This window comes from Microcoleus sp. AT3-A2, from assembly GCF_036705685.1.
In the GTDB taxonomy this organism is placed as follows: Bacteria; Cyanobacteriota; Cyanobacteriia; order Cyanobacteriales; family Microcoleaceae; genus Microcoleus.
Window position 1 is genome coordinate 1 of the sequence record NZ_JAUBVF010000049.1, and the last position, 48,214, is coordinate 48,214.

Annotated in this window: 46 protein-coding genes and 1 pseudogene; 22 read left to right on the forward strand and 25 right to left on the reverse strand. The window is 44.6% G+C overall.

The window, feature by feature from the left end; genetic code table 11:
• Positions 1-12: 12 nt before the first annotated feature.
• The 3 genes from QUB37_RS22080 to QUB37_RS22090 all read right to left on the reverse strand — a co-directional run bounded on the left by QUB37_RS22080 (position 13) and on the right by QUB37_RS22090 (position 3,747).
• Positions 13-1,335: a DUF3375 domain-containing protein gene (locus tag QUB37_RS22080; protein ID WP_333166131.1), complete on the reverse strand. Its 1,323-nt coding sequence runs from the start codon at positions 1,333-1,335 to the stop codon at positions 13-15.
• A 124-nt stretch (positions 1,336-1,459) separates the two neighbouring features.
• On the reverse strand, positions 1,460-2,569 hold the full coding sequence (gene rlmN / locus QUB37_RS22085) for a 23S rRNA (adenine(2503)-C(2))-methyltransferase RlmN (protein WP_333166133.1): 1,110 nt from the start codon (positions 2,567-2,569) through the stop codon (positions 1,460-1,462).
• A 110-nt stretch (positions 2,570-2,679) separates the two neighbouring features.
• Positions 2,680-3,747, reverse strand: a complete 1,068-nt coding sequence (locus tag QUB37_RS22090; protein WP_333166135.1) for an acyltransferase — start codon at positions 3,745-3,747, stop codon at positions 2,680-2,682.
• A 417-nt stretch (positions 3,748-4,164) separates the two neighbouring features.
• On the opposite strand from QUB37_RS22090, the gene lgt reads away from it, so the two are divergent.
• The 3 genes from lgt to QUB37_RS22105 all read left to right on the forward strand — a co-directional run bounded on the left by lgt (position 4,165) and on the right by QUB37_RS22105 (position 6,915).
• Positions 4,165-5,058 carry a prolipoprotein diacylglyceryl transferase gene (gene lgt / locus QUB37_RS22095; RefSeq protein ID WP_333166137.1) on the forward strand — a complete coding sequence of 298 codons (894 nt, stop codon included), beginning with the start codon at positions 4,165-4,167 and terminating at the stop codon, positions 5,056-5,058.
• Between the two features lie 120 nt (positions 5,059-5,178).
• The gene (cobM, locus tag QUB37_RS22100; RefSeq protein WP_333166141.1) at positions 5,179-5,958 is read left to right on the forward strand and encodes a precorrin-4 C(11)-methyltransferase; all 780 of its coding nucleotides are present in this window, start codon (positions 5,179-5,181) and stop codon (positions 5,956-5,958) included.
• A gap of 51 nt (positions 5,959-6,009) precedes the next feature.
• Positions 6,010-6,915 carry a dienelactone hydrolase family protein gene (locus tag QUB37_RS22105; protein ID WP_333166143.1) on the forward strand — a complete coding sequence of 302 codons (906 nt, stop codon included), beginning with the start codon at positions 6,010-6,012 and terminating at the stop codon, positions 6,913-6,915.
• 458 nt (positions 6,916-7,373) lie between these two features.
• On the opposite strand, the gene QUB37_RS22110 is transcribed toward QUB37_RS22105, so the two are convergent.
• Positions 7,374-8,573 carry a glycosyltransferase family 87 protein gene (locus tag QUB37_RS22110; protein ID WP_333166145.1) on the reverse strand — a complete coding sequence of 400 codons (1,200 nt, stop codon included), beginning with the start codon at positions 8,571-8,573 and terminating at the stop codon, positions 7,374-7,376.
• 286 nt (positions 8,574-8,859) lie between these two features.
• On the opposite strand from QUB37_RS22110, the gene QUB37_RS22115 reads away from it, so the two are divergent.
• Complete coding sequence (locus tag QUB37_RS22115) at positions 8,860-9,342, forward strand: flavin reductase family protein (protein ID WP_333166147.1); 483 nt, start codon at positions 8,860-8,862, stop codon at positions 9,340-9,342.
• A 105-nt stretch (positions 9,343-9,447) separates the two neighbouring features.
• On the opposite strand, the gene QUB37_RS22120 is transcribed toward QUB37_RS22115, so the two are convergent.
• Positions 9,448-10,011 carry a pyroglutamyl-peptidase I family protein gene (locus QUB37_RS22120; protein WP_445251275.1) on the reverse strand — a complete coding sequence of 188 codons (564 nt, stop codon included), beginning with the start codon at positions 10,009-10,011 and terminating at the stop codon, positions 9,448-9,450.
• On the opposite strand from QUB37_RS22120, the gene hisH reads away from it, so the two are divergent.
• The 9 genes from hisH (at position 10,001) to QUB37_RS22165 (ending at position 16,319) form a co-directional block, all read left to right on the forward strand.
• Positions 10,001-10,636 (forward strand): imidazole glycerol phosphate synthase subunit HisH, encoded by a 636-nt coding sequence (hisH, locus tag QUB37_RS22125; RefSeq protein WP_333166149.1) that lies wholly within the window; start codon positions 10,001-10,003, stop codon positions 10,634-10,636. The genes QUB37_RS22120 and hisH overlap by 11 nt on opposite strands.
• Before the next feature lie 5 nt (positions 10,637-10,641).
• Positions 10,642-10,827: a hypothetical protein gene (locus QUB37_RS22130; protein WP_333166151.1), complete on the forward strand. Its 186-nt coding sequence runs from the start codon at positions 10,642-10,644 to the stop codon at positions 10,825-10,827.
• Positions 10,828-11,370, forward strand: coding sequence for a 16S rRNA (guanine(966)-N(2))-methyltransferase RsmD (gene rsmD, locus QUB37_RS22135; protein WP_333166153.1), 543 nt, complete (start codon positions 10,828-10,830; stop codon positions 11,368-11,370). It begins immediately after the preceding gene.
• 256 nt (positions 11,371-11,626) lie between these two features.
• A complete protein-coding gene (glmM, locus tag QUB37_RS22140) occupies positions 11,627-13,087 on the forward strand; it encodes a phosphoglucosamine mutase (protein ID WP_333166155.1) in 1,461 nt (486 codons plus the stop codon).
• A 186-nt stretch (positions 13,088-13,273) separates the two neighbouring features.
• The gene (gene hpsN / locus QUB37_RS22145; RefSeq protein ID WP_333166158.1) at positions 13,274-14,248 is read left to right on the forward strand and encodes a hormogonium polysaccharide biosynthesis glycosyltransferase HpsN; all 975 of its coding nucleotides are present in this window, start codon (positions 13,274-13,276) and stop codon (positions 14,246-14,248) included.
• A gap of 31 nt (positions 14,249-14,279) precedes the next feature.
• A complete protein-coding gene (hpsO, locus tag QUB37_RS22150; RefSeq protein WP_333166161.1) occupies positions 14,280-15,449 on the forward strand; it encodes a hormogonium polysaccharide biosynthesis glycosyltransferase HpsO in 1,170 nt (389 codons plus the stop codon).
• Between the two features lie 41 nt (positions 15,450-15,490).
• Positions 15,491-15,838 (forward strand): hypothetical protein, encoded by a 348-nt coding sequence (locus QUB37_RS22155; RefSeq protein WP_333166163.1) that lies wholly within the window; start codon positions 15,491-15,493, stop codon positions 15,836-15,838.
• Positions 15,835-16,014, forward strand: a complete 180-nt coding sequence (locus QUB37_RS22160) for a hypothetical protein (RefSeq protein WP_333166165.1) — start codon at positions 15,835-15,837, stop codon at positions 16,012-16,014. The genes QUB37_RS22155 and QUB37_RS22160 overlap by 4 nt, the downstream gene beginning before the upstream one ends.
• A 47-nt stretch (positions 16,015-16,061) precedes the next feature.
• Positions 16,062-16,319: a hypothetical protein gene (locus QUB37_RS22165; protein WP_333166169.1), complete on the forward strand. Its 258-nt coding sequence runs from the start codon at positions 16,062-16,064 to the stop codon at positions 16,317-16,319.
• 137 nt (positions 16,320-16,456) lie between these two features.
• On the opposite strand, the gene QUB37_RS22170 is transcribed toward QUB37_RS22165, so the two are convergent.
• Both QUB37_RS22170 and QUB37_RS22175 read right to left on the reverse strand, forming a co-directional pair.
• Positions 16,457-17,089, reverse strand: a complete 633-nt coding sequence (locus tag QUB37_RS22170; RefSeq protein WP_333166172.1) for an RloB family protein — start codon at positions 17,087-17,089, stop codon at positions 16,457-16,459.
• Entirely contained in the window at positions 17,082-18,473 is a 1,392-nt protein-coding gene (locus tag QUB37_RS22175; RefSeq protein ID WP_333166174.1) for an ATP-binding protein, read from the reverse strand. The genes QUB37_RS22170 and QUB37_RS22175 overlap by 8 nt, the downstream gene beginning before the upstream one ends.
• Positions 18,474-18,485: 12 nt before the next feature.
• Here QUB37_RS22175 and hpsP point away from each other — a divergent pair, with 12 nt between their 5' ends.
• Positions 18,486-19,664: a hormogonium polysaccharide biosynthesis glycosyltransferase HpsP gene (hpsP, locus tag QUB37_RS22180; RefSeq protein WP_333166177.1), complete on the forward strand. Its 1,179-nt coding sequence runs from the start codon at positions 18,486-18,488 to the stop codon at positions 19,662-19,664.
• A gap of 12 nt (positions 19,665-19,676) precedes the next feature.
• On the opposite strand, the gene QUB37_RS22185 is transcribed toward hpsP, so the two are convergent.
• From QUB37_RS22185 to QUB37_RS22205, 5 genes are all read right to left on the reverse strand, one after another.
• Positions 19,677-21,650 (reverse strand): TerD family protein, encoded by a 1,974-nt coding sequence (locus tag QUB37_RS22185; RefSeq protein WP_333166179.1) that lies wholly within the window; start codon positions 21,648-21,650, stop codon positions 19,677-19,679.
• Between the two features lie 173 nt (positions 21,651-21,823).
• Entirely contained in the window at positions 21,824-22,024 is a 201-nt protein-coding gene (locus tag QUB37_RS22190; RefSeq protein WP_333166180.1) for a hypothetical protein, read from the reverse strand.
• A 33-nt stretch (positions 22,025-22,057) separates the two neighbouring features.
• Positions 22,058-22,624, reverse strand: a complete 567-nt coding sequence (locus tag QUB37_RS22195; protein WP_445300050.1) for a TerD family protein — start codon at positions 22,622-22,624, stop codon at positions 22,058-22,060.
• A 227-nt stretch (positions 22,625-22,851) separates the two neighbouring features.
• Complete coding sequence (locus QUB37_RS22200; RefSeq protein WP_333166186.1) at positions 22,852-23,277, reverse strand: DUF4359 domain-containing protein; 426 nt, start codon at positions 23,275-23,277, stop codon at positions 22,852-22,854.
• Positions 23,278-23,502: 225 nt separating this feature from the next.
• Positions 23,503-24,468: a M48 family metallopeptidase gene (locus QUB37_RS22205; protein ID WP_333166188.1), complete on the reverse strand. Its 966-nt coding sequence runs from the start codon at positions 24,466-24,468 to the stop codon at positions 23,503-23,505.
• A 225-nt stretch (positions 24,469-24,693) separates the two neighbouring features.
• Between QUB37_RS22205 and QUB37_RS22210 the strand changes: the two genes are divergently transcribed.
• From QUB37_RS22210 to QUB37_RS22220, 3 genes and pseudogenes are all read left to right on the forward strand, one after another.
• Positions 24,694-25,245: an acireductone dioxygenase gene (locus tag QUB37_RS22210; protein ID WP_333166191.1), complete on the forward strand. Its 552-nt coding sequence runs from the start codon at positions 24,694-24,696 to the stop codon at positions 25,243-25,245.
• A pseudogene (locus QUB37_RS22215) lies at positions 25,224-25,664 on the forward strand (element excision factor XisH family protein). Before QUB37_RS22210 ends, QUB37_RS22215 begins: the two are co-directional and overlap by 22 nt.
• Positions 25,652-25,990: a XisI protein gene (locus tag QUB37_RS22220; protein WP_333155085.1), complete on the forward strand. Its 339-nt coding sequence runs from the start codon at positions 25,652-25,654 to the stop codon at positions 25,988-25,990. The pseudogene QUB37_RS22215 and the gene QUB37_RS22220 overlap by 13 nt, the downstream one beginning before the upstream one ends.
• A 7-nt stretch (positions 25,991-25,997) precedes the next feature.
• Here the strand turns inward: QUB37_RS22220 and QUB37_RS22225 are convergent, their stop codons facing one another.
• Complete coding sequence (locus QUB37_RS22225) at positions 25,998-27,617, reverse strand: NAD(P)/FAD-dependent oxidoreductase (RefSeq protein ID WP_333166194.1); 1,620 nt, start codon at positions 27,615-27,617, stop codon at positions 25,998-26,000.
• Between the two features lie 177 nt (positions 27,618-27,794).
• On the opposite strand from QUB37_RS22225, the gene QUB37_RS22230 reads away from it, so the two are divergent.
• Positions 27,795-28,400: a chorismate lyase gene (locus tag QUB37_RS22230; RefSeq protein WP_333166197.1), complete on the forward strand. Its 606-nt coding sequence runs from the start codon at positions 27,795-27,797 to the stop codon at positions 28,398-28,400.
• A gap of 110 nt (positions 28,401-28,510) precedes the next feature.
• Here the strand turns inward: QUB37_RS22230 and QUB37_RS22235 are convergent, their stop codons facing one another.
• From QUB37_RS22235 to QUB37_RS22290, 12 genes are all read right to left on the reverse strand, one after another.
• Positions 28,511-29,809, reverse strand: a complete 1,299-nt coding sequence (locus tag QUB37_RS22235; protein ID WP_333166199.1) for a cytochrome P450 — start codon at positions 29,807-29,809, stop codon at positions 28,511-28,513.
• Positions 29,810-30,130: 321 nt separating this feature from the next.
• A complete protein-coding gene (locus QUB37_RS22240) occupies positions 30,131-33,568 on the reverse strand; it encodes a PAS domain S-box protein (RefSeq protein WP_333166202.1) in 3,438 nt (1,145 codons plus the stop codon).
• A gap of 639 nt (positions 33,569-34,207) precedes the next feature.
• On the reverse strand, positions 34,208-36,259 hold the full coding sequence (locus QUB37_RS22245) for an ABC transporter ATP-binding protein (protein WP_333166204.1): 2,052 nt from the start codon (positions 36,257-36,259) through the stop codon (positions 34,208-34,210).
• 264 nt (positions 36,260-36,523) lie between these two features.
• Entirely contained in the window at positions 36,524-37,036 is a 513-nt protein-coding gene (locus tag QUB37_RS22250; RefSeq protein ID WP_333166206.1) for a hypothetical protein, read from the reverse strand.
• 331 nt (positions 37,037-37,367) lie between these two features.
• Positions 37,368-37,634, reverse strand: coding sequence for a hypothetical protein (locus QUB37_RS22255; protein WP_333166208.1), 267 nt, complete (start codon positions 37,632-37,634; stop codon positions 37,368-37,370).
• Between the two features lie 99 nt (positions 37,635-37,733).
• Positions 37,734-38,171 carry a DUF3574 domain-containing protein gene (locus QUB37_RS22260; protein WP_333166210.1) on the reverse strand — a complete coding sequence of 146 codons (438 nt, stop codon included), beginning with the start codon at positions 38,169-38,171 and terminating at the stop codon, positions 37,734-37,736.
• A 372-nt stretch (positions 38,172-38,543) separates the two neighbouring features.
• Positions 38,544-38,891, reverse strand: a complete 348-nt coding sequence (locus QUB37_RS22265; RefSeq protein ID WP_333166213.1) for a hypothetical protein — start codon at positions 38,889-38,891, stop codon at positions 38,544-38,546.
• A gap of 333 nt (positions 38,892-39,224) precedes the next feature.
• Positions 39,225-40,307 carry an ABC transporter ATP-binding protein gene (locus QUB37_RS22270; protein WP_333166215.1) on the reverse strand — a complete coding sequence of 361 codons (1,083 nt, stop codon included), beginning with the start codon at positions 40,305-40,307 and terminating at the stop codon, positions 39,225-39,227.
• Positions 40,308-40,509: 202 nt separating this feature from the next.
• Complete coding sequence (locus tag QUB37_RS22275) at positions 40,510-41,373, reverse strand: carbohydrate ABC transporter permease (protein WP_333166218.1); 864 nt, start codon at positions 41,371-41,373, stop codon at positions 40,510-40,512.
• Between the two features lie 71 nt (positions 41,374-41,444).
• Positions 41,445-42,353 (reverse strand): sugar ABC transporter permease, encoded by a 909-nt coding sequence (locus QUB37_RS22280; protein WP_333166221.1) that lies wholly within the window; start codon positions 42,351-42,353, stop codon positions 41,445-41,447.
• A gap of 312 nt (positions 42,354-42,665) precedes the next feature.
• Positions 42,666-43,982, reverse strand: coding sequence for an ABC transporter substrate-binding protein (locus tag QUB37_RS22285; protein ID WP_333166224.1), 1,317 nt, complete (start codon positions 43,980-43,982; stop codon positions 42,666-42,668).
• 696 nt (positions 43,983-44,678) lie between these two features.
• Positions 44,679-46,028 carry a DUF4912 domain-containing protein gene (locus tag QUB37_RS22290; protein WP_333166226.1) on the reverse strand — a complete coding sequence of 450 codons (1,350 nt, stop codon included), beginning with the start codon at positions 46,026-46,028 and terminating at the stop codon, positions 44,679-44,681.
• A gap of 745 nt (positions 46,029-46,773) precedes the next feature.
• On the opposite strand from QUB37_RS22290, the gene QUB37_RS22295 reads away from it, so the two are divergent.
• From QUB37_RS22295 to QUB37_RS22310, 4 genes are all read left to right on the forward strand, one after another.
• Positions 46,774-46,983: a ribbon-helix-helix domain-containing protein gene (locus QUB37_RS22295; protein ID WP_333142945.1), complete on the forward strand. Its 210-nt coding sequence runs from the start codon at positions 46,774-46,776 to the stop codon at positions 46,981-46,983.
• The gene (locus QUB37_RS22300) at positions 46,973-47,185 is read left to right on the forward strand and encodes a hypothetical protein (RefSeq protein ID WP_333166228.1); all 213 of its coding nucleotides are present in this window, start codon (positions 46,973-46,975) and stop codon (positions 47,183-47,185) included. Before QUB37_RS22295 ends, QUB37_RS22300 begins: the two co-directional genes overlap by 11 nt.
• Positions 47,175-47,552 (forward strand): hypothetical protein, encoded by a 378-nt coding sequence (locus QUB37_RS22305; RefSeq protein ID WP_333166230.1) that lies wholly within the window; start codon positions 47,175-47,177, stop codon positions 47,550-47,552. Before QUB37_RS22300 ends, QUB37_RS22305 begins: the two co-directional genes overlap by 11 nt.
• Before the next feature lie 225 nt (positions 47,553-47,777).
• The gene (locus QUB37_RS22310) at positions 47,778-48,119 is read left to right on the forward strand and encodes a CU044_2847 family protein (protein WP_333166232.1); all 342 of its coding nucleotides are present in this window, start codon (positions 47,778-47,780) and stop codon (positions 48,117-48,119) included.
• Positions 48,120-48,214 lie beyond the last annotated feature (95 nt).

Below are 48,214 nucleotides of genomic sequence, written 5' to 3' on the forward strand. Positions count from 1 at the left end.
AAAGGTTTCATCCTATTTTACCTTTTTTGGTCTACCCCCTTGACAATTTGCACTTTTTCTTAACTTGTCACAAATGACCTGATGTTGACTTTCCAACATTGCAGCAATCCGCTGCTTCAATACTTCCTCATCCACATAACAATAATTTCGGAGTTCCTCAAGTTTCTTCCTCGATAAATCGCCATTTTCCTCGCTAAAATTGTAGCTTTTAAATATTCGATCTTCTGTGGGTTTCCATCTCGGTCTGTCCATCACCATTTGCACTTCCGGGTCGCCTTCTATCCAGATAAATTCCTCAGTTTCTGGAGGATTCTCCACCACGGTAAGTGCTAATTTTTTAATTTGGGCAATCAGTTCTTTCACTCGCCTGTTCTCTGCGATATGCTGTTCTGCCAGCGTTTTTCGCAACTGTTCGGCAAGACGATAATTTGATTTAATAATTTTGTCGCTAGCTTTAATTAGACTGCGTTTAATTATTCGTAGTATGGGATTTTTTTTACCCAAATCATGAAGTTCTGGCAAGCCATATACCCCATCAATCATTTTTTCCAATTCTTCCTGTTTGGAAGGATCTGCCAGAAAATTTCGGAAGGCATAGAAGCTGCGCCCCTGATCGGATTTTCTAATTTCTTCATCGGCATCAATTACCTGTGCGACAACTAAACCCTTTCCCCCCTCCTCTTTTAGCTGTGCCTTTTTCACTTTGTCCGTGATTGCTTTAAAATTTTGCTCGACTTCTCCAAAGTCAGCAAGCAGCCGACGCGCCACATCATTAGCTTTAAGAAACCACTCTTTGAGCTTAGCTTCGCTGTAGCGCTCAACCTCACCAGTTTGTTCGATGGTGTCGATTTCTTTCTGAATGGCTGCTTTTTGTTTTTCTAATTCCTCCAAACGCACTGCTGGATCTTCTGTACTTTTAGTGACAATTTCTTTGAGCAGTGCAAATATCTCTAAAAACTGGGATTCAGTGCCAATAAACTCTCTCCTCTTCAAATCTTCCAGCCAACCAATCGCCCGATTAGTACCCGGTGCAAGTTCAAAAACTGGATCGTCATTTTTTGTTAAATAATATTTCTTCAAGAACTGATGATCGCTATTGCACCAGGTGTCCAGGTAAGTCTGTGCTTTCCTACAATATCGTTCTGGTTCATGTTCGCGCAGCTTCTCTAAATAATTTTCAAGTTTTTCTACGAGTTCTGATTGGAAAACGGTAATCTTATCTGAAGACTTGAACTGTAGATATAAAAAACTAATAATTAATGGTGCATTGTCAATTCTTAAAAGATTGAGACTAGGCTCATTTTTTAAGTCATATTCTATGCTGTCATGTTCCATATTTAAAGGATTATATTAACAATTTAATTGTCTTAAAGCTTGAAATTCAGTATTTACGAGTATGAGTTATGAGTGCTAGTAAATTTATTTTACCGCACACTGCATAACTCATAACTCTTGAAACTTAAACCTCGGATGCCCGCAATTGTCCGCAGGCTGCATCTGCTTCTAAGCCGCGAGAATACCGCACGCTAACTGCAATTTTCTTTTCCTTCAAAGTCGCAACGAAACTGTTAATTCGATTGGGAGTCGGTCGCTGATATTCAGCTTCCTGAATCGGATTGTAAGGAATCAAATTGACGTGACACTGAAAACCGCGCAAGTGAGTTGCTAACTCGGCTGCGTGTTCCGGCAAGTCATTCACACCTGCTAAAAGTACGTATTCAAAACTCAATCTGCGTCCAGTAGATCGCACATATTCCCGACATTCTGCGATTAACTCACCCAAAGGATAAGGGCGGGCGCTAGGAATTAACTCTTCGCGCAATCTTTGATTGGAAGCGTGGAGGCTGACGGCAAGGGTAACTTGCAGTTGATGTTCGGCTAGTTGGCTGATGCGATTGCGAATTCCTACTGTGGAAATGGTGATATTTCGCTGTCCAATTCCTACATCTTGATTCAAACACTTGACAGCAGCTACAACATTATCGAAATTCAGCAGGGGTTCGCCCATACCCATAAATACGATGTGGCTGACTCGGCGGCCGAAATCTTGCTGTACAGTCAAGACTTGATCGACAATTTCGTTTACTTCTAAATTGCGCTTGAAACCGCCTTTTCCGGTAGCGCAAAAGTCGCATCCCATCGCGCAGCCAACTTGGGCTGAGACGCACACAGTCAGCCGTTTATCGGTGGGAATGCCGACGGTTTCGATGATTTGACCGTCTGCTAATTTTAGAAGATACTTTACCGTGGCGTCTGGTGCGACCGATCGATAATGAATGGTCGATCGCCCGATCGGAATTTTAGCAACAGTCTCGCGCCACTGTTTCGAGAATACAGAAATGTCAGAGATCGATCGCGCACCTTTCTCATAAATCCACTGGTACAACTGCTTTCCCCGATAAGCAGGTTGCCCCTGCTGCTGTACCCACTCCGTTAACTCAGCTAAACTCGCCCCCAACAAGGGCGGAATTTTACCCGACTCAACAGCCAAAGCAGCAGTCTTGCGAGACTGATTCGCACCCTTGGAATTACCAGAAGAGTACACCTGAGAAACGGAAGTAGGAGACATAGGTCATCATAAAATTTAAAGCCACCCTCTATATTAAAACTTCTCGACCAAAGTGGCCGCCGATCGGTGACGAAATTGGCAAAATAGACTTGGGAAATATTTTCTGGCACTTAACTTGATGAGGATGACAACTGCTTGCGTAGCTTTCCGCATGGCAGTTCTATATACCTATACATTGCATAGGCTAATATAAGAGAAATCAGCATACTTATTACTCCTTGCAAAGCTACATAAATTTGAGGTAAATAAAGATAAACAGCCTTAATTACAGTATGGTGTACTAAATAAAGCGAGTATGAAAGCAAGCCAATAAACCGCATCCAATTCCAATTGAGAATTTGAAATACTCCCCAATCTGGAAAACGGATAGCAGCAATAAAAAGACCATGTAGTGCCAGACCTTGAATAGTGTAACGCACTGTACTTTCAAATTCACTAGAATCACATATAAACGACAAAATAATTACAGTAATTCCGGCTGGTAGTACGAAATACTTCCACAGTCTATCAGAGCCATAGGGAGTATCTAATACTGGGTTGCCATTGACCGCTAATGCACAGCCAAACAATATACTATCTATTCTCGTATCTGATAAAAAAATGATCCTATTCTCACCTGCTCCCATGCCAAACACTAGAAAACATCTCCAAATTAGAATAGCTAAGCAAATTCCCCAAATAATTAACATTTGCCTTTTGGGACTCACACGCATTTTGAGTAAACTTATGTAGAGAAAAGGGAAAAGACAGTAGAAGTGTTCCTCCACCGCCAGAGACCAATATACACCACTACCAGGAGCTACTCCGTAACCACCAGCAAAAGTTGCATAATAGTTATAATAATGGAGAGCCTGGCTTAAAAAACCTGGTAGTTGTATTTCTCCTTCAAGTACACCTATCAATGTCAAGGTAGATGCTACGAATAAGACTAGATAAAACACCGGCCAAATTCGCAGAAAACGTCGTAAAAAAAAATGTTTTAAATTAATGAATTGGTTTTGTTCATATTCACGCCTCAGCAAAGTTGTGATCAAATATCCGCTTAAAAAGAAAAACACTGTTACACCAAAGGGTCCAGGGAAAATCTTGTCGCCCCCTGCATGAGATAAAAAGACAATGAGAAAAGCAATCGTCCTAATTCCGTCTAAGGAAGGAATGTAAAATTTGGATGCTGTCACAATATTTTTTTTAAAGAATTATTTTTTGATGAGTGCATACTAACACCCATAGTTTTTTTATGTCAAGCCTCACTGATGCTTACAGCGTATCCCCGGTTTATGAAGTGCAGTAGGGAGACGGCAGTGCCTTGTCCCGGCGGGAATTGATCCATAAGCGTGTGTACTTCATCAACCTGCAACCTGCTGTATATTCCTGGACGCATTTCAAGGTAATTCTGTGATTCTGAGTGTAGCCTTTGAGTCCGTCGTGCCACGTCAACAAGGTTGCAATAACAAAAATCTCGACAACAAAGTTAATTTTTGGCAAAATTCCCCAAAAATTGCGTATAAATGACCGCAGCCACCTAAAATAAACTCTGTAGTTTGTTAAAGGGTATGCAAATTTGACAGCTTTCCATCACAATTAATGCAACTTTTATGGTGCTAAATATTCTTGCGCTGCCTTTAGGCTTTCAATTTACATCGCCGGGCCCAATTATCTTTCAACTCGGCCCCGTCACCATCCGCTGGTACGGGCTGTTGATAGCTTCTGCCGTCTTGATTGGGGTCAGTCTGTCCCAATACTTGGCCCAAAAACGCCGCGTCAACCCGGAATTGCTGGGTGATTTGGCAATTTGGCTGGTTCTGGGCGCTATTCCCTGTGCTCGAATTTATTACGTGGCTTTCGAGTGGCAGCAATACGCCCAGAGGCCAGAGGATATTATTGCGATTTGGAAAGGCGGAATTGCCATTCACGGGGCGATTTTGGGTGGCACGATCGCAGCTTTAATTTTTGCGAAAATCCAGCGAGTTTCTTTTTGGCAATTTGCAGATTTAATCGCGCCTTCGGCAATTCTCGGTCAGGCGATCGGACGCTGGGGAAATTTCTTTAACTCGGAAGCTTTTGGCGGTCCTACGGATTTGCCTTGGAAACTTTATATTCCGCCAAACAGCCGCCCGCCCGCCTACGCTAATTTTGAATACTTCCACCCCACATTTCTCTACGAATCCCTGTGGAATCTGACAGTATTTGGGTTGCTTATGACTTTATTTTTCTGCGATTTGCAGGGCAAAATTCGCTTAAAAATTGGTGCTTTATTTTTGGTTTATATCGCAGCTTACAGTTCGGGTAGAGTCTGGATTGAAGGGTTGCGAACTGATAGTTTGATGTTCGGGCCGCTGCGGACGGCACAGATGGTAAGCTTGACTGGGATTGTTTTAGGGTTGGGCGGGTTAGCTTGGCTTTATTTGCTTGATCGACCTTTACCCGATGTTGTCTCCCCGAATAGCGATCGGGCAAAGATCACTCCGAAATTGCCAGAGGATCAATAAAAAACCCCAGAGAGGTTAGTCTCTAGGGTTCAAAACCAGGGTGCATCTACCATCCCTTACTTCCAACCAAAATAGGTACATCCGGAAGCGTCCGTAAATTTAGCAAATTTTTTAGCAGCCATGAGTTTGACAGAGATTGAAGCCCTAATTCCAGGGGTATACATTGTAGGTGCAGGCCCGGGAGACCCGGATTTGTTGACTGTTAAGGCTCAAAAATTACTGGCTGCTGCCGATGTCATATTATTTGCTGATTCGCTAGTCCCAGAGCAAATTTTGCAGGGGGTACGCGCAGATGCTGAAGTGATCCAAACTGCGGATAAGACCCTCGAAGAGATTGTACCTTTGATGGTGGAACGAGTGCGCGACGGAAAAAGCGTCGTCCGTCTGCATTCGGGCGATCCCTGTCTCTACGGGGCCGTGGGCGAACAAATGCAAGCTTTGGCTTCCGCAGGAATTGCTTTTGAGGTAATCCCGGGAATTAGCGCTTTCCAACTTGCGGCGGCTAAACTTAAAATTGAGTTGACAGTTCCGGGAGTTGTGCAGACAATTATTTTGACGCGAATTAGCGGCAGAACTGAAGTACCCGAACGCGAAGAATTGGCGAGTTTAGCGGCTCATCAAGCGAGTTTGTGCCTGTATTTGAGCGCCCGCCATGTCGAAAAAGCTCAAGCTAAATTGATGGAACATTACCCATCGGATTTGCCGATAGCGATTTGTTATCGGTTGGGCTGGCCAGATGAAAAAATTGTGCTAGTTCCCCTTGACAAAATGTCCGTTGCTACCCGCGAAAATAATTTGATCAGAACGACAATGTACGTTATTAGTCCGGCCTTGGGAAAATCAGCAGAAGGGCGATCGCGCTTGTACCATCCAGAGCACGATCGGCTTTTCCGTCATTAGTCATTAGTCATTAGTCATTAGTCATTAGTCATTGGTTAGTTCCAATTACCAATGCCCAATTACCAATTACCAATGCCCAATGCCCAATTCCCCATTACCAATTACCAATTACCGAAAAACATGAGTGATTTAACTCGCCGACAATTTATCATTGTCACCGCATTAAGCGCCGGATTTACCTTAGCAGTTCACCCTATTGCGGCTGCCGTTATCAATACGGATGCTGCTGGTTTAGTTGCCGGTGAGGTAAAAATTCCTGTAAAAGACGGCTCAATTCCAGCCTACAGAGCAATGCCAGCCAGCGGCAGCAATTTTCCAGTAATTTTAGTAATTCAAGAAATCTTCGGAGTTCACGCGCACCTTCAAGATATTTGCCGCCGTTTGGCAAAATTAGGTTATTTAGCGATCGCCCCAGAAATGTTTGCCCGTCAAGGTGATGTTTCTAAACTCACCGAGGTTCAAGAAATTATTAGTAAAGTTGTCTCGAAAGTTCCTGACGAGCAAGTTATGTCCGATTTAGATGCTACCGTAGAGTGGGCACAAAAGTCAGGAAAAGGCAATACTAATAAGTTGGGAATTACAGGATTTTGCTGGGGTGGCAGAATTGTTTGGCTGTACTCTTCTCACAACCCAAAAGTCAAAGCTGGAGTGGCTTGGTACGGGCGTTTGGTTGGCGATTCTACGGCTTTAACTCCCAAACAGCCGATCGACATTGCAGCCAGTTTGAAAGTGCCCGTATTGGGGCTTTACGGCGGCAAAGACGAGGGAATTCCCAACGATACAGTCGAGAAAATGCGGGAAGTTCTCAAAACAGGCAGCAGCGGTTCCGAAATTGTGATTTATCCAGATACGCCGCACGGTTTTAACGCCGACTATCGCCCCAGTTACCGGGAAAAAGAAGCTGAGGATGCTTGGAAACGGATGCAAGATTGGTTTAAAAAGTATGGAGTTTCATAATAGTTTTGAGATTCCTTCGTTTTTCGCAACCCTTTACCCCTCGATGAGTTTTGAGTTCAGGACTTACGCACAACCTCTATGTGCAGGGTGTGCAATGCGCACCCTGCCCTCTCAAGATGGTGAAGAAGTCCCTCAAACGCTTGAAATCTCATAGCGGGCGATCTTTAAATCTGATTCTTTTAACACACCCTCGTCAATAAACTAGGTTTATTGGCGATTAGCAACAGCTAGGATGATGTAAAGCCGTTCGATCGCACCTTCACAGGGCTAGCATTGCCCACCTTACCGCTATAAGTAGTGCGTCAAACTACTCTTTGCCTAAGTCCAGAAGGCAGAGGTTCATAAACCCGGTTTATTCGTAGATGTGTAGTCGCCCAACCAGGATTTTTTCGTATAAACCGGGTTTATGAGGCAAGCACCCCTTATGATAATTTCTGCCCCTGGCAACTCTGCGAAAATCAAGCCATTTCTTGCTGAAATCCTTGACGAGATTTAGCTTTCATGCTGAATGCAAGAACACCAACTACCAGCATCAAAACAACAATTGTTCTCCAGTGAATCAAAAAAGGCAGACCCGCTGCTAAAAATATACGTCTCGGAAAAAAGAGTAGAAAAACTAAACCAATACTGGTGAGCAAAGCATTGCGGTTATTTCTAGAGTACAGCCACAGCGAGGTCAGAATCGGGAACAAACCTACATAATCGTAAACGTGAGTATATCCGAGGAATGTGAAGGATATACCCATCAGCAGAGCCAAGACATCTTCTCGATTAATTCTATTGCGGAACACCCACAGCAGAACCGCTAAAATTACTGCCACAATCTTGATAGCCGGTATCTTCAAGCCTAAAGAAGCAAAAAGACTTTCCATACCAACTTTATCTTGAAACCCCGGTTGATTGAAAGGCAAAGAGCTATAGCTATCTTGAATTCCTTGATGCCACGCTGCCAGGAGATCAACGGGTCCGCCGTACAGCACCAATGGGTAAGCGCTCATAATTGTAACAGTTGCGAAGGCTACAGCTAGTATTTTCCAGTTCCGTTCTAGCAAAAACCAAATACCGAGCAATAAGCATAGTTGCGGTTTAAAGCTGGCTACACCCAAACAGATTCCTGCTAATACAAATTTTTGCCGTTCGCTGAAGAACCAAGCAGCCATTGTGGCAGCAAAAGCAATCAAAGAAGTTTGACCCATCCACATAACGTGGGCAGTGAATGGGTTGCCGATAATTATGGCAGCCATCACCAAAATGCCGAGTTGGTTTTTACTATTATTTTGATGTTGGTTGATGGTACGAACAGTCATGAAAATAATAGCTGCAATTGACAGTAAGTTGAGTAAGAGCCAGACGAATTTGGCAACCGAGTAATCGAACAGACCGACAAACATACACAATGCCGCTGATGGAGGAGGATAAAAGAAAGCGGCATTTTCTAGACCGTCAATTTCCTTTACTCCTGCTACACTTTGAACGAGTAAATCGTGGTTGTAGGGATTTAAACCCTTAAGCCAAGCACGTCCAGCAGCGTAAAGGACGCCACCATCAGCATTGAGTTGACCGTCTCTGCCAATCCCTACTATGCCGAAACAAATGAGAGATAATATACTGACGCCTAAAAGACCTAAACCAAAGTTCCGCTTAAACGATTCTGTCATGGACTTATCTCCGGTTTTGCTAAGGGATTGAGCGACTACGTTGAGAGTGCAATATTAATAGCTAGAGTTTTAACACAGCATATAGTGAGTTGCCAAAAAATCAGATTAAGTTAATTTTAGTTAATAAAAATAAATGTTGCTGGAAGCGGAATATTTGGTATCAAAAATAGCAATATTGGCAGTCTCAGCATTCGGGCAGGTGCGATCGCCCTTAAGACAGGTGGGTTTGTGGGCCCGACATTGGTAAACTGAGCGGTGTAGAATTATCGATCGAACAGGTAAGCCCGTGCTAGACGAACAAGCTAAAAAGACCATCTTGCGGAAAATCCCTCACGGATTGTACATCTGCGGTGTCAAAGACGGGGAGGAAGTCAACGGTTTCACCGCTAGCTGGGTGATGCAATCTTCCTTTACCCCTCCCTTAGTTGTCAACTGCGTTAAGCAAGACTCCAAATCCCACGCCATGATCAAAGCCAGCGGTGTCTTTGCTTTGAGTTTCCTAGAAGCAGGGCAAAAAGAGTTAGCCCAGACATTCTTTAAGCAGCAGCGCCGCGTTGGCAATAAATTTGAGGATGTAGAATTTTATCCGGGCGCGGAAACTGGTTGTCCGATTATCTCGGATTCTCTGGGTTACATCGAGTGCAAAGTTGTCGGCGCTGTGGAACACGGGGATCACACGGTTTATGTGGGAGAAGTTGTGGCTGCAGGCGTCCACCGAGAAGGCAATCCGTTGCTGCTAGAAAGCACGGGTTGGAATTACGGCGGCTAAAGACTTGGCAGTTGGCAACTGGCAGTTGTCAGTTGGCAACTGGCAGTTGTCAGTTGTCAGTTGTCAGTTGTCAGTTGTTAGTTGTTAGTTGTTAGTTGTCAGTTGTTAAGGGAGGCGAGTTAAAATTAATAAAAAATCGGCGACAATCTTGTCGGTGTTTTCATCAGTTAAAATTGGTACGTGTACGAAAATACATTTGGTGCTAAGTTTAGAATGTGCAATGTGTTTTAAAACCGCATAATACAGGGCTTCGCAAACAAATTTTCCGGCTTCGTGACTGATTTCTGTTGCAGCTAAATCAGCGACTAGCGGTTCGAGATTAACTGCTGTTTTCAGAATGTCGCGATCGCAGCAAGCGCAAGATTCTATGGTTAATTTTTGCCGGCTTTCGGCCATGCCACAGCAGATAATAGTGTCAGGTTGGATATGGTTGATTTCGGCGATCGCTAAATTAGGTGCTAGCTGGAAATCTACTGGCAGTTTCCTCAAAAAAGTCAGGGAATCCGGCAAAGATTTGATCTGGGAAATCTTGGCTAATAAGTCGTCCGAAGAGTTAGATTGCTGATGGGGAAGCCAAGTATCAAATGAGGTCAGCAGGATTTTCGCCGTCATATTTGTGCAATAATACTGATATTGATAATATAAGGCAAGTAAGTCAATGTCTGTCATTGCAGTAGTAGACTATGACATGGGTAATCTGCACTCGGTCTGTAAAGGCTTGGAAAATGTGGGTGCAGTGCCAAAAATTACAGATTCTCCTGCTATAATCGAGCAGGCTGATGCGGTAGTTTTGCCGGGAGTTGGTTCGTTTGACCCGGCAATGCAGAATTTACGATCGCGCAATTTGATAGAACCGATAAAAAATGCGATCGCCTCGGGAAAACCTTTTTTAGGCATTTGTTTGGGTTTGCAAATTCTGTTTGAAAGTTCCGAAGAAGGTGTAGAACCGGGATTGGGCATTATTGCGGGAAAAGTGCGCCGATTTCGCTCGGAACCGGGTTTGACAATTCCCCACATGGGATGGAATCAATTGCAATTTACTCAGCCGGATTTGTCGCTGTGGCAAAATTTACCGTCTGATCCTTGGGTTTATTTCGTGCATTCTTATTATGTCGATCCGGTGGATTTGGAAGTGCGATCTGCAATTGTGACTCACGGTAGTCAAAACGTGACGGCGGCTATAGCTAAAGACAATCTGATGGCCGTGCAATTTCACCCGGAAAAGTCTTCGAGTACGGGATTGCAAATGCTGTCAAATTTTGTCAGTCTGGTTCGGGAAAAAGTACCTGCTTAGGTGGCATGAATATTGAAAAACCCGGTAAATTGCCGAAACCGGGTTTGACATTTTTAAAAGTGTTCTTCCTTCTTCCTTTTTCCCTCTTCCTTCTTCCCTCTTCCTTCTTCCCTCTTCCTTCTTCCTTCTTCCCTCTTCCTTCTTCCTTCTTCCCTCTTCCTTCTTCCTTCTTCCTTCTTCCTTCTTCCTAAATGAGTTTAAGAATCTCTGGCAATCGCCAAATCAAAACCCTGCCGGGACTCGCCACTCGCCCTACACCTTCGCGAGTCAGAGAAGCTTTATTTAATATTTGGCAAGGGACGATCGCAGATTGCAGATGGCTTGACATTTGTACCGGCAGCGGTTCGATGGGCGCAGAAGCTTTGTGTCGTCAAGCTGCGAGTGTCACTGGCATCGAACAGTCGGCGAAAGCTTGTGCGATTATCCGCGAAAACTGGGAGCAAGTAGCAGACTCGTCCCAAACATTCCAAATACTGCGGGGAAACGCGACGGCGAAGTTGGCGGCACTAGCGGGGCAGCAGTTCGATCGCATTTACTTCGATCCGCCCTACGCCAGCGACTTGTACGAACCTGTGTTAAACACGATCGCCAGCCAAGAAATGCTAGCACCAAACGGCGAAATCGCGATCGAACACAGCCCGGAGCGATCGACACAACCAATTTCCGGTCTAGAAATTTGCCGCCAGAAAATATACGGTAACACAGCATTAACTTTCTACACACGCAGTGCCTGATAGGCTACAACGGCAGTAGCGTAACTCTTGGAGAGAGAAATAAACCGGGTTTCGTGGCGTGGGCGCGCCCCGGTACTAAAAGTTTTTCCCTTGGGTAAAATACAAATTTTTCCGATGAGGTTAAGCTTTGTGCGTAGGTTGTCAGAGCAAGTTGCCTCAGCAATCGACGAAATAAATGGAGTTTAGGCTGAAAATAAAGCTTTCAGTTGTAACATGAACCCAAAGTGTGAGTGTGAATATTCCTAAAGGAGTGAATATGGTTCAGACACCTTCGCGCCCTCGTGGCAGCGACTTTCAAGCTGTTAACTCGGTACAGCCAGCCAAACGCGATACGATTCTGCTGGGAAATAGCCTCTCCCTGCCCAATACCAAACTCTTCGGCACAGACGGCATTCGCGGGAAAGTTGGAGAATTGCTGAATGCACCCTTAGCCCTGCAAGTGGGCTTCTGGGCTGGACAAGTTCTACGGCAACATTCCCCCAACCAGGGGCCTGTGATTTTGGGGCAAGACAGCAGGAATTCCAGCGATATGCTGGCAATGGCACTGTCAGCGGGTTTGACGGCCGCCGGTTTGGAAGTGTGGAATTTGGGATTGTGTCCCACTCCCTGCGTTGCTTATCTGGCAAGCGTTTCGGAGTCGGTCGGCGGAGTGATGATTTCGGCTTCTCACAATCCCCCAGAAGACAACGGCATTAAATTTTTCGGGTCAAACGGCTTCAAGCTGTCGCAGCAGTTGCAGGAACAAATCGAAGCGGGAATCCGGGGGGCAAAGGTTCCGGTTGCTAGCTTGGCTTGGGGACACCACTACCATCGCGCTGAGTTGGTTAAAGATTATGCCACTTCGCTTTGTGATTCGCTGCAAGAGATGAATTTGGAGGGAATGCGGATAGTTTTGGATTTGGCTTGGGGGGCGGCCGCGGGTTTGGCGCCGGCGGTGTTCGCGCAAATGGGGGCGGAGGTGATCTGTTTGCACGACTCTCCTGATGGATCTCGTATTAATGTTAACTGCGGTTCTACTCATCTCGACAGTTTGCAAGCGGCTGTTTTGGAACACAATGCCGATTTGGGATTTGCTTTTGACGGCGATGCCGATCGAGTTTTGTGTGTTGACAACCAAGGTCGAACGATTGACGGCGATTACATTCTTTATCTGTGGGGCCGGCAGTTGCGCGACTCCCAACAGTTACCATCCAATTTAATTATTTCTACTGTAATGGCTAACCTCGGCTTCGAGCGAGCTTGGGAAGAATTGGGCGGCAAACTAACTAGAACCAACGTCGGAGATCAGTACGTTCACGCTGAAATGCAGCGCACTGGTGCGATGTTGGGCGGCGAACAGTCGGGACACATTCTTTGTCCGCATTATGGTGTCAGCGGCGACGGTTTGCTAACAGCTTTGCATTTGGCTTCGCTGGTGCGCCAGTCCGGGCAATCTTTGGCACAATTGGTAAGTGGCAGTTTCCAAACTTATCCGCAGTTGTTGCGAAATATTCGGGTGGACGATCGCGAAAAACGTCTAAAATGGCACGAGTGCGAGGCAATGCAAAGTGCGATCGAACGTGCTACAACAGCAATGGGAGAACAGGGACGGGTTTTGGTTCGCGCTTCTGGCACTGAACCGCTAATTCGAGTTATGGTGGAAGCTGCCAGCGCCGAATTGGCTAATTTCTGGACTGACAATTTAGTTTTAGCCGTTCAGCAACACATAGCTATCTGATGGAAATGGGGAATTGCTAAAACTTTTGAATTTTGAGTCTTGATTTTTGAGTTAAAATCCTTTAATTCAAAATTAATCAATCAAAATTTCTAACTACTAATTTCGAGTTTTAATCAACTTCTCCAAAAATAACGAGGGGGGCAGGCATCCTGCCTACCCTTAACTTTATTTTCACTCAATTGTGCGATGATGATTTCTGTTGTGATACCCACCTACAACCGCGAGCAGCCCCTGCGAGAGACATTGGCTGATGCGATTCGGCAAAATTATCCGAATTTTGAAGTGCTAATAATCGATCAAACTCGCACCCACGAATCGGAAACTCAAGTTTATTTAGAGGAATTGGCAAATGCTGGCAAAATTCGCTGGTTTAGAGTAGATTGGGCGAGTTTGCCGGGAGCTCGAAATTATGCAGTGCGGCGCGCAGTTGGAGAGATTATTTTATTTATTGATGATGATGTACAGTTGCCAGAGGGTTTTTTGGCGGCTCACGCTAACAACTATTTAGAAAAACCCGATGTGGGATGTGTGGCGGGCAGGGTTTTTGACAGAATGAAACTGGATAATTCTGGAGGCGATTTGGCGATCGAATATTTGCCCTCAGAAGCGATGGATGCGGGCATTGCCTGGTATTTTATCGATTTGGTGCATACAGTCAAACCGCAGCAGGTGCTCTCGGCTAGAGGCTGCAATATGTCATTTCGCAGGCAGGTTTTTTCCGAGTGCGAGCTGAGGTTTGACGAGCGGTTTGCAGGCAGTGCGGTGCGGGAGGAGTCGGATTTTTGTTTGAGATTGCGATCGACTGGCATGAAAATTTGGTACGATCCCAATGCGTGTTTAGTTCACTTGGGGGAAGAAAGCGGCGGGTGTCACGATGTCAGTACGCGATCGATCGAATATCAAGTCACATTTTATCACAACCATTTCCTCATGGGATTGAAAAATTTAACAGCCTTTCAATGCCTGCGATTTTTCGCCAAACTTTTTGACTGCCACGTTTTGGGAAATCCACCTTGTTATAAAAGCGCCTCGCCCATTAAAATTATAACTAGATTTGCTTTTTATATCCTGGGTTTTCTCAGTGCTATAAATACAGTAATTCAATCTCTGTGGAATGATGGACAAAGTTATAGCCATCAAGACAAGATTAACGATCAATAATTACCTATTCCCCATTCGCCCTTCCCAATAAATGAGAATTCTCGTGGCTAGTCACACCTATATTGTGGACATTAATCGGGAAAAATTCAAGATATTAGCCAACCTAGAACCCGATATTGAAGTAACAGTTGTAGTGCCGCAGCGTTGGAAACCCGGAGGCGTACAAAATAAAATTATAGAAACGCAATTTTATCAAAAAGGCTCATTTAAAGTAGTCCCAGTCTCCAACTTTAGTCAAAATAATCAAGGTTTGCTAACTTTTGGTACAGATTTAATTCAACTTCTGCAAGAAATTAAACCGCAGATAATTCAAGTTGAACAAGGTGCAAAATCTCTCGCTTGCGCTCAGTTGATTTTACTAAATAAACTGCTAAGACTGCAAGCAAAAAATATATTATTTACTTGGTGGAATCTGCCTTATCAATTGAATTGGCCGGTTTCAGTCTTAGAAAATTACAATCTTCAGCGCACTGACGGAATTATTGCAGGCAACCTAGATGGAGCTACAATTTTGCGGCAGCGGGGCTATCAAGGTGCGGTAAAAGTAATGCCACAACTCGGAGTAGATGAAACTTTGTTTCGCCGCACTGGTAAAGACGTTGATTTATCGCGTAGGTTCGGCATTGAACCGACCGATTTTGTGGTAGGATTTGTAGGGCGATTTGTCGAAGAAAAAGGACTGCTAACTTTAGCTGAGGCCTTGGCAGGATTGAAAAAAAGCTCTTGGAAGTGGCTGTTAGTAGGACAAGGAAAATTGCGGACGCACCTCGCCGAAAAATGTATTGAATGGGGAATCAGCGACCGAATAATCTGGGTAGAAAGCGTTTCCCACGAAGAAATTCCCCCCTACATTAACTTAATGAACTGTTTGGTATTGCCTTCGCAAACCAGCTATAAATTCAAAACTTTGACCACTGTGGGCTGGAAAGAACAATTCGGTCATGTTTTAATCGAAGCAATGGCCTGTCAAATTCCGGTTATTGGTTCCGACTGCGGGGAAATTCCCCACGTCATCGGCGATGCGGGGTTAATATTCCCCGAGGGAAATGCAGGGGTTTTGCGAGAGTGTTTACAGCAATTGATGGAGCGGCAGGAGTTGGCGGCCGATTTGGGCGATCGGGGCTATCATAGAGCGATGAGCAATTATACAAATAAAGCTTTAGCTGAGCAGTTATTGGAATTCTACAAAGAATTGTTGTAACTTTTAGCTATAATGCGAGTGTTAAATAAAAACAGTAGTAAATGTCTATTCCTCCCGACATACGCTCTTTGGTTAACGAACTCTACCAGGTACTAGACGATAGCGATCGCCAAGCAACGCTGGGACTTTTTGCACTTAGAAGAGCAATGTCTCTTTTTCCCCAGAATGAAATACTGATGCAATATTTTTCTTCCATCACGAATTTTCAATTCAACGTAGCAGGTACTCGCTTACAAGCAGAGCACATGGTGGGCAATGTATTGATGGCTGGTGTGCCCGATGAAGATGTTCAAAAAGCAGGAGATTATGTAGCAGCCTTGCTACAGATGGCTCCAGAATCTAAAATTATGATAGACAAAGTAGTTGAGAGATTAGAAGCATTGCCATGAAACAATTACCAGATGAAAGCCAACTCCTGGAAATCCTTGAAATTGTGAAAGCCGCTGAAGCCAAAGCCAGTGAGATGTATGAATTTTCCAAGAAAATATCTCACAATACCCAAATTACAGCAACAAAGAGAGAGGAAGCTGAACAGCTAGAGGGGCAGCCTTTTCCAGATAATTAAATTTGTAATGGGAGATGTTGGTATGTTGATTTAAATAACTATCCCCCATGCGAATTCTCCAAATTATCCCTTCAATTTCCCTCGTCTACGGCGGGCCGAGTCAAATGGTACTCGGACTTTCTGCAGCCCTCGCGGCCAAAAACATTGATGTGACGATTGTCACCACAGATTCTAACGGAGATATCGGTCAACTTCCCTTAGATGTTCCTCTGAATGAACCAATACAACAAAACGGTTATCAGATTATTTATTTCCGCTGTTCTCCCTGGCGCAGATATAAGTTTTCACTCTCGTTATTGCAGTGAAAGTTTCAGGGCTTAAGCATGGGGCGGCTAGAAACCCGCTTTCTACGAGTTTTGCGACGAGTCAGGAGAAATATACGAAGAAATCGGGTGTTTGAGGTCTTTTGATGATCAGATGTATGTACTGCCAAAATTACTCATCAATCAGGAATAAAACTGTTAAGTTCTTCGACTAGCAAATGTACTGTTGTTGAAGGATTGTCAGTTTCAGGATTGGGGCGATTGTATTCCTGTAAAAGCCGTTTTGCGTGTTTAATTGCATCCTGCTGTTTGTCTTTTAGTTCCTCATAAATCGTCTCGCTGTTTTTCTTATACTCGTGTCCCAATAACTTGGTTAGCATATTTTGATAATCCTGGCGAGAAATTCCCGTATTATAAAAATGGAAGTGCAGCAAATACCACAATTCAAAAGCATCATTTGAATAAGCTACGTCAATGCCGTTATTTCTTGCAAGAGTTATGGCTGAATTAAAATTTTGCGAGTCGTTAGGATTTTTAGGGTTTTTATCGCGATCGAACACACACCAAAATCGGTCTTTTTCGTCGGATTCTGTGTCGTTTTTTAACTCAATAGCTTTTTCTACTAAACTCTTCGTATTTTTTCCTTCTCCTTTGATATCCAGCTTAATTACCTTTGTGTCTACCGGGAAACTTCTAAAATAGTTGGGTTCTGTTTTCTCACCTTCGCACACGATTAAAAACCATCTTCTAGTTTTAACCTTTCTATTGTAGTAATCAATATTTGTTTTTCTAGACGAACTTTTTTTATTCATGAAGTTCACCTATTAGTTCTTTGAAATTACCAATAAAAGGGATAGCTCCATACTTACCCATAATGTAATCGCGCTCAAGTGAGGCATCTTTTCCTACTTTATACTCTACCAAAGAGTACAAATCAGTAGCGCCCTTGTTGTCCTTTTCGGTAAACCATATTTGATCCTTGCGAAAAGTCTTGCTGCTGAGCAAGTTTGTGTCGTGTGTCGTGAATATAAGCTGTGCGTTGTGCGGATTAGTCTCGTTAGAATTGAATAAGCAGATTAATTCGCGAGTAATCAGCGGATGCAGTCTGGCATCAAGTTCATCAATTAATAAAATCTTTCCTGTCCTTAAAGTATCCAGAAGAATGCCTGCTAATGCAAACAGTTTGTTTGTTCCCTCGGATTCATGCTTTTCGATATCGAATAGTACCTTAGAAGTCTGCTTACCGTCAGCATCATATTTTGGGTGAAGTGTGTGCACGTGCACCGTAGTTTTGGTTTCAGAGTTAGGGTATAAATTACCGTAGGAGCCACCGTATTTTGCTGTATTATTAGAAATAAAAAATACAGGAGGTGGAATATTAATCCTGATCTCATCAATACCTAAAATACCTAAGTCTAATTTTTTGATAAATTCAATAATATCGTGTCTGTGCCCAGCATTCTCCAAAGACTCCAAGGTTTGCTTGCGGTATTCTCTATCTTCCAAGCCTGATATCAATTGCAAAGTTTTACTGAACCACAGCAATATTTTGCCAGAAATTTTACCATTAAATTGTGCGACTACAGAAAGAAATAAAGCATTACTTCGGGTTTTATCGCTAATGCCTTGTCCCTCTGGGAAATCATCTAATATATAATTATCAAAATCCCGTTCAAAAAGCATTTTTTCTTGACTGTCATCAGCTTGAAATAGCCACTCAGAAACAACTTCCCGCGCGTTCACCTCAAAACCGTACCTAAAACTTTTGTCTTCTAGTAGAAAAACGATTTCAAAGAAAGACGGCTCTTTTTCTGTCTCCGTACTTAGCCTGAATGCTTCAATATCGATCGCCTCTGAAACTTGCGTTTCTTTGGATGAGTTGAGGACAAACCATTTCATAAAGTTAATAGCATCGATAAGATTGCTTTTGCCGCTTGCATTAGCTCCATAAATAGCAGCACTTTTGAGTAAGCTTAACTTATCATTAATTGGGAATACATTATTTTCGTTCAGCTCTTTGTCTTCCTCAGTAATTGACGAGGCTACCATGCTGAGGGTGACAGTTTCTTTAAAAGATTTGTAGTTGCCGAGGCTGAATCCAATCAGCATAACTTGCCTCCGATCGCCTAAATTAGTATAACGTGCAAATTTTGCAATTCTTTCTATGATAACACAACCATCTACCTCAGCTAACACTGAGTGCTAACCATGCGAATCCTCCAAATTATCCCCTCAATTTCCCTCGTCTACGGCGGGCCGAGTCAAATGGTACTCGGACTTTCTGGCGCCCTCGCGGCCAAAAACATTGATGTGACGATTATCACCACAGATTCTAACGGAGATATCGGCCAACATCCCTTAGATGTCCCCTTAAATCAACCAATAAAACAAAACGGCTATCAGATTATTTATTTCCGCTGTTCTCCGTTTCGTAGATATAAGTTTTCTCTGAGTTTATTGCAGTGGTTAAATGAAAATGCGCGACAGTTTGACCTGGCTCACATTCACGCTCTTTTCTCACCAGTAACTACCCTGGCGGCTACAATTGCAAGATATCATCATTTGCCGTACATTATCCGTCCCTGCGGTATGCTTGACCCCGCCGACTTGCAGAAAAAAAAGCGCTTGAAACAGATTTATGCCACGCTTTTAGAACGCCCTAATTTAGCAGGGGCAGCCGCAATTCATTTCACAAGTAAAGAAGAGGCTAAAATCTCAGAAAGATTTGGTTTGGGCAGCACAGACAAGGTGCCTGTACCACGGGATTTGGTGATTCCATTGGGGGTGACAGCAGGTTTGTTTCCTAAGAGATTGCGAGAATCTCAAGTGCCAATCATCTTATTTATGTCGCGAATTGAACCTAAAAAAGGGCTTGATTTGCTAATTCCAGCATTAGAAAGTATTTTAGGATCGGGCATAGAGTTTCACTTTGTTTTAGCTGGTTCTAATCCCCAAGATGCTGATTATGAAACACAAATTAAAGTAAAAATTCAGAATTCAAGCTTAGCAAAATACACAACCATAACTGGCTTTGTGAGCGGTGATTTAAAAGTTGAACTATTGACAAAAGCTGACTTATTTGTATTGCCTTCTTATTACGAAAACTTTGGTATTGCTGTAGCAGAAGCGATGGCAGCCGGTGTACCTGTCGCCATTTCCGATCGCATACATATTGCGGAAGACATACAGCAAGCAGAAGCTGGGTGGGTGGGGCCTTTGGAAGTAGGGGCGATCGCCAATTCAATCAAATCAGCACTTCTGAATCCACAGGAGCGCCAGCGGCGGGGATTGAACGGCAAAGAGTATGCCAAAAAGCATTATAACTGGGATGCGATCGCCCAACAAACCATCGATGCTTACCAGCACATTTTGTCATCGATTAACTAATCCAACAGCGGTTTACCTTTTACTTCTTCTCCTGCTGCGAGTTCTTGTGCTGCTGCTATCTGAATTTTCAGGCGATATTTTTTCATCGCTGCTATTGCTTTTAATATCAGTAGACTCAGAGTTTGAGGTAGCAGTCGCGGATTTTCTTCTAATTATAATCGGAACATTAACAGATCGACCGCAGGGTCTGCCGAAGGAATCTATGTTCCTTCGATAATCGCAGATTGCAGCCTCTGCACTCGGTTCTTGACAATCATTAATAAAGCTTTGTGCTAATTTGTAATTATTTCCGTCTCCCTGCTTTAAAAAAAGTTCTCCCGCTTGTTGAAAGTCTGCTACTGCTGGCGATTTGGTTCCCAACATACAGCGAATAGCACCTCGTTCCAAATAAGCCAAACCATAATTAGGATTAATGCGAATAGCTTGTTCGTAATCCCCGATCGCCTTTTGCTTGTTTCCCAATTCATAGTATGCTTGACCGCGACCGAAATAAGCTTCTGCCAAGTTAGGATTAAATTGCAGCGCTCGATCGTAATTGTAAATTGCCTGCTGCTTGTTTCCCTGTTGGCCAGTAGCAATTCCCAATCCGAGGTAAGCTTGAGGTATGTTCGGATTCAGCGCTAAAGCTTGAGTAAAATTGGCGATCGCCCCCGGAACATCTCCCTTTTGAACTTTTAAAGAGCCTTGGTTGCTAAAATTTGCAGCTTTTTGAGCGATCGCAACTCTTTGACTGATCACAGCGTGATTGGCTCGGTAATTAGATAACTTATTTTGAGCTAGATTATAAACCGGTGTACGTGAATCGATCGCTTCTAAAAGTGCGATCGCCTGTTGCCATTTACTTTGCGACTGCTGCCAAACTTCGATCGGATGAGGCGGTTTTTGCACAACCACAGCAGCTTCCATCGCCAATTTTTGAGCCGTTGCTAGACTTTCTGCCGCCTGTAAATTTTGCGCTACTGGAACCAAACTCGGGCGCAGTTGCAGTAAATCTGCTCTAGCTTGCTGATACCCAAAGCCGGGGAAGTTAGGAATTTTCTCTAAATTGGCGATCGTTTCTTTAAGTCGTTGCTCGAAACTTCTGAGCAGATTGACATCGGTTGCTTTCGCTGCATTCTGTGTTTCAACTGCCAGTATTTTAGCTTGCTTCAGCGTTTCATTTCCCGATCGCATAAAGGCGATCGTCCCTACACTTGTCCCCAACACCAAAACCGCTAAACCTGCTAATAAAGCTGCGGGTATTTTGCGACTTCGCGAATTATTAACTTGATTGTTAATTCGTGATTGCTGTACCCTTCGAGTCTGACGAGATTGTTGCGATTCCGGTTCTGAATCCACCTCCAAATCCCAAGCCGGCAACTGCAAATCATCTGCTGCTGTTCCCGCTGTCAACTCTCTACTAATGGGAGCAATATTATTGCTATTTCCGCTGTAATACTTGTCCACCAAACTCTGCAATCCTGCCTGATATCCTTCTCCTACCGCCTGAAATCTCCACTCTCCATTCTTTTTATACAAACGACCAAACTCTACAGCAGTCTCTAGCGAAAAATTCTCTTTTAATTCATAGCGAACCAGTTCGCTTCCCGTATCCAAATTGGTAATTTTGATAAAAGCATTTTTGATATTGCTAAAATTTGCCTTGATTTTATCTGATTCGTGAATAGTGACCGCAAAAGTTATTTCTTCAATTTCAGGATTGATTTTCTCTAAAATAACTCCGTAAATACTCTTATTCTCTTGACCTCGGTTGTTTTTGTCAGGAATCGATTGCAGTACCGAACCATCACAGGATTGCAGATTATTGTAAAAGATAAAATATTTATCGTTAGGTAGTTTGCCGTCAGCACCTAGCATAAAAGCAGAGACATCAATCTCGTAGCTTTGTCCTGCCTCTGTCGCCTGCCAACCGAGGGCGATCGCGATTTTTTTCAAACCGGGCGCTTCTTTAGAAAGATTAAATCTCTCACCCTTACTTAATTGCATTGCCATCTGCTTATTTGTTAAACCTAAAATTTTATACTCCTAATTTTAAGGTTAAGTGGCATAAGAAGTTGTTTAATTAATGAAATTTAACAGAGTTTCTCTAATCGCGGGCTTGATTAAAAATATCTGGTGCCTGTAGCTGAATTTATTGAGATTTACTTAGAGAGAATTACCTAAGTGAAAACCGGGCTTGCTTCCCAAGCGGTTTCTACAATTGAACTTAATTTGACATTGGTTTGGAGCATTTTCAAAACTAGGTAGCAAGTTAACAAAGTTACCAAATGCTCCAGACAAGACTGTTCCGCTTCCGGTTCTGGCTTCACCTCCAACTCCCCAGCAGGGAACTGCAAATCATCTGCTGTTCCCGTTGCCAACTCGTGAGTAATGGGAGCAATTTTATTATTATTTTAGCTGCAATACTTATCCACAAAACTCTGCAATCCTGCCTGATATCCTGCTCCTACCGCCTGAAACCTCCACTCTCCATTCTTTCTATACAAGCGACCAAATTCTACAGCACTCTCTCGCGAAAAATTTTCTTTTAATTCATAACGAACAAGTTCCTTTTCTGTATCCAAATTGTAAATTTTGATAAAAGCATTTTTTATATGGGTAAAATTTGCATTAATTTTTTCGGCTTCGTGAATAGTGACAACAAAAGTTATTTCCTCAATTTCAGGATTAACTCTTTTTAAGATAACCCCGTAAATCGTTTTATTCTCTTGACTTCGGTTGTTTTTATCCCGAATCACTTGCAGTACCGAACTGTCACCGGATTGCAGATTATTGTAAAAGATAAAATATTTATCGTTAGGTATTTTGCCGTCAGCACCTAGCATAAACGCAGAGACATCTATCTCGTAGCTTTGTCCTGCCCCTGTCACATGCCAACCGAGGGCGATCGCCATTTTTTTTAAACCGGGCGCTTCTTTAGAGATATTAAATCTCTCACCCTTACTTAATTGCATTGTCATCTGCTTATTTGTTAAACATCAAACTTTATAGCGTTCATGTTAATATTAAGTGGGACAATAACTTTTCTTCTTTAAGAAAACTTAATATTTTGCTGATAATAGCGAGCTTGACTAAAAATATGTGCTGCTGCTCTCCGAATTTATTGAGATTTGCTTAGAGATAATTACGTAAGCAAAAACCGGGCTTTCTACAAAACCCGGTTTCTACAATTGAACTTAATTTGACTCTAATTTGGAGCATTTTCAGAACTAGGTGGCAAGGTCACAAAATTCCCAAAAGCTCCAACCGTTTGATAGCTTTTTTTGCCCAGTTCAGTTGTATAAATGCTGGCAACACCTAAATTTTGACGCTGCGTTGTATTGTCGAGCAAGCTTTCGATCGTGTCCCGTTGCGAAGTCAGCAAATTCTTGCAACTGCCGATCAAAGTATCTGTAATGCCGCTCAAAGATTTCGGAACGCGAGAATCTTTGCAAACAGTGCTTTCCAACTCGGTTTGGAGTACGCCGGAAGCATAAGTGAGGTATTTGTCTCTCCCAGGATTTGTAAATGCCATGCCCGCGGCCAGAAGAATCAGAGCCATCGTGACTTTTCCCACATTGCCGAAAAAATTAGAAGTTGGCTTGTTAGTATTCATTGCGTTATCAATATTCATTTTTTTTAGCCCCGTTGATTTATAAGCTTCTCTTGATTTAAACTACACCTCTTCAGAAACCGATTTCCGAAAGGAGGGGACAGTTTTTAGATTGGAGGCCAGTTGCGAGTAAGTCTCTCACTGGTTTACCTTCCTTTTACGTTTCCCCCTCCCTCAAATCCGGTAAATCTTCAACAAAACATTTAGCTGGTTCCCAGCCACAGCCGGGAAACGAGGAATTTAAACTTAGTTTCGCTTTGATTTTTGCCGATCGATCTCCCGCTGCAACTCTTCAATCTGACGGCGCAAAGCCTCCGTCTCGCTGTTAGGCGTTTGGGACTTCACATCAACCGCACCCTCAGCTACAGCCCGCTTGTAGTTCCCCAGCTTAATTTGGCGGTATTCTTCGGAACTGGCCCAGTCTCGCAAATACCGCAGGCGTTCCACCGGGAAAGGGTGACTCAGCATCACGCCTTGGCCGCCGTTGTAAAGTAAAAATTTATACACTTGGTTGAGATTGTCTCGATCGAGCTCTTGATAGTTGTCAGACTGGCGGATAAATTCTTGCAAACTGCATTGGTCAGCATATTTACTGCTAACTCCCGCAAGTTTCATCATCGTCTTCATCACACTGTTTAAGTCATCCGTTACCAACAAAGCCGCCCGGTCTGCCGATAATTCAGCCTTGCGACGCCACTCGTAAAAAGCGTAAATTAAACCGCTACCGACCATATTTCCCAGCCCGAAAGTCATCTCGCCAATTGTCGATGCAACGCTCATTGCCCACGTCGCCATTTGATTTAAAGTTGGATGACCGCATTTAATGTGTCCCAACTCGTGAGCCAATACTACCCGAATTTCTGGCTCTTCCAACAAGTCTAAAAGACCAGTGTTTAATACTACATAAGGCTGGTTTTTTCCCAGAGCATAGCTGTTAACTGAGGGATTCTGAGAAACAAACAAACCCGGTTCTGGAAAAACATCTAAAGCCTGCACGCACTCCCGAAATATATGATAAATGCTGGCATATTGGCGTGGCCCGACTTGAATGCTATTTCCCATTAGGTAAACGAATTGCGGTCGTTCGTAGACAAATTCTACAAATTTGCTGGCAATTAAGTCAAATCCAGGCACGCTGCGTAACGCTTCCTCAGCTTGGCGATCGAGGGGATGCTGAAATGCTTCGCTAGAAATTCCCGTATAAGTAGGCATAGTTGTTGCAAAAGTTACATTTAAGATATCAGTAATGCCATCGCTGCTGGTGCTAGCTGGCGCCTGACTTATAATATTACCGCGACAAATATTCAACTGTTGTGGAACAGGCCGAAAAGCCTGTTCAAATTAGCGTTAAAATTGTGATTCTGGTACAGGCGCGATCGACAAACATCTTTCACAGTGCCTGTGTATCGCCTCACCCAAAAATAGGAACGTGCAAACATGGCTATCCTGCAACTCGAAAACGGTACAACCTACACTCAACAAAGCGACATTACCCGAGAACTCGCTTCCTTAAACATTCAACTCAACCGCTGGCCCGTGGGTGACAGCCCTGAAATTCAAAATTTGTTAGCTAAAGATGCTCTTGACGACAATCAAAAAGAGCAAGTGTTACAAGCCCTCGACGGCTACTTTCAACAGTTGTCCGAAAGTGCAGGCTATCAGGATCGCGACTTAATCGTACTGCATCCAGACATCCCCAACATCGACACCATGTTGTCCAAATTCAACAAGTGCCACATCCACGTCGATGATGAAGTCCGCTATATCGTAGCAGGCGAGGGCATTTTCGGCTTTGTGCGGCCCGACGGCAGCCAAGTCGAACTCACTGTGCAGCCGGAAGAATTTATCAACGTGCCGGCGAATACAGAACACTGGTTTTATTTGACAGCAGCCCGGAAAATTAAAGCGGTGCGCTATTTTATCACCAAAGAAGGCTGGACGCCGGAGTATACCGATACGGAAATTCGATCGCGTTTAGCTGCTGTTTAAATAGGCCAGCTAAAGATAAGTTTCATGAACTCGTCAAGACGGCCCTCCAAAATCAGGATTGGACAATTACTCATGATCCTTATCATATCGATCTGGGATTTGTGGATTTTTATATCGATCTGGGTGCAGAACAGTTATTAGCAGCTACAAAGGATAATGAAAAAATTGCGGTTGAAATCAAAACGTTTTTAGCACCATCGACGATTTCAGAATTTCATACCGCAGTGGGACAATTTATTAACTATCGGATTGCATTAGAATATGACGATCCAGAGAGAACTCTTTACCTAGCAGTTCCCTTAGATATTTACACGAGATTTTTCAAATAGTCATTTATTCAAATGGTGATTGAACGCAATCAAATTCCGCTTTTAGTTTACGATACCGAAAAAGAGGAGATTTCTCAATGGATAAAGTAAGTTTGTATCGTCAATATATTCAGGAGTTGCTAACTGAACGAGCCCAGCGGCGATCGCCTAACGATCCAGTTTCCAGCGAGACGATTTTCGATCTGGTAAGCGATCGCTATCAACTTGTAAATGTGGGTTGGAAAAACGGTAGCACTCGGATTTATGGCTGTGTGATTCATGTAGATATTAAAGATGGGAAAATTTGGGTGCAGCATGACGGGACTGAAGAAGCGATCGCCGATCAATTAATAGCACGAGGCGTCCCATCCCAGGAAATTGTGCTAGCCTATCACGCACCTCATGTCCGACAATACACCGAATTTGCAGTTGGTTGATCCAGCCTCAAATTTTGTGGTTTGAAGATCGCAAAATACTCAAAGCAACCGCCTCCGCCACCTTAATCCCATCAATCCCCGCTGACAGGATTCCACCCGCATATCCTGCACCTTCCCCAGCAGGATAAAGACCTTCTGTATTCAAACTCTGATAATCTTCCTTGCGTTTAATCCGAATTGGTGAAGAAGTGCGCGTTTCCACCCCAGTCAAAACCGCATCATCCATCGCAAATCCTTTAATCTGTTTGTCAAAAGCCGGAAGTGCTTCGCGGATAGCTGCGATCGCATAATCTGGCAAACTTTCGGTCAAATCAGTCATCACAACTCCCGGCGTATAAGACGGCTGCACACTGCCTAGCGCCGTGGAAGGGCGATTTGCCAAAAAATCACCCACAAGCTGCCCAGGGGCGTTGTAAGTGCCACCTCCTAACTCAAATGCCCGTTCTTCTAGGCGACGCTGAAACTCAATTCCTGCTAAGGGATGACCGGGATAATCCTCCGGCGTGATACCTACCACAATCCCGCTGTTAGCATTGCGTTCATTGCGAGAATATTGACTCATCCCATTAGTAACAAGTCGCCCCGGTTCTGACGCAGCCGCCACTACCAAACCACCGGGACACATACAGAAACTATATACAGAACGATTGTTTTGGCAATGGTGAACCAGTTTGTAATCGGCGGCGCCCAAAAGCTTATGGCCCGCCCGATCGCCAAAACGACAGCGATCGATGATAGTCTGCGGATGTTCCACCCGAAAACCAATAGAAAAAGGTTTAGCCTCGATGTAAACCCCGCGCGAAAACAACATTTCAAAAGTATCGCGGGCGCTGTGTCCCACCGCCAGAACTATATAATTACTAGCAATATATTCTCCACTGGCTAGGGTAACTCCCTGCACTTTTCCATTTTCGATGTGGATATCTTCTACACGAGTTTGAAACCGAATTTCTCCGCCTAATGATTCAATTTGGGCGCGAAGACTTTGGACAATTCCAACCAGTTTGAACGTGCCAATATGCGGTTTATTAATATATAAAATTTCTGGTGAAGCTCCCGCATTCACAAGTTCCGTCAACACCTTCCGCCCATAATGCTGAGGATCTTTAACTTGGCTGTAGAGTTTGCCATCGGAAAAAGTACCCGCACCACCTTCGCCAAACTGGGCGTTAGATTCTGGGTTGAATTCTGATTTTTTCTTCCAAAATCCAAAGGTGTCAACCGTGCGATCGCGCACTGCTTTTCCGCGTTCTAAAAGGATGGGACGAAACCCCATTTGTGCCAGCATCAGACCTGCAAACATACCGCACGGCCCTGTACCAACCACAATGGGGCGAATCTTCAAATTGCTGGGGGCTTTGGCTACCAAGCGATAACTCGTGTCTGGTGTTACCATCACATGAGGGTCTTTTTTGAAGCGCGCCAAAAGTTGCTTTTCCTGTGTCGTCTCTACATCCACAATATAGACAAGGAGGATTTCTGCTTTTTTACGAGCATCGTAGCTGCGCTTGAAGATGGAATAGCTGAGCAATTCTTCGGGGGGAATTTGCAGCTTTTTGAGAATGGCACTGGCGATCGCATCTTGAGGATGATCTAGGGGGAGTTTTATTTCGGTTATTCGTAACATATAGTGGAAGGAAGAAGGAAGAAGGAAGAAGGAAGAAGGAAGAATAAAAATCCCGAACAGAAGTATTATAACTATTTAACCGGAGCTCCTACGGGCGATCGTTATGGGTTGATCGATTTTTGATTTTAGATTGAAGAAACGTTATAATAAGCAAAAAATTAAGTTTTGTAAAGACCCTTGACTGCAACATTTACACCCAAAAACAGCCGCACCTGGCACGCTCTCAACCCCCTCTGGCAAGGAGCCGAAGACGCAGTACAGAAGGGTTTGCCCCATACCAAGCTCGCGCCGGCATGGCAAATACTGCTCCTGGGCGACGGTTCCCCCACCCGTCACCTGCAACTGCTGACAGGGGAACCCACAGAAGTTGATGTCATCGATATGTATTTAGTGGGTGAAGACGCAGACGGCGCGCCCCAGCAAATTGTCGCGGTTCCGGGGCCGCGCCTGCGCCGCCAAGTGTGGCTGCGGACTGCTTCGGGACAGCGCTTGGCCTATGCTACTTCTTGGTGGGAAGCAAGTCATGTAGACGAATATTTACAAAATAAATCTTTGCCAATTTGGGCTAGTTTAGCGCGGCTGCGAACAGAATTGTATCGCGATGTGCAGGGCATTTATTGCGGTGATTCGGTGGCTTTGGAGTCAGCTTTTGAACAGTCGGGGCCTTTTTGGGGGCGACACTATTTGTTTTGGCATCACGGGAAGCCATTTACGCTGATTTATGAGGTTTTTTCTCCTTATTTAACTAAGTATTTGGGGCCGATGCAATTGGATGTTGATTGAGACTGAGATATTGCACTATTATCAATCAGGCTTTCAGGGCGGGCTAGAAGCCCAACCCCTACTCCCCACAATAAAATTCATCTCTTGTGGAACAGGCATCTTGCCTGTTATTAAGAGTAGTTCCGCCGAAATTTCACTCGCAAACCGTCGCGGGGATGCGGAGTCGGTACTCTGATTAAATTCAAATCTTGATCGGGTAAAAGTTCCCATTCAAACTCCCGAACAATCTTTGCCGCAAACAACTTCATCTCTAACCGGGCAAATTCTTTGCCCAAACATTCTCGCAAACCTCCACCAAATGGCACGTAACTGAACGGTTTAGCCGATCGATCCAAGCTAAATCGATCGGGGTCGAATCGATCGGGGTCGGGATAAACTGCGCTATCCTGATGCGTCTGATTGATTTGATAAAGTACCATCCAACCCTTGGGAATTTCGTAGCCGCCGAACTCGCAAGCATTAATTACCTGCCGAAAGCCGCCTCCCACTGGCGGAACCAATCGCAGCACTTCTCGCAGCACCTGTTCTAAATAAGTCATTTGTTTGAGCTCTTCCAATGTTAGCGGTTCCGTAGCGGGGAACTGCTGCTGTTCAGCCCGCACTTTTGCCATCACATCGGGATTTTGAGCTAGGAGAAGACAAAAAGAGGCGATCGCCGAAGTTAGAGTTTCGTGTCCCGCAAACAGCAGCAACAGCACTTGATCTTTTAACTCATCCAAACTCAAACTATTTCCCTCGTCATCGCGAGCCGAAATCAGCAAACTCAAAGCATCCTTGCCACTAGGGGTTCCTTGCTGGCGATCGCGAATAATTTTGTCCAGTTCGGCTAACAGTAAATTTCTGCCATTTTTAGCTTTGCCAAACCGAGTCCAAGGCACATCTAAAGGAATAGAAAATAAACCATCAGAGAACGTTTCAAAATAATGTCCCAGCGCCGTTTCCGAACCATTATCAATCCCTACTAACAACTTACCCGCAACATCAAAAGTATAATTTCTCAGTTCGGGATACCAAGTCAGCGTTTCCATTTTGGCCCATTTTTCCAAATAGCGCTGAGTGATATTTTCCATCCCGCCGATGTAGCCGGCTAAAGCTCGCGGCTGAAACGCTTGGTACAGCAACTTGCGCCGATTTTGGTGGTTAGCACCCGTTTGCAACGCTAAGGAAAGTGGCCCTAAAAGCGCTTTCGTGCTGGGAGGCCAAGTCACAACAAAATATTGGTTTTCATTGCTTAAAACAAACAAATTCGCCTCTTGGCCACACACAAACACGGTAGGCTGTCCGAAAATGCTGGTTTTGAAAATATTTCCGTACTGCTGCTGGCGTTTTTTGGCGAATTGGGCATCTTGCAAAAAGTTGAGGGTATCGCCAATTAGGGGTAAACCGAAACTGCCGGGAGGTAATGCCATTTTAGATTTTAGATTTTAGATTTTAGATTTTTAATATCATATCAATTTTAATTGTAGGCGGCGCAATACCCACCCGACAAATTTCTGGTAAAATAACTTTTATCTGTTTGTAGCCTGTAGGGTGCGTCTTTAGATTTTAGATTTTAGATTTTTAATATTATATCAATTTTAGTTGTCTAGTTCATATTGTCAACCAGACAAAATTCTGCTAAAATAACTTTTATATGTTGGCGTCTGTAGGGTTAGTCAGTCTTAAGGTTAGTACAAAAAGAAGTGGTTTTTCCAACTGACGCACCTTAGTATTTTGCCCAACAAACCCATTTAATTTTCTGCCCTTTTAATCGGAATCTCGATTATAAATTCAGTGCCTTTCCCCACCACCGAGAAACACTTGATTTCACCTTTATGTTTTTCTACAATAATTGAATGGGAAATCGCTAAACCCATCCCCGTTCCTGAACCGACCCGTTTGGTAGTATAGAAGGGGTCAAATATCCGTTGCTTGACTTGATCGGTAATACCTGCACCGTTATCAGAAATTCTAATCACAGCGAGATTATCTTCTACCTCTGTACGAATGCGGATAATTCCCGGATTTTCGAGCGGTTCTTGTAACACGTCAATAGCGTTAGCGATAATATTCATAAACACTTGATTCAACAGTCCAGCGTAGCACTCCACCAGTGGCAATTTTCCGTATTCTTTAACGATTTGAATTGCGGGGCGATGGTACTCCGTAGCCGCTACATTAACGGGCTGAACTTTCAGACGGTGTTCTAAAATCATCAATGTGCTGTCGATGCCTTCGTGAATGTTAACCTTTTTCATGTCAGATTCATCGAGGCGAGAGAAATTTCGCAAACTCCGCACGATATCCCGGATGCGAGTAGCTCCCACCTGCATAGAAGACAGCATTTTCGGCAAGTCGTCTAGCACAAAATCCAGCTCTAAAACTTCTATTTCCTCCTGAATCGCTGGAGAAGGTTCCGGGTATTCATCTCGATACATTTGCAGCAGTTTCATCAGGTTTCTGGCGTATTCTTCTGTGTAGGTAAGATTGCCGAAGATAAAGCTGACCGGGTTATTGATTTCGTGGGCAATTCCTGCTACCATCTGACCGAGACTCGACATTTTTTCTGCCTGCACGAGTTGAGTTTGAGCTTGCTGGAGTTCGCACAGAGTTACTTCGAGTTTGGCAGCTTGTTCTTGCGCTATCCGTGCTGAATCGACGCTTTTAGTGTAAAGTTCAGATTGACTGATGGCGATCGCCAATTGATCGCCAATTGCCTCCATTAACTCCACTTCCTCTTTTGTCCACTTGCGAACCTCCCTGCAAGAAACGCAGCTAACAACACCAGTTAAACCTCCGGCACTTTTAATCGGCAAATCCAAGACAGACTTGTAACCCACCTGCAAAAAGAATTCCCTTTCTACTGGATTGCTGAAAGTGGCAACATCATCTATTTGATAAACTTCCAACTTAGCGATTTTTTGCTGCAGCGTACCCGTTATGTCAGCAGGGTAATAACCCAAAAGCGAGAATAAGTCATCATTTTTAGATTCGTGGACGACATCCCAAGCAGGTGGCGAAGCGTCGGGCAAATACCAGATAAACACACAGCGATCGACTTGCAGCAAGTCGCGAATCTGCTGCACAGTTGTTGCCAAAATAGTATCTAAATCTAGAGATTCGCGGATATTGCTAGCTAGCTGGTTCAGTAGCGCTTCCTGCTCGGCTAATTTGCGGAATCTCGCTTCCGACTTTTGCAACTGTCTTTGAGATTCTTTTTGTTTTGTAACGTCCAAACCCAAACCGATTAAGCCTATCGTGTTTCCAAAATCATCTTTGACCTTAGTTTTAATTGTCTCCAAATAATGTTTGTTACCATCAGCAAGCTGCATAACTTCTTCAGCATAACAGGGAATATCTTGGCTCCACGCTTGCGCGTCAGATTCCATGCACGTAGCAGATGCTTCTAATCCCAAAACTTCGGAATAGTGAGATGCTGCTAAAAATCTTGATTCAGGTATAGCCACATCTTCGCAGAAAGTTTTGTTAATTAATAACATCCGCCCGCTAGCATTCGTCAGCCATACCCAGATCGGAGCGTTGTCAATAATTGCCCTCAAAGTTTGCTTTTGTCTGGCGAGAGCTTCTTCTGTTTGTTTGCGCTTAATTCCCAGGGCGATCGTATCGGCACTTGACGCCAAAGCAATCAGCGTTGATTCGTTCAACTCCTGGCGAGCAAACATCGCTATTACTCCCAGCAACTGATTGTCAACAATTAGCGGATATCCAGCAAAAGCCACCATTCCTTCTCGTGAGGCCCATTTTTTGTCCTGGATTCGGGGATCTTCTTTTACAGAATTAGTGATGTGAGGTTGTCGCTCCAGGGCGATTAAACCAATCTTGAACTCGCCGACAGCAATGCGGCTGTGAGCGCCGTCAATATGAGTATATATCCCCGCGCTTGCTTGCAGTTGCAATACATTTCCCTCTTCATTCAACGTCCAAATCCGAGCAAAGGCAACATCCAAATGGCGCACAACTGCATCGGCGCAATATTGCAAAGTTGTACGCAAACCCTGGTTTTGAGTTAGAACAATTCCCACATCTGCTGTGAATAAAGAAAGTTTCAATTGTTCTGCTAAAGCTTGTTCTGCTATTTTGCGCTCTGTAATGTCCGTAGCAGCACCGAGACGCTGCTTAATTTTTCCCTCCTCTGTTCTGCTAAATACAATATTCCGGCTGACTAACCAGTGCCAACAATTCTGTTTGTCGCGTACCCGATATTCGTACTCAATAACTTCGCCGTCGGGAGCATTTTCTAATTGCTGAAAATAGCCGGGAAATTTAGCTAAGTCGTCAGGGTGGATGATGGTGGGCAGCAGATTGCTGCCCATGTTTTCAACTTCTGCGCTCGTATAGCCGAGGGTGTCACTGATTTCGCGATTGCTGTAGACATTTCGCTGCTCGCTTTCATCGTAAACAAAGAGAAGATTCGGACTGGTATTGGCAATTCGCTCAACAAAACGCTGACTCTCTTGCAGCGCTGCTTCTGCTTGTTTTTGAGCGGTAATGTCGCGGCCGACACCATACATCAATTCTTCCTCCCAGAAACAGCTACCAGTCCAGGCTATCCACTTGTAAGAACCGTTCCGACAGCGCCAGCGGTTTTCAAACCCAACGGTATTATTCCCCGCAGCAAGACTTTCAGCTTCTTTTAAAGTAGCTTCGCGATCGTCTGGATGCACGAATTCAATGAAGAGTTGGCCAACCATTTCTTCTGGGGAATAGCCGAGGATTTTTTCTGCTGCTGGGTTGATGCGTTTTACATAACCGTCAAAACTAAGGACGCACAGCAGATCTAGCGAGAGGGTAAAAAAGCGATCGCCCCCGTTGGGTTCGCTGGATGGGCGATCGTTTTGGGCTGCGACAGCAGAAGCTTTTGAGCGCCCCGATACCGCTAAAAACACAATATTTGCTATTACCAAAAATCCCAGGGCGACTTGGCGGGCATAGAAATTATCACCGCTACCAGCTACGAGCCACCCGTTTAAGACAAGCAGTACAATTATCAAAATTGAGAATAAACTGCCAGGGGCGATCGTCGCTACGCTGATTTTTTTTTCATACTCCTTGCTGCCTTCTGCCTTTTCTATTCTGGTGACTGCTGCCGTGATTTTTGTCCACAACACTTGCAGGAATTTCACCAATTTAGTGCTTTTGGATTCTCCTAATTGAACTGAATGTTTCATTCTTTTACTCTATAGTTACTTTGAGTTGTGCTGATTTAAATACAATAAAGATGTTTAAATATTATAAATATTTCCTATTGTGCGAATTCTAGTATTGGATACTTGCGTAAATTTACGCAACACGAGGCGATAATTAAGTGTATTTACGGAAGTAGCCACCAATCTCTTTTTAGCTGGGGTACGCATTTTCTAATTTTTCCGACTCATAGAGAGAGTTTACTTATAATACTACGCGACATATTGTTGTTAGTCATTGGACATTTGGCCTAATTTAGCTAGTCCTAGACGCAGAACCTAATTATCTAGGCTGCGCCTGAAGCTGCTTACCGCCTTATGGTAGCGTGTTATACCGCACTTTTTGCGTCTAGAAATAACTAGGTTTGATGTAGGAAAATACTGCGTGGAGCGCCCTGGCTGTGGGTTGAAAAATCAGGAATATTAGTCAAGTTCAAGCAGGTTGAATTTGAGCATAAATTATGAATTTAAAATAAAGATTAACGGCTAATTTGTGAAGATACAATGAAAAAAATCTTCGTAGCAGTTTTTCGTTGCTCGATATGTTCGCGCGTAATGGCTAATTAGCAATTGGTATTTGGTAACAGGTAATTGGTACTTGATACGAGTTAAAAACACTAGATATCAATTTTGTTCTGATTCATCTGCAGGCGATGGGGGCCAAGGCGCCACAGCACCCAAAGCAGATTTGCGGCCTAATTGCTGTTGCCGAATTCGCTCCAAATTCCCCGCAGGAATAGAAGCTATGAGTTGCCGCGTGTAAGCTTGCTGCGGTTGGCGGTAAATGCGCTCGGCAGTGCCAATTTCCTCGATTTTACCTTTGTTCATGACGATCGCGCGATCGCTCATAAACTTGACCACGCTCAAATCGTGAGAAATAAAAATATAAGTCAGTCCAAACTCGGTTTGCAACTCCTTCAGCAAATTTAAAACTTGCGCCTGCACCGACACATCTAATGCCGAAACCGACTCATCGCAAATAATAAACTTAGGATTCAAAGCCAAAGCTCTAGCAATACAAATTCGCTGCCGCTGTCCGCCCGAAAACTCGTGAGGGTAGCGTCGCATAAAATCGGGATTTAAGCCCACTCTCTCCAACAAATAAGCCGCGCGATCGCGCTGTTCTTTCTGGTTCTTACCAAAGCGGTGAATCACCATCGGTTCCATCACCGCATCCCCAACATTTAGACGCGGATCGAGAGAACTAAAAGGGTCTTGAAAAATAATTTGCAGATCGCGCCGCAGCCACCGCAATTTGCGATCGTACTCTTTTTTCATCCGATAATTAGCCATCCACTGCGATGCCGAACTATTTTTCGCAGGAGGCGTAATTTCTTGACCTTCAAAAAACACTTTACCGCTGGCGATCGGAATTAATTGCAGCAAAGCCCTCGCCAAAGTTGATTTGCCGCAGCCAGACTCGCCCACCAAACCCAAAGTCTCGCCCGGATAAACCTCAAAAGAAATATCGTTTACCGCCATAAACAAGCGTTTAGTTTCGCCAAACATTCCCTGAACAGGAAAACCGACGCGCAAGTTATTAACAGCTAGCAAAGGGCCAGAAATATGCGGCAACCGAGGCGGCTTTCCTGTTGCAAAAGCGGAATTTCCCCCGCTGTTGTCGCCGTCTAAATCGGCATTTTTCTCGACAATTACTAATTCGCCGCTAGCATTTGTGGTGACATCCATAAAATCGGAAACTGTAGGCAAGCGACGCCTTTGCCGATCGAGAGTTGGGCGGCAAGCTAATAAACCTTTTGTGTAAGGATGTTGGGGATTGCTGAAAATTTGTTCGATCGCACCGCACTCAACAATCTTACCTCGGTACATCACCGCCACCGTATCGCCAATTTCAGCAATGACGCCCAAATCGTGGGTAATAAAAATCATTGCCATGCCCCTAGAGTCCCGCAACTCCCGCAGCAAAGCTAAGATTGTTGCCTGCACGGTTACGTCCAAAGCCGTGGTAGGTTCATCAGCAATTAATAAAGTTGGATTGCAAGAAATGGCCATTGCAATCATCACGCGCTGGATTTGACCGCCTGAAAGTTCGTGGGGATAGCGATCGAGCATAGCTTGTTTTTGGCCGTTGACGAGCTGCATCAAATCGCGATCGTCCTCCATACCTGCTTGATTCCCCGCAGCAGCCCGGGAATGCTCTTGCCGCAAAGCCAAACACCGCTGCCTGATCTCATCGTCGCCCGGTAGCAGCTTCACCTCTTGCAGCAGAGAAGCAGCTTGGCGTCGCGCTTCTGTCTGCGACACCTGTTGGTGCAAACAAATGGCTTCTGTGAGTTGAAATCCGATCGTATAAACGGGATTTAGCGAACTCATCGGCTCTTGAAAAATTGTCGCAATCTGGCTGCCCCGGTATGTTTGTTTTTCCCTGTCCGGCATTTCCAGCAGATTCACAGGCCCATTGCTAACGCCCTCTTTTCTCGGAGAAAACCAAATTTCGCCATCGATTTTCGTTGACGAACTCGACAGCAAACCCATAACAGCCAGGGATGTTACCGATTTTCCCGACCCCGACTCTCCCACGATGCCCAGAGTTTGCCCTCGCTTGACCTCAAAGGAAATGCCGTCAACCGCTTTGACGGTTGCAGACGCATCGCCTGCGTCCGCAGATTGAAATTGAACCCGCAGGTTGCGAACTTCTAGGACGGTTTCACTCATGGAAGTCTATGGCAAAAATTAAAGGGAGACTAAGTGGATTGTAGCAGGGCCTGTGGAAGGCAGAAGGCACCGGGAAAGTTTTAAGATTGCTTCGTTCCTCGCGAAGCGTGGCAATCTGAAAACTCAGAGCTAGTTATAGCGGATCTCAATCAGGTGAGGTACTCGCCGGCTTTCTTACCAATTCCGCAATCGAAAATCGAAAATCCCAATCAGTAGCTCACTCAATTGACAATTGCGATAAGTGCCTTCTGCCTGCAATTTTCCTTAAAAACCAATGATTTGAGTGTCAGCAGGCAGTGCAGTGGCTTCGGAGACCTTTTTAAACACAGTTGCCTGCTCGTTTAAGGAATTAGGTCTGGCCTGTCCGGGATTGGTGCCTTGCAACTGAAGGCGCATTTGACCTTCGGGAGTCAACTCAAAAACAGTCTCAACGGTTTCTGTGCTGCTGAGGCCGACATCAATGTGCATCGGCTTTTCACCGAGATTAACTTTGTACCTCATTTCTTTGGCGCGGGCGGCTCCGTCGGGGCCTTTAGCCATGAGAAACAATTTGCCTTCTGGGGCAAAGACGAAGGTGAAAGACTGACCGGAGGGGACTGTGCCTTGCCATTGGCCTAGAAGTTGCTGGTCGAGGGTGCTAGCGGCAGGGGCTGCTGTTTCTTGGGCAATTGTTGGTGTTGCTGCGGATGCTAGGCCGAGTGAGGTGTTGAAGCTAATGAGGATGCCCAAGCAAAGGCTACCTGCGATCGCTTTACCAATCATTTTTGAATTAGACATGAGACCGATCTAAAAATTGGTTATTTGTTTTGTACACTGTAGCGGTAAAACCGTACTTTGTTTAGTTTAAATCTCTTTGATGGATAGATATAGGTTGCGGTTCCAACCTGCAACGCAGTTGTCATCCCCCGACTAAAGCTTTTCCTGAGCTTGTTGAAGCGTCACGGGGCTTTCAGTTTTTGTTTATTGTAAAATCCAATACAAATTCGGCTTAAGCTGCACAGTTCGCTGTTCTGAGTAGATTGTTCTTAACTCAAAACAGCTAATTGACTATTGCGTTCGATCGCACCCCCAGATAGTTTGGCAAATCGATCGCATTAATAGTCTGTTATTAATTTTTTTCAGGATCAGGTTCGACTTGTTCTTTCGGAGATTCCGGCGCGGGTTCCTGTGGATTTCGAGCTCGTTTCATGCGCTCCAATGACTCTGCGTAAGACCAAGCCACGTTAACAAGAAAAGCTTTCGCCATGGCGGACAAATTTTTTGCATCTTCGGTTTCAGGCGCTTCAGCTTTTTGGTTGCCATCGTTTATCATGTTTTTGTTTTCTCCTGGGCAGGTTTTTCTAGCGATTTTTTGCAATCTGCGATCGATACCCACAAATTATGATTTTTCTTGCACCCGCACCCTAATTATCTTTGAGGATATGACCTTGATTACCACGAATAATATCATAAATACGCTGATTGGATGACCACATCAGAAAGAAACCTTAACTTCGCTGGTTGCCCGCAGCACTGACTCTGGCAGGAAAGTACGCTTGTAAGTTTCGATAATTTCATGAATAGCTTGATTTTTTTCAGGACTACTTTCATAAATTAAAATAACTCTTTTAGATTTTTCTGTAATCAGGATTCCCGAGTTGCTGAGAAACTGTCCGGAGCCGTCTAATACGGTTAGCCCTTCCCGAAAGCGAGGGCTAATAACTGCCTTAACAAACTCCTGCCCTTCGGATTCAGAAATTGTCTCGCCTCCCGGTTTTGTTAAGCAAAAAAACAGTTCATCTTTTAGGAGATTTGTTTGCTTGGCATTAGTCTCCGAAGTTTCGGGAAGTTGAGCGCGGGCAAGTGTTGCCGGACAAACAGGCAGGATTAACAGCGGGCAGGTCAAGCAAAGACTGTTAAGATGTTTATTCATCAGGAATTACGGGAAAATTCTATATTGTGGGCCGTTGTTTCTAGCGTGCCCTTGAAATGCTGATTGAGAATACTGCAATATCTCAGTTTTAAGCACCGAGTCTGAGCAACGGGTTTTTAACGTGAATTTGATTTAATTTAACATAAAAAATTTCCAACTCAAAAACCCAGTTTCTCAGGTGAAACTGGGTTTTTGAGCATCTGTTCTAGTTTATTTATGCTCGCCTACTTGATTGCGTCTGTCGTATTAAGTAGCTCAACCTATTTAAACATCAAACTTTTCAGGTATTGAGAAACCCGGAAGGGCGATCACTCTTGGCTGCGCCCCGAAAGCAATCAGGTTTCTCGGTGTTATATTTTTTAGGTGAAGCTACTAATCCTTTAATTCGCGGATACTTCTCTTAGCAGTGTCTTGATACATCTCCCCCATTTCTTTCACGGCTGCTCCTGCCTCTTGGCCAATCTTCTGAGCTCGTTCGCCGGGAGAGTCTGAGGTTTCGCGAGCTTCTTGCCTCCATTCCCGCGTTGTTTGGGGTCTTTCAGAATTGTTTAGCTCAGAGTTTGAGCTTGCTTGCGTGCCAAAACCTTTGTTAGTGCGTCCCGAATCAACAGTGGTTGTCAGCACCAGAAAACCGACTAGGACAACACTCAAAAAACTCTTGATTTGAAAGCCCTTAAGCAGGGAACTGATGCGAGCAATGGCTGTGGAAATCAAATTCATCTCAGTAATACTCCCTAAGTTGATTGGTGATAATTTTCAACATTTTTTCATCTAATTGACTCGCTCCAAAATTAGCAGCTAATGCGAGGGAAAGCCAACTTAGCTTTAACTTGCGATTAACCACCTAAATAGAGTTATAGGTTAGCGATAAAATCTGGTAAACACGCAACCTATGTGTCAGCCAATTAGCTTTTTTACACATGAATATCACGTTAACAGCCGCCAAATAGTTATACCTCTAACTAAAGTCATAACTTAGTTAGAAGCAAAAAACATATTTTTATACACATGGTTAGACAATTTTTAATCAAGCATCGTATGCAGGGCAAATTCTTATTGCAAGCGATCGCCCGTTTTCACGTCAAACCAGTGCAGCAACTGAGGCGGAAAAACCAGCTCTACAATTTCTGAGTTCCAGTGGCCGTCATTTGGCAGCAAAGCCCGCACCGTTACTGACTCCAAACCTTTAACTCGGACGCTAACTAAATTTTGCATCCCCAAGTTTTCCACTAAAAAAACCTCACCTTTAATTGCCTCTGGGGCCGACATATTGCCGGCCTCTACATCTGTAAAGCCGACGTGTTCCGGGCGAATTCCTAACACAATTTCTGGCGGCACAGTCGGCATATCTGGTAGTCGAACTCGAAAATCGCCCAAAATCGCAAAATTTCCCTGGCATTTAAGCACGAGCAAATTCATTTGCGGGCTGCCCACAAAACCAGCTACAAACTGATTTGCCGGACGAGTATAAATTAAGTGTGGCGGATCTAGCTGCTGCACGTTGCCGCTGTTGAGAACTGCGACTTTCGTAGAAAGCGTCATTGCTTCGGTTTGGTCGTGAGTGACGTACACTACAGGAGCTTTTTGGGAGGAAAATAATTGTTTGAGTTCGGCCCTAACTTTTTCCCGTAATAATGCGTCGAGATTGCTCAAAGGTTCGTCGAGCAAAAATACTTCCGGTTGGCGCACTAATGCGCGGCCGAGGGCGACTCGCTGCCGCTGTCCGCCTGATAGTTTTCCGGGTTTGCGATCGATTAATTCGGTCAATCCGAGGGATGTTGCAACTTCGGTGACTAACCGGTTGATTTCGCTGGAGGAGATTTTGCGAAGTTTGAGGCTCGATGCCATATTCTCGTATACTGTCATGTGCGGATACAGCGCGTAACTTTGAAAAACCATTGCAATATCGCGATCGCCCGGTCTGAGATAAGTGACATTGCGATCGCCAATTCTAATCTCGCCCCTAGTTGGCTGTTCCAACCCTGCAATTAACCGCAGCGTCGTAGATTTTCCACACCCCGACGGCCCCAGCAAGGTCAGAAATTCTCCTTCGCTGACATCCAAACTAATGTCTTTTACGGGAACTACTTTAGGGCTGTAGGTTTTATTGAGGTTTTTGAGTTGCAATTTTGCCATGATTTTTAAAGTGTTGACTGTTGACTGTTGACTGTTGACTGTTGACTGTTGACTGTTGACTGTTGACTGTTGATTGTTGACTGTTGACTGTTGATTGTTGACTGTTGACTGTTGACTGTTGACTGTGTTGTTTGACTCGTTCCCAGCCAGAGCCCAGGAACCAGTTCAATCTAAAATCTAAAATCTAAAATTTAAAATCGATTTATCCTTTTACCGCCCCGGCTGTTAAACCCTGAACAATGCGCCGCTGGAACACCAAAACCAGCAAAACCAAGGGCAAAGTTCCCAAAACGGTAGCTGCGGCGATCGGCCCGTAAGGAATCTCAAATACTGACGCCCCGCTGAGTTGAGCCGTGGCGACGGGGATAGTTTTTAAAGATTCGCGAGTCATAAATGTTAGTGCAAAAATAAACTCGTTCCAAGCTGAAATAAATGTTAAAATTCCAGTTGTGACTAAGGCTGGAAATGTCATCGGCAGTACGATTTGCCACAGCATTTGAAAAGTGTTGTATCCGTCAACTTTAGCCGCATCTTCCAAATCTTTTGGCAACTGTTGAAAGAAACTCCGCATCACCAAAATTGTCAGCGGCAGATTGATCGCGGTGTAAGGGATAATTAATGCTAAATAATTATTGCCTAAATCCAAAGCTTTGACAATTTCCAGCAGTCCCAAAAATAGCAGCACCGCCGGAAACAGCGTTACAATCGTCACAGTTGCCAGGATGATTTTCTCGCTCCACAGCCGCAACCGGGCTAAAGCGTAAGCTGCGGGAGCGCCTACTGCTAAACACAGCAATGTTGAAGTAATGGAAACAAAAGCGCTATTTAAAATGTAAAGTGCAAAGGGGCGGCGCTGGAATAGGGACAGGTAATGCTCGAAAGTAATTCGTTTGGGAATGTAGACGTTCGGAATCGCTGAAATATCCGCATTTACTTTGAAAGAAGTTAGCACTTGCCAGATAATGGGTGCGAGAAAATATGCGACGATTAATATCGCCGAGATTGGCAAGATTAATTGCCGGATGTTAAAGGCTTTTTTCGTGGGTTGTTCGCGGGCGATCGACATAATTTATACCAATGAAATAAAAGTGCAACTGTTGGTTATCTCAAATCCCAAACCTAAAATCTAAAATCCTCTTAGTTTCCTCCTGCTGCATTGGTGCGCGCTCTCGATAACAGGTAAGCGGCGATCGCAACTGCTGCCACTAACATCAAAAAAGTACACACCACCAAAGCCGCCCCATACCCAAAGTCTAAATACCTCATTACCGTGCTGTAAATGTAGATAGAAACCGTCTCCGTTGCCCCCGCCGGCCCCCCTCCCGTCATCACCTGAATCAAGTCAAAAATGCCGAAAGCTTGGGCAAATCGAAACAACACAGCAATCACAATTTGTGGCATCAGCAGGGGCACCGTAACTTGGCGGAAACTCTGCCAGCTACTCGCGCCGTCAATGGCGTGGGCTTCGTATAAATCACCTGGAATTGATTGCAATCCCGCTAGCAAAAGCAAGCTGACGAAGGGCGTAGTTTTCCACACATCTGCTGTAATTACAGCCATCATTGCCAAAGTCGGATCGCCCAGCCAGCTAATGCTATTTTGAATCAATCCTAATCGCCTCAAAATGTCGTTAATAACGCCGTATTGGTCGTTAAAAATCCACGCCCAAGCTACTCCCATCAATGCCGTCGGCAGCGCCCAAGGCAGCAAGGAAATTGTCCGCACGATGCCACGCCCTGTGAAGGATTGATTTAAGACTAAGGCAATGCCCATACCAAGAATTAATTCCAGCACAACAGAGGCGACAGTAAATACTGTGGTGTTGGCTAAAGTTTGCCAGAAACGCCCGTCGCCTAAGATTCGACTGTAGTTAGCAAAACCAGAAAAAACCAGTTTTAATTCTGTACCGAGGTTTTGGGTGAATAAACTCAGCCAAAAAGCGCGCAATATTGGGTAGGCAAATACTAGCATCAGAATTATCAAAGCTGGTGCTACTAATATCCACCCAGTTTTTTGTTCGCGCTGTCGCATCTTGTCTAATTGCATATTTCTCACCTTTGTATTTCTCGCTTGTAGCCGAGTCTCGATCCCCCTAAATCCCCCTTAATAAGGGGGACTTTGAAAGTTCCAGTTCTTCCCCCTTATTAAGGGATACTTTGAAAATTTCAGTCCCCCCTTATTAAGGGATACTTTGAAAGTTCCAGTTCCCCCCTTATTAAGGGGGGTTAGGGGGGATCGAGTGGCTCATTTTCCGACAGGAAACTGATATTAACTTTGAACTCAAGTTGAAAATGATTGCCATTCCTGTGTTCCGAAAAATATCGTTTTTATTAAGCTTATTTAATCGGAAACACAAATTTACAAAGCTTGGGGTTGTTTCAAACTGCCTAATAAATTGCGAGTTTCGCTAGCTGCTGCTTTCATGGCTTGTTCTGCACTCATTCTCCCGGTAAAAGCTGAACTCAAATAACGCTGCAAAATATCAGAAGCTTGAGCGTATTGTGCTATGGGCGGGCGCAACGCTGGGCGTTCCACTACTTTTAGCAGTTGCGGGTAGTGGGGATATTTGGCGACTATTTCTTTGTTGGTAAATAGGGATTTGTAACTTGGAATTAAACCAGTTTCTAAAATAAATTTGCGCTGGGTTTCCTCGCTGGTAAGATACTGAATTGCTTTCCAGGCTTGTTCTGGATGTTTTGAGGTTTTGGCAATTCCCCAGCCCCAGCCGCCCAAGCAGGAACCGCCTGTTTCACCCGTACTGCTGAGCATTGGTTCGATCGCAATTTTGCCTCTAACATTCGATCCTTCGGCATTTGCCAGCTTCCAAACATACGGCCAGTTTCGTAAAAATAGCGCTTTGCCGTTTTGAAACAACAGCCGGGTTTCTTCTTCGCCGTAGGTGGTGACACCCGGAGGAGAAATGCCGGAGGCGATCGTATTTTTGAGAAATTCCACTGCTTTAATTGCCTCCGGTTTATCTAACCCAACTTCAAAAGTTTGCGGGTTTGCCCAGAAGCCACCGAAACCGGAGAGCACTTCGACAAACATCGCAGAGACTCCCTCGTATTGTTTGCCTTGCCACAGATAACCCCAAGTTGCTTTTCCCTGTTTTTGTAAGTTTTGAGAGATTTTTACCATCTCTTCAAAGGTTTTCGGGGCTGGAATTTTCGCTTGTTCTAAAATGTCTTTGCGGTAATAAAGCATTCCGGCATCGGAAGCGTGGGGAATGCGGTAAAGTTTGCCCCGATACCGCCCGCCTTCGACGTTACCTTGGATGAATTTGGAAAGTTGTTCGGGGGGAATTTTGTCTGTCAAATCCCTTACCCAACCTGCGGCTGCAAATTTGGGAACCCAGACAATATCCATGTTGATGATGTCGTAGGGCGATTCGCCTAAAAGAAAGGCAGATGTGTAAAGATTTTCTATGAGGTTGGTGTCAAAAGGCCCTTCTATGAGGTTGATGCGAATGTCGGGGTTTTTCTGTTCAAATTCTTTGACAAAGGGTCTCCAGTTAACAATGTCTTGGCCTTGCATTAACATGGTGAGCACGACTGGCTGTTGAGTCAGTGCCGGCAGAATAAATAAAAGCAAGACGGCGGTTAATGTGGCAGCGAATAACGCTAAAAGACGGGGACGCTTCTGGCTTCGTTGCTGCGGGGAGTTTATTTTTTGCATTTGCTTTTGAGAAATGGCGGTGCGATCGCCTTATTTCTCTCATAACTCGCTTTCTTTTGTTTCGCTGGATTTACCGAGTTTGTGCAATAAAAGTTTAAGTAAACTTTAGCTTACTTAATAATGCTTGAGTGCAGAATGCAAATTTTGATTTAAGTAGGTCGAAGGGGAGTTAAGTAGACATCTATCTATAGAGAGATATTGAGACAAGTGTCTAAGCTAGCAGTTGTCAATCCGATGCAATAAAGTATGAGCACGGCAAGGTCGTGTCATGGGCCGGATATCTGTAATTCACTCAATTGAAAACGGCTATACCAATTTAAAAAAGTCTTGCTACCATCATCAAATTTATACCAATTATTAAAATTCGGAGAGTCCCGCGCCCGACTTAGGCTTGGTCTAAGTGCCTACAGATGCTGGCATCCCATCTATATTTATCCCTACTTTTAAGAATGGGTATAACTTTTTTTGCTCGCCCGCTCCACAAGCTATTCTGCTATAAAACGTCGGTTTCTAAGTAAGTCCTAAATACAAAAAACACCGCTCCTCAAAACAGGAGAACGGTGTATAGGGGGTGTTATGGGTTGTTGTCTGGCATTAACCTTAACAAATCATGATCTGTTGAGGCTATGCCTTGTGATGGTTAAAAAATTGGCACAAACCTGCATGATCGCCCGTTGCTCGATCGACCGCGAGCGATTAGCCCAACCATTCCACAACAGCATCTTCCTTGGTATTGGTGCGCCGTTCTGGGGTTTCGCGGTTGAATTTCAAGTGGATGGCGCGGTTTTGCTCGCCGTCTGCTGCTACTGCAAAAATCGGATAGTCGATTAAGCCGTCTTGGAAGGACATCTGGAAGCGGAAAGTGCCGTCCGGATTGAGTTTAATCGGCTGTCCGCCTACGTAGACGGTAGCGTCAGGCTCGGTGGCCCCGTAGACGATCAGTTCGGCATCAGCAACTAACCAGAACTGGCGGGGGCGCATCGGGGCGGCGAAGCCAACTCCCGACATACCGACACCGGACATACCGAAACCGGACATGGTGAGGCCGGACATACCGACACCCGACATACCGACACCCGACATGGTGAGGCCGGACATACCGACACCCGACGCGGTGAGGCCGGACATGGTGGGAGCCGCCCACATTCCGACGCCGGAGGGGAACACGTAGGAACTTAGAGCTTGTTCGTGGATGCCGACTTGCTGGACGGAACCGGCGACGTGCTGCATGGAACCGAAGACAGAACCCGCTACGCGCAGGGATTCAGCAGATTCTGCCATGCCGAAGATTTGTTCGTAGATGGCGTTGCTGGTGCTGTAACCACCGCCATTGGCTGCTTGTGCGAGTTTCTTGGCCGGAGGAACCAGTTCGGCGAAGGTTTTGCCTTGCAACTCTTCTTCCCAATCGAGGGTGATGAATTGATCTTCAATCCAGTCGCTGGGATAGACGGGAGGAACGCGGACTTGGGCCGATCGAGCTAATACCAGCCAGCGGCCATCTGCACAGCGGTAGCCGATGTCGATCGCATAATCCCGATCGCTCACGGGGATTGGCACGTACCATTCCCGCGCCAGTTCGTCGCAGGGATATTCTTGAATGCTGTGTGGGCTTTGAATGTCGAGGTTAACATCTGTAACGTCGTAGATCCGCAGGGCGAGTTGCTGTCCTCCTTGGCGACGCAATTCTTCTTTGCGATCGTTGGGAATATCCCAGTAAGTGTAGGCCCATTCAGGGTCGCGGGGCATTAAAACCACCCGGCTTTCGCCGTAGCCGTTGGGCAAATCTGCTAAACCTTCATCTACAGACGACAAAGAACCGCCTGTTCTATCTTCTTGACCGAGTTCAAACTTTGCTGCTTCCACTGCTTCTTGTGCCTCTAGTTTGCGAGATGGGGTGTAGGAAAATTTGGTGCGTTGAATTTCTTGAATTGATGCCAGAAGTTGCGATTTCCGCATCCGGCTGTAGCGAGAGACTCCACATTCGCTAGCAACTCTGCGGAGTTGTCGCAAAGTCATCTCTTCTAATGGTGGGCGTTCTTTTGCCATGAGTTTGTTCTCCACTAATTTAGGATGGCGGGTTAGATTTTTTCTTGCAACACAAATGTGTTGATTTTTTGAGTTAGAAACTCTTTTAAATCTACATATTATCGAGCTTCCAAATCTCTCCAACCTTTGAAGCCTTGCTTGTTTTTAGCTTGTCTTGTCCCCATGCGATCGGGGGTTTGGACTTATTGGCTTCTGCGCGCACCGTTCGATCTAAATAAAGCTTTATCTGTCGATTCTTGATTGACAAGATCGATTTTGTGAGTGCGATCGGTGCTGCTAGCAACGCTGTGCTTGCAGCACACGCGCTATTCGACTCCCAGGGCTGCTTAATCGAAGCATTTCTTTGGGATCGCTTTGTCATGACTTAATGTTGCAGACAAGTTGCGATCGGGTCAAGGGGTCTTTTCCCTCAATTATGGGTACTTATACGCATTTTCGTGATTTTGGGGATCAATATGTCAGGGAATCTTGACAAAACGGCGCTGACGGGGATCGGTGTTGAAGCAGATGTCAGGATTTGATGACAAATGGGGATAGGGGGCTTTTGATGGGTTTGGAGGGTGGGGGCGATCCGTATGCAATATCTATATCTTTAGGAATTCGATCGCACTTCCAGCCAACTATTCTCCCAATGCTTCCCTCTCCATCACTTCCTGTCGCCAAGGGATTAAATTTTTGTTGGCGCGCTCATACTATATGCTACTATAGCATATAGTAGCTAGTAAAATCCAAGATAGAAGATACAATGTCTATAGAATTAAAAGAAAAAGAACTCGTGGGTGGAAAACGCAAGCGGGAGTTGATAGCGGTATACATCCCCAAAGAAAAGAAAGTCGCTTTAGAGGCGTGGGCAGCCTCAGAAGAGCGATCGGTTTCTTGGATAGTCGCCAAGCTGATTGATCAAGCACTTTGCTCGCGTCAACAGCAGCAGGAAGGTTTGGACAATGACAACTAACCCACGGGGCTATCTCGAAGATCCTGAAGATGAAATCCAGGGTATGGGGAGTCCTCAAACCGAATCCGTTGTAGCAGGAACCAGAAAAAAAGCAGTTGAACGTTGCTTAGAAGAAGCAAAAGGACGGAAGTTACTCGCCGTTCAACACTTTCAGAAAAACATTTGGCAGTGTATTTTCCCAGGAGGCGAAGATGAAGACTAAAGGTACAATTGTTTGGGACTATAAACAGGGTTGGACTTCTCCAGAACTAGAAGTTCCGGCAACAGGTAAAATTGCTGTTTTTGTCGATTACCCAGATGACGACTTAAGTATGCCCATCATCGAACCCGAAGTAGAAGAACTTTTGTCAAGTTTAGGCTATGTTGGTGAGGCTCGCTACATTGGAGAAAACGATCGCCTCAAACCCTGCGATACAAAAACTGTTACTTATGTAGAAACCTTCTCTATTGAAGAGTTGAGCCATCATCTCAGAATACTGAATCAAACTATCATTCCGAGGGAATGGTTTTATATCTTAAATTCCGAGGGAAATATTATCTATCTTCAAGAGGCGATCGTTCCAGCATAACCGCTCGATTTAAAAATTATCGATCGCTTTAGAATCGGGGCGATTTCCGACGGGATAACTGGGTTTCACGGACTTTTTGATGAGTTTGGGAGAGTAAGGGCGATCGTTCAGAATATGTATGTTTTCAAACGACCAGCGAGAAAAAACTCCAGAAAAATTACGGCTGAGTGCGATAGAATATTCTTTGAAGATAAAACAACCACTCACCTTAGATAGAGGTATCGGATGAAGCAGATAGTTGAATTCCCCCTAGAAAGCGGTGGCTCAATCCTTGTGGAAGTAGATAAACCAGCAGCAGTAACCGATAGCCGCATCGGCATCCGAGATGAAGTTGCTCAAAAGGCTCAACAGACTTTCGAGTCAGCCCTGAACAAAATCAAACCAGTAGCTGATGTGATTATGGCCAATGTGCGCGCTCTCAATCAGCCTGCTGACGAAGTAGAAGTAAAATTTGGAGTCAAAATCAGTGCTGAACTTGGGGCGATTATTGCTTCTGGGAGCGGAGAGGTCAACTATGAGATTACCTTGAAGTGGAAACGGGAGACACAAAATGCCCCAACCGCTTGAAGCATTTATTGTCAGGATTTAAGCTGTTCGACATCTAAACTGCATTAACTAAGTTACCTTTATTTTTTATTTTTCGGTTCCATTTTATAATTAGT

Excerpts from the sequence above, each read along its gene's own strand:
- QUB37_RS22080 (WP_333166131.1), bottom strand. The coding sequence starts at position 1,335 with ATGGAACATGACAGCATAGAATATGACTTAAAAAATGAGCCTAGTCTC.
- rlmN (WP_333166133.1), bottom strand. The coding sequence starts at position 2,569 with ATGTCTCCTACTTCCGTTTCTCAGGTGTACTCTTCTGGTAATTCCAAG.
- lgt (WP_333166137.1), top strand. The coding sequence starts at position 4,165 with ATGGTGCTAAATATTCTTGCGCTGCCTTTAGGCTTTCAATTTACATCG.
- cobM (WP_333166141.1), top strand. The coding sequence starts at position 5,179 with ATGAGTTTGACAGAGATTGAAGCCCTAATTCCAGGGGTATACATTGTA.
- QUB37_RS22105 (WP_333166143.1), top strand. The coding sequence starts at position 6,010 with ATGCCCAATTACCAATTACCAATGCCCAATGCCCAATTCCCCATTACC.
- QUB37_RS22110 (WP_333166145.1), bottom strand. The coding sequence starts at position 8,573 with ATGACAGAATCGTTTAAGCGGAACTTTGGTTTAGGTCTTTTAGGCGTC.
- hisH (WP_333166149.1), top strand. The coding sequence starts at position 10,001 with ATGTCTGTCATTGCAGTAGTAGACTATGACATGGGTAATCTGCACTCG.
- QUB37_RS22120 (WP_445251275.1), bottom strand. The coding sequence starts at position 10,011 with ATGACAGACATTGACTTACTTGCCTTATATTATCAATATCAGTATTAT.
- QUB37_RS22130 (WP_333166151.1), top strand. The coding sequence starts at position 10,642 with ATGAATATTGAAAAACCCGGTAAATTGCCGAAACCGGGTTTGACATTT.
- rsmD (WP_333166153.1), top strand. The coding sequence starts at position 10,828 with ATGAGTTTAAGAATCTCTGGCAATCGCCAAATCAAAACCCTGCCGGGA.
- glmM (WP_333166155.1), top strand. The coding sequence starts at position 11,627 with ATGGTTCAGACACCTTCGCGCCCTCGTGGCAGCGACTTTCAAGCTGTT.
- hpsN (WP_333166158.1), top strand. The coding sequence starts at position 13,274 with ATGATGATTTCTGTTGTGATACCCACCTACAACCGCGAGCAGCCCCTG.
- hpsO (WP_333166161.1), top strand. The coding sequence starts at position 14,280 with ATGAGAATTCTCGTGGCTAGTCACACCTATATTGTGGACATTAATCGG.
- QUB37_RS22155 (WP_333166163.1), top strand. The coding sequence starts at position 15,491 with ATGTCTATTCCTCCCGACATACGCTCTTTGGTTAACGAACTCTACCAG.
- QUB37_RS22160 (WP_333166165.1), top strand. The coding sequence starts at position 15,835 with ATGAAACAATTACCAGATGAAAGCCAACTCCTGGAAATCCTTGAAATT.
- QUB37_RS22165 (WP_333166169.1), top strand. The coding sequence starts at position 16,062 with ATGCGAATTCTCCAAATTATCCCTTCAATTTCCCTCGTCTACGGCGGG.
- QUB37_RS22170 (WP_333166172.1), bottom strand. The coding sequence starts at position 17,089 with ATGAATAAAAAAAGTTCGTCTAGAAAAACAAATATTGATTACTACAAT.
- hpsP (WP_333166177.1), top strand. The coding sequence starts at position 18,486 with ATGCGAATCCTCCAAATTATCCCCTCAATTTCCCTCGTCTACGGCGGG.
- QUB37_RS22185 (WP_333166179.1), bottom strand. The coding sequence starts at position 21,650 with ATGCAATTAAGTAAGGGTGAGAGATTTAATCTTTCTAAAGAAGCGCCC.
- QUB37_RS22195 (WP_445300050.1), bottom strand. The coding sequence starts at position 22,624 with ATGACAATGCAATTAAGTAAGGGTGAGAGATTTAATATCTCTAAAGAA.
- QUB37_RS22200 (WP_333166186.1), bottom strand. The coding sequence starts at position 23,277 with ATGAATATTGATAACGCAATGAATACTAACAAGCCAACTTCTAATTTT.
- QUB37_RS22205 (WP_333166188.1), bottom strand. The coding sequence starts at position 24,468 with ATGCCTACTTATACGGGAATTTCTAGCGAAGCATTTCAGCATCCCCTC.
- QUB37_RS22210 (WP_333166191.1), top strand. The coding sequence starts at position 24,694 with ATGGCTATCCTGCAACTCGAAAACGGTACAACCTACACTCAACAAAGC.
- QUB37_RS22220 (WP_333155085.1), top strand. The coding sequence starts at position 25,652 with ATGGATAAAGTAAGTTTGTATCGTCAATATATTCAGGAGTTGCTAACT.
- QUB37_RS22225 (WP_333166194.1), bottom strand. The coding sequence starts at position 27,617 with ATGTTACGAATAACCGAAATAAAACTCCCCCTAGATCATCCTCAAGAT.
- QUB37_RS22235 (WP_333166199.1), bottom strand. The coding sequence starts at position 29,809 with ATGGCATTACCTCCCGGCAGTTTCGGTTTACCCCTAATTGGCGATACC.
- QUB37_RS22240 (WP_333166202.1), bottom strand. The coding sequence starts at position 33,568 with ATGAAACATTCAGTTCAATTAGGAGAATCCAAAAGCACTAAATTGGTG.
- QUB37_RS22245 (WP_333166204.1), bottom strand. The coding sequence starts at position 36,259 with ATGAGTGAAACCGTCCTAGAAGTTCGCAACCTGCGGGTTCAATTTCAA.
- QUB37_RS22250 (WP_333166206.1), bottom strand. The coding sequence starts at position 37,036 with ATGTCTAATTCAAAAATGATTGGTAAAGCGATCGCAGGTAGCCTTTGC.
- QUB37_RS22260 (WP_333166210.1), bottom strand. The coding sequence starts at position 38,171 with ATGAATAAACATCTTAACAGTCTTTGCTTGACCTGCCCGCTGTTAATC.
- QUB37_RS22265 (WP_333166213.1), bottom strand. The coding sequence starts at position 38,891 with ATGAATTTGATTTCCACAGCCATTGCTCGCATCAGTTCCCTGCTTAAG.
- QUB37_RS22270 (WP_333166215.1), bottom strand. The coding sequence starts at position 40,307 with ATGGCAAAATTGCAACTCAAAAACCTCAATAAAACCTACAGCCCTAAA.
- QUB37_RS22275 (WP_333166218.1), bottom strand. The coding sequence starts at position 41,373 with ATGTCGATCGCCCGCGAACAACCCACGAAAAAAGCCTTTAACATCCGG.
- QUB37_RS22280 (WP_333166221.1), bottom strand. The coding sequence starts at position 42,353 with ATGCAATTAGACAAGATGCGACAGCGCGAACAAAAAACTGGGTGGATA.
- QUB37_RS22285 (WP_333166224.1), bottom strand. The coding sequence starts at position 43,982 with ATGCAAAAAATAAACTCCCCGCAGCAACGAAGCCAGAAGCGTCCCCGT.
- QUB37_RS22290 (WP_333166226.1), bottom strand. The coding sequence starts at position 46,028 with ATGGCAAAAGAACGCCCACCATTAGAAGAGATGACTTTGCGACAACTC.
- QUB37_RS22295 (WP_333142945.1), top strand. The coding sequence starts at position 46,774 with ATGTCTATAGAATTAAAAGAAAAAGAACTCGTGGGTGGAAAACGCAAG.
- QUB37_RS22300 (WP_333166228.1), top strand. The coding sequence starts at position 46,973 with ATGACAACTAACCCACGGGGCTATCTCGAAGATCCTGAAGATGAAATC.
- QUB37_RS22305 (WP_333166230.1), top strand. The coding sequence starts at position 47,175 with ATGAAGACTAAAGGTACAATTGTTTGGGACTATAAACAGGGTTGGACT.
- QUB37_RS22310 (WP_333166232.1), top strand. The coding sequence starts at position 47,778 with ATGAAGCAGATAGTTGAATTCCCCCTAGAAAGCGGTGGCTCAATCCTT.